Origin of the sequence: Haloimpatiens lingqiaonensis (genome assembly GCF_901447495.1) — a bacterium.
Classification (GTDB): domain Bacteria; phylum Bacillota; class Clostridia; order Clostridiales; family Clostridiaceae; genus Haloimpatiens; species Haloimpatiens lingqiaonensis.
This window is the reverse complement of sequence record NZ_CABDWS010000010.1, coordinates 1-53,093: the sequence shown is the minus strand read 5'-3', so window position 1 is coordinate 53,093 and position 53,093 is coordinate 1. Positions and strand designations below refer to the sequence as shown.

40 protein-coding genes, 1 pseudogene and 1 riboswitch are annotated in these 53,093 nt (G+C 31.6%); of the genes and pseudogenes, 38 read left to right on the top strand and 3 right to left on the bottom strand.

Features of this window, described 5'->3' with window-relative positions; translation table 11 throughout:
• From FGK85_RS03500 to FGK85_RS03325, 36 genes and pseudogenes are all read left to right on the top strand, one after another.
• A pseudogene (locus FGK85_RS03500) lies at positions 1 to 254 on the top strand (Rpn family recombination-promoting nuclease/putative transposase); the annotation flags it as partial.
• Positions 255 to 1,636: 1,382 nt separating this feature from the next.
• Positions 1,637 to 2,338 carry a spore cortex-lytic enzyme gene (gene sleB, locus FGK85_RS03495; RefSeq protein ID WP_138203796.1) on the top strand — a complete coding sequence of 234 codons (702 nt, stop codon included), beginning with the start codon at positions 1,637 to 1,639 and terminating at the stop codon, positions 2,336 to 2,338.
• 149 nt (positions 2,339 to 2,487) lie between these two features.
• The gene (locus FGK85_RS03490) at positions 2,488 to 3,195 is read left to right on the top strand and encodes a lysophospholipid acyltransferase family protein (RefSeq protein ID WP_138203794.1); all 708 of its coding nucleotides are present in this window, start codon (positions 2,488 to 2,490) and stop codon (positions 3,193 to 3,195) included.
• 33 nt (positions 3,196 to 3,228) lie between these two features.
• The gene (gene nth / locus FGK85_RS03485; RefSeq protein WP_138203792.1) at positions 3,229 to 3,861 is read left to right on the top strand and encodes an endonuclease III; all 633 of its coding nucleotides are present in this window, start codon (positions 3,229 to 3,231) and stop codon (positions 3,859 to 3,861) included.
• Between the two features lie 674 nt (positions 3,862 to 4,535).
• Positions 4,536 to 4,790, top strand: a complete 255-nt coding sequence (locus FGK85_RS03480; protein WP_138203790.1) for a hypothetical protein — start codon at positions 4,536 to 4,538, stop codon at positions 4,788 to 4,790.
• Between the two features lie 104 nt (positions 4,791 to 4,894).
• Positions 4,895 to 6,559, top strand: coding sequence for a PAS domain-containing sensor histidine kinase (locus FGK85_RS03475; protein ID WP_138203788.1), 1,665 nt, complete (start codon positions 4,895 to 4,897; stop codon positions 6,557 to 6,559).
• Positions 6,560 to 6,882: 323 nt separating this feature from the next.
• Entirely contained in the window at positions 6,883 to 7,464 is a 582-nt protein-coding gene (locus tag FGK85_RS03470; RefSeq protein WP_138203786.1) for a LemA family protein, read from the top strand.
• Between the two features lie 165 nt (positions 7,465 to 7,629).
• Entirely contained in the window at positions 7,630 to 8,478 is an 849-nt protein-coding gene (locus FGK85_RS03465; protein ID WP_138203784.1) for a TPM domain-containing protein, read from the top strand.
• A gap of 27 nt (positions 8,479 to 8,505) precedes the next feature.
• Positions 8,506 to 9,261, top strand: a complete 756-nt coding sequence (locus FGK85_RS03460; RefSeq protein ID WP_138203782.1) for a DNA alkylation repair protein — start codon at positions 8,506 to 8,508, stop codon at positions 9,259 to 9,261.
• A gap of 634 nt (positions 9,262 to 9,895) precedes the next feature.
• A complete protein-coding gene (locus tag FGK85_RS03455) occupies positions 9,896 to 11,419 on the top strand; it encodes a VanW family protein (RefSeq protein WP_138203780.1) in 1,524 nt (507 codons plus the stop codon).
• A gap of 663 nt (positions 11,420 to 12,082) precedes the next feature.
• On the top strand, positions 12,083 to 13,042 hold the full coding sequence (locus FGK85_RS03450; RefSeq protein ID WP_138203778.1) for an AAA family ATPase: 960 nt from the start codon (positions 12,083 to 12,085) through the stop codon (positions 13,040 to 13,042).
• On the top strand, positions 13,026 to 14,186 hold the full coding sequence (locus FGK85_RS03445; protein WP_171011317.1) for a DUF58 domain-containing protein: 1,161 nt from the start codon (positions 13,026 to 13,028) through the stop codon (positions 14,184 to 14,186). Before FGK85_RS03450 ends, FGK85_RS03445 begins: the two co-directional genes overlap by 17 nt.
• A gap of 125 nt (positions 14,187 to 14,311) precedes the next feature.
• Complete coding sequence (locus FGK85_RS03440) at positions 14,312 to 16,618, top strand: transglutaminase-like domain-containing protein (protein ID WP_171011316.1); 2,307 nt, start codon at positions 14,312 to 14,314, stop codon at positions 16,616 to 16,618.
• A gap of 337 nt (positions 16,619 to 16,955) precedes the next feature.
• A complete protein-coding gene (locus FGK85_RS03435; protein ID WP_138203772.1) occupies positions 16,956 to 17,432 on the top strand; it encodes a tRNA (cytidine(34)-2'-O)-methyltransferase in 477 nt (158 codons plus the stop codon).
• An 18-nt stretch (positions 17,433 to 17,450) separates the two neighbouring features.
• Entirely contained in the window at positions 17,451 to 18,311 is an 861-nt protein-coding gene (locus FGK85_RS03430) for a DegV family protein (RefSeq protein WP_138203770.1), read from the top strand.
• A gap of 178 nt (positions 18,312 to 18,489) precedes the next feature.
• Positions 18,490 to 18,597: riboswitch (glycine riboswitch) on the top strand.
• A 17-nt stretch (positions 18,598 to 18,614) separates the two neighbouring features.
• Positions 18,615 to 19,127: a GrdX family protein gene (locus FGK85_RS03425; protein ID WP_341472464.1), complete on the top strand. Its 513-nt coding sequence runs from the start codon at positions 18,615 to 18,617 to the stop codon at positions 19,125 to 19,127.
• A 13-nt stretch (positions 19,128 to 19,140) separates the two neighbouring features.
• A complete protein-coding gene (gene trxB / locus FGK85_RS03420; RefSeq protein WP_138203768.1) occupies positions 19,141 to 20,073 on the top strand; it encodes a thioredoxin-disulfide reductase in 933 nt (310 codons plus the stop codon).
• Positions 20,074 to 20,250: 177 nt separating this feature from the next.
• Positions 20,251 to 20,583 (top strand): thioredoxin family protein, encoded by a 333-nt coding sequence (locus FGK85_RS03415; RefSeq protein WP_138203766.1) that lies wholly within the window; start codon positions 20,251 to 20,253, stop codon positions 20,581 to 20,583.
• A 165-nt stretch (positions 20,584 to 20,748) separates the two neighbouring features.
• Positions 20,749 to 22,035 (top strand): glycine/sarcosine/betaine reductase component B subunit, encoded by a 1,287-nt coding sequence (locus tag FGK85_RS03410; protein WP_138203764.1) that lies wholly within the window; start codon positions 20,749 to 20,751, stop codon positions 22,033 to 22,035.
• 73 nt (positions 22,036 to 22,108) lie between these two features.
• Positions 22,109 to 22,579, top strand: a complete 471-nt coding sequence (grdA, locus tag FGK85_RS03405; protein ID WP_138203762.1) for a glycine/sarcosine/betaine reductase complex selenoprotein A — start codon at positions 22,109 to 22,111, stop codon at positions 22,577 to 22,579.
• Positions 22,580 to 22,616: 37 nt separating this feature from the next.
• Positions 22,617 to 23,924, top strand: a complete 1,308-nt coding sequence (gene grdB, locus FGK85_RS03400; protein WP_138203760.1) for a glycine reductase complex selenoprotein B — start codon at positions 22,617 to 22,619, stop codon at positions 23,922 to 23,924.
• Positions 23,925 to 24,158: 234 nt separating this feature from the next.
• Positions 24,159 to 25,703 (top strand): glycine/sarcosine/betaine reductase complex component C subunit beta, encoded by a 1,545-nt coding sequence (grdC, locus tag FGK85_RS03395; protein ID WP_138203758.1) that lies wholly within the window; start codon positions 24,159 to 24,161, stop codon positions 25,701 to 25,703.
• Positions 25,704 to 25,736: 33 nt separating this feature from the next.
• Positions 25,737 to 26,897, top strand: a complete 1,161-nt coding sequence (gene grdD, locus FGK85_RS03390) for a glycine/sarcosine/betaine reductase complex component C subunit alpha (RefSeq protein WP_396276478.1) — start codon at positions 25,737 to 25,739, stop codon at positions 26,895 to 26,897.
• Positions 26,898 to 27,472: 575 nt separating this feature from the next.
• Positions 27,473 to 28,564, top strand: coding sequence for a BMP family lipoprotein (locus FGK85_RS03385; protein WP_138203756.1), 1,092 nt, complete (start codon positions 27,473 to 27,475; stop codon positions 28,562 to 28,564).
• A gap of 97 nt (positions 28,565 to 28,661) precedes the next feature.
• Positions 28,662 to 30,203, top strand: a complete 1,542-nt coding sequence (locus tag FGK85_RS03380; RefSeq protein ID WP_138203754.1) for an ABC transporter ATP-binding protein — start codon at positions 28,662 to 28,664, stop codon at positions 30,201 to 30,203.
• Positions 30,196 to 31,290 (top strand): ABC transporter permease, encoded by a 1,095-nt coding sequence (locus FGK85_RS03375; RefSeq protein WP_138203752.1) that lies wholly within the window; start codon positions 30,196 to 30,198, stop codon positions 31,288 to 31,290. Before FGK85_RS03380 ends, FGK85_RS03375 begins: the two co-directional genes overlap by 8 nt.
• Positions 31,283 to 32,212 carry an ABC transporter permease gene (locus FGK85_RS03370; RefSeq protein ID WP_138203750.1) on the top strand — a complete coding sequence of 310 codons (930 nt, stop codon included), beginning with the start codon at positions 31,283 to 31,285 and terminating at the stop codon, positions 32,210 to 32,212. Before FGK85_RS03375 ends, FGK85_RS03370 begins: the two co-directional genes overlap by 8 nt.
• A gap of 659 nt (positions 32,213 to 32,871) precedes the next feature.
• Positions 32,872 to 34,248 carry an RNA polymerase factor sigma-54 gene (gene rpoN, locus FGK85_RS03365; RefSeq protein ID WP_138203748.1) on the top strand — a complete coding sequence of 459 codons (1,377 nt, stop codon included), beginning with the start codon at positions 32,872 to 32,874 and terminating at the stop codon, positions 34,246 to 34,248.
• Between the two features lie 151 nt (positions 34,249 to 34,399).
• On the top strand, positions 34,400 to 35,440 hold the full coding sequence (locus tag FGK85_RS03360) for a sugar-binding transcriptional regulator (protein ID WP_138203746.1): 1,041 nt from the start codon (positions 34,400 to 34,402) through the stop codon (positions 35,438 to 35,440).
• Positions 35,441 to 35,517: 77 nt separating this feature from the next.
• Positions 35,518 to 36,525, top strand: a complete 1,008-nt coding sequence (gene gap / locus FGK85_RS03355) for a type I glyceraldehyde-3-phosphate dehydrogenase (protein ID WP_138203743.1) — start codon at positions 35,518 to 35,520, stop codon at positions 36,523 to 36,525.
• Positions 36,526 to 36,932: 407 nt separating this feature from the next.
• The gene (locus FGK85_RS03350) at positions 36,933 to 38,129 is read left to right on the top strand and encodes a phosphoglycerate kinase (RefSeq protein WP_138203741.1); all 1,197 of its coding nucleotides are present in this window, start codon (positions 36,933 to 36,935) and stop codon (positions 38,127 to 38,129) included.
• A 319-nt stretch (positions 38,130 to 38,448) separates the two neighbouring features.
• Positions 38,449 to 39,195: a triose-phosphate isomerase gene (tpiA, locus tag FGK85_RS03345; RefSeq protein WP_138203739.1), complete on the top strand. Its 747-nt coding sequence runs from the start codon at positions 38,449 to 38,451 to the stop codon at positions 39,193 to 39,195.
• Between the two features lie 242 nt (positions 39,196 to 39,437).
• The gene (gene gpmI, locus FGK85_RS03340; protein WP_138203737.1) at positions 39,438 to 40,970 is read left to right on the top strand and encodes a 2,3-bisphosphoglycerate-independent phosphoglycerate mutase; all 1,533 of its coding nucleotides are present in this window, start codon (positions 39,438 to 39,440) and stop codon (positions 40,968 to 40,970) included.
• 391 nt (positions 40,971 to 41,361) lie between these two features.
• Positions 41,362 to 42,663 (top strand): phosphopyruvate hydratase, encoded by a 1,302-nt coding sequence (gene eno / locus FGK85_RS03335; RefSeq protein WP_138203734.1) that lies wholly within the window; start codon positions 41,362 to 41,364, stop codon positions 42,661 to 42,663.
• A 398-nt stretch (positions 42,664 to 43,061) separates the two neighbouring features.
• Positions 43,062 to 43,292 carry a preprotein translocase subunit SecG gene (secG, locus tag FGK85_RS03330; protein ID WP_138203732.1) on the top strand — a complete coding sequence of 77 codons (231 nt, stop codon included), beginning with the start codon at positions 43,062 to 43,064 and terminating at the stop codon, positions 43,290 to 43,292.
• 24 nt (positions 43,293 to 43,316) lie between these two features.
• Complete coding sequence (locus FGK85_RS03325) at positions 43,317 to 45,347, top strand: sodium-translocating pyrophosphatase (RefSeq protein WP_138203730.1); 2,031 nt, start codon at positions 43,317 to 43,319, stop codon at positions 45,345 to 45,347.
• A gap of 138 nt (positions 45,348 to 45,485) precedes the next feature.
• Here FGK85_RS03325 and FGK85_RS03320 read toward each other — a convergent pair whose 3' ends face one another.
• The 3 genes from FGK85_RS03320 to FGK85_RS03310 form a co-directional block, all read right to left on the bottom strand.
• Positions 45,486 to 46,340 (bottom strand): ABC transporter permease, encoded by an 855-nt coding sequence (locus FGK85_RS03320; protein ID WP_138203728.1) that lies wholly within the window; start codon positions 46,338 to 46,340, stop codon positions 45,486 to 45,488.
• On the bottom strand, positions 46,340 to 47,293 hold the full coding sequence (locus FGK85_RS03315) for an ABC transporter permease (RefSeq protein WP_138203726.1): 954 nt from the start codon (positions 47,291 to 47,293) through the stop codon (positions 46,340 to 46,342). Before FGK85_RS03315 ends, FGK85_RS03320 begins: the two co-directional genes overlap by 1 nt.
• 278 nt (positions 47,294 to 47,571) lie before the next feature.
• A complete protein-coding gene (locus tag FGK85_RS03310; protein WP_138203723.1) occupies positions 47,572 to 49,167 on the bottom strand; it encodes an ABC transporter substrate-binding protein in 1,596 nt (531 codons plus the stop codon).
• A 506-nt stretch (positions 49,168 to 49,673) separates the two neighbouring features.
• Here FGK85_RS03310 and rnr point away from each other — a divergent pair.
• Together rnr and FGK85_RS03300 are read left to right on the top strand one after the other, a co-directional pair.
• Positions 49,674 to 51,884 carry a ribonuclease R gene (gene rnr, locus FGK85_RS03305; protein WP_138203721.1) on the top strand — a complete coding sequence of 737 codons (2,211 nt, stop codon included), beginning with the start codon at positions 49,674 to 49,676 and terminating at the stop codon, positions 51,882 to 51,884.
• Between the two features lie 604 nt (positions 51,885 to 52,488).
• On the top strand, positions 52,489 to 53,093 hold a 605-nt coding region (locus FGK85_RS03300), incomplete at its 3' end, for a UPF0236 family transposase-like protein (RefSeq protein ID WP_171011315.1).

The following is a 53,093-nucleotide window of genomic DNA, read 5'->3' as shown; positions in this document are numbered from 1 at the left end:
TAATGGAAACATCTAATCAATGGGAGGTGGAATCTATGGTATATAGTATACAGAAAGTAATTGATGGCGTGGAAAAGAAAGGTATTAAAAAGGGCATAGAGCAGGGTATAGAAAGGGGCATGGAAAAAGGAATAGAAAAAGGTAAGCTGGAAGTGGCAAAAAATATGCTGAAATTAGGAATTGATATAGAAGTTATAGAAAAAGCTACAGGATTAGATAGTAAGGAAATAGAAAAAATTAAAGAAACGCTATAAATATATGTTGTGAAGTAAGTGCCGTAGGAAAAATCTGATTTTAATTCCGTGATAAATGTGAAATTTTGGACTTGAACAATACGCCAAGAACTTCTAATATTTGTCCATTTTAAGCCCCTAAAGTTTTCAAACTCACTCGTTCCTCGCTCAAGCAATGAAAACTTCTTAACGGTGCTTTAAATGGACAAATAAAGAAGTTCTAAGGCTAGTTCAATAGTCCTAAATTTCACATTTATCACTCCATTAAAATCAGATTTTTCAGTTACAGAGTACTTACTTTGTGGGGGAAGAGAACCTACTAAAGGAGGATTTTCCTCCACTGCGTTACGGAAAATCTTTAATTGAATATAAGGAATGCTATAGTGGGAAAAGGTATAATTGATTCATTAAATGAAGTGGTTATACCTTTTCTTTTAAGGGCTTAAAAAATCTTTTATTGGCGGTAGCCAGCGAAAATATAGAGATATTAAATATCAAATATCAATTAATGTTGAAATTCCTATGGAATTTCTTAAATTAGAATTTGTGGAAGAAGTAAGAATTAAGTAAGATGTAATAGTAAAACAAGCCAATAGGTAAAAAATCAGAAGTTGAGCACTTAAAAAATTTTTTTGGCGTAGCCAGCTGATTTATAATAAAATACTTATTATAGAAAATGCTTGGAATAATCTACTTTTAGTTAAAGCTTAAAATAAAAATGCAATTTTAAACTATTTATTTAGGTTTTATGGTTTAAGTGAAAGTATAACTCTTTTTGTGACCTATCGGTCTGCGGACTTATCAATCCTTTAAGCAAGAGTTCTTAAAGAAATTCAGCAAATATGAATTTTCACCACAACTAATGCTTGTTACTTACAAATTAATTATAAAAAAACTCCTTGAGTTTTATCCTTAACTCTTACTTCTTACTTTTTACCTTTTTTCTTATACAAACTAAGATTTATACAAACAATTGCCTTACGGCAAAATGAATCTAATTCTAATTACTATTTTATTTTAATAAGTATCATATAACTTTTCGAAAGGCTCCGCCTAAAAGATTATAAGCGCTTTTTTATTTATAAATTAAAGATTTTCTGAAATAAAATGAAGAAAATCCACATTATTTGATATTTGATATCTGATATTTATATATTTAGTCTAGCCCTCTGGTCCTCTAGCACACTAGCCCACTGAAACATCCTTTAGTAGGCTATTTTCTCCCCGTGACCATATATGCATGAACTGAAAAATCTGATTTTAAGGGAACAATAAATATATTTATTGTGGACTTAAAATCAGATTTTTCCTATGCATTTACTTCACAATTTTCTTAATTCATGTATTTTTTTTTGTTTTATACACAAAATAATATCATTAGAAAAGACAAAAGGGGTGTCCTAATGGTGAAGAAAGAAGTTATAAGCAGAATGATAATTTGTTTTATATGCATTACACTTACATATGCAGTAGGAGAAATATATATAAAAGATTATAAGGAGACTGTTGAAACTCAGACATATTATTATGGAGCTAAAGCAGACATAATATATAAAGTTCAGTATAACTTGAAAAAGTGGGGATACTATAAAGGAGAAATAGATGGAATTTATGGTTACCAAACTTTTCAGGCAATAAAAGCTTTTCAAGCTAAAAATGGACTTAAAGTAGATGGGGTAATAGGAAGTAGAACTTTAGGTGCTTTGGGATTAAGCACTGGAACAACAAATACCTCAACTAGATACTCTTCTAATAATTCAGATGTAAATTTATTAGCTAGATTAATAAATGGAGAAGCTAGAGGAGAGCCTTATGAGGGACAGGTAGCAGTAGGTGCAGTGGTTTTAAATAGAGTAAGGGATTCTAGATTTCCATCTAGTGTAGCAGGAGTTATATATCAGCCAGGTGCATTTACGGCTATAGTTGATGGTCAAATAAATGCAAAAATAGAAGAATCATCTATAAAAGCTGCAAGAGATGCACTTAATGGATGGGATCCTTCAGGAGGAGCCATGTATTACTTTAATCCAGCTAAGGCTACAAGCAAATGGATATGGTCAAGACCATTAATTAAAATCATTGGAAAACATAGATTTTGTAAATAATAAATTTAAAGGGGCTTTGTATAATTATAAAGCCCCTTTTTCAATAGCCATCTAAACAATAGACTTTTAAAGAATTTCCATCTATAATATATTTGTATAAGAGATAATAAAATAACATAAGATTAATTGAAGTGAAGGGTGGAAATGAAATGATATCTGGATTTATGGTAAAATTTATAAATATGTTGCCTGATAAATTATTGATATGCTTATCAAAAAAAATATTAAATAACTATATAGATAAATATGCTAATATAAAATTACAGGGTGAAGAAAATATAAGCAAGATAAAGGGGCCTGTTTTGTTTGTTAGTAATCATTTGAGTAACTCAGATGGATTAGTGCTTAATAAAATTTTAAAGGAAAAAGATCCTACATTTGTAGCAGGAATAAAGTTAAGTGAAAATAAACTTACTAGATTGGGAATACATGTAGTTAAAACCATACCTATAAAACCTAATAGCGCAGATAAAGATGCTATATCTAATGTGGTAAAGACTTTAAAAGATGGACAAAATGTACTTATATTTCCAGAGGGTACTAGAAGTAGAACTGGGGCAATGATAGAAGGTAAAAAAGGTACATTTTTAATAGCTAAAATGGCTAAAGTTCCAATAGTTCCTATAGGAATATGGGGTACGGAAAAGCTTTTGCCTATAGATAAAGAGGATATGGGCAATGAAAAATTTCAGCATGCAGATGTTTATGTAAATATTGGGGAGCAAATAGAGCTTCCTAAAATTAATAAGGATGAGGATAAAAAAGAATATAGGGAAAGAGCTATGAATTACATAATGACAAGCATAGCTAAGTTAATACCAGAGGAATATAGAGGAGAATATAAAATAGAGGGCTAGTGTGCTGAGGGCTATTTGAATGAGGTGTTTACAATGGATAGGGAAAGTATTTCTAAGGTTTTAGATATATTAAGTAAAACATATGCGGGAGCAAAATGTGCATTGAATTTTAAATCTCCGTATCAGCTTCTTATTTCTACTATATTATCTGCTCAATGTACAGATGAGAGAGTTAATAAGGTGACGGCTAAATTATTTAAGGAATATGGAACTCCGGAAAGGATCATAACATTAACTGAAGAAGAACTGGGAGAAAAGATAAAATCCTGTGGACTTTATAAGAATAAGAGTAAAAATATATTAGGAGCCACAAAGGATATAATAGAGAAATTTAGTGGACAGGTACCTAACACCATGGAGGAACTTATAAGTCTTGCAGGAGTTGGAAGGAAAACTGCCAATGTGGTTTTAAGCAATGCCTTTGGCATACCGGCTATAGCTGTGGATACTCATGTGTTTAGAGTGTCCAATAGAATTGGTATTGGAAAAGGTAAGAATGTGGATCAAGTGGAAAAAGAACTTATGAAAAATATACCTAGAGAAATGTGGAGTGATGCACATCACTATATAATATGGCATGGCAGAAAGGTATGTAAAGCCAGGAAACCGCAATGTGAAAATTGTGCCATAAGTTTTTATTGTGAGTTTTATAAAGATAATCTATAACATGATTGTACTACAAGGGCGTTAAATTACTTGAATTATGAAATTTCTCCGGAATGACTTGCATAAAAAGCAAAGGAACTATTTAAATTTAATTTTAGAAATTCTTCTTTTAGACAGATAAAATTATCGTAAGCCTGGCAAGGACGCCAGGCTAGCGAACCTGAGGCAGGACGCTGAATGTGAGCGTTAGATAATTTTATATGGCTAAAAGATTAGAATTTCTTAAATCAAATTTATTGTTCCGAGCTTTTATGTAAGTCATGGAGGAGAAATTTTATAATTCCACTACAGTGTAATTTAATGCTTATCTTCTTTAAAAAAATCTAGCATATAAATAAAATGAATTATAAAACACCATTTAGATATTAAGAAATTAAATCTAAATGGTGTTTTTTTACATAATCACTTGTAAAAAAATGGAACAAAACTTATAATATATAATACAAGCTATATGGAAAAAAATAGAACTTAAAACATATAAATAAAATACAAAATACAGAATGAAATTTTTTACATAAAGTTTATCCGATGACTACCTGCCGTAACACTCCCACTTCTAACAAAGTGGGAGATAACGGCAGCTACGTCTCTGGATAACGATCTCTAACCTTCAGTTGGAGTTAAAACTCCATCTGAAGCTAAGAGTTCTGTTTATAAGATGGGAGGAAGGTAAAATGAGAAAAAGTAGAATTAAGAGAAGAAGAAAGGAAAAAACTCATATAATATTAAAAAATATAATTATGGCAGTAATTGTAATAATAATAAGTTTAATTAGTTACTATAATACATTTTATTCTAAGGGAAAATCCTTATGGATTATTCAATTAGATAGGAATAAATCTAGTGGATACATTAGAATATATAAAGAGAATATAAAAAATTATGGCGAAAAGTTAATTAATGTTATGAACTATAATTTAAAACATTAGAAAAGTATTGATTTAAAAGAAGGAATTTACAAAAAAAATGTGGAATATAAAGGTATATATTAAATATATAATGTATAAAAACATTATATTTGGGGGTAAGCAAAATGATGGGGGATTTTTATAGAAGGGAAGAAATGCAACCATGTGGAGTTATTAACCAAAACACTGAAGACTCAATAAAATTTAAGTTACTAACTGAAATAGATTCTGTAATTACATTTATATATGCCGAAGATAAATGTATTTATATGAATGCTATTGCAGAGGAATATACAGGATACTCTAAAGAAGAGCTTAGTAATATGCAATTTAGTCATTTGTTTCACAAGGATTATAGAGAAAAATTATTTCATAAGGAATTGAATAGCCAGGGCAGTAAATCACATTGGACTAGTGATTTTAAGCTTATAACCAAATGTGGTGAGGAGAGATGGATTCAATTTAGTAGTGAAAAAGTAAGTATGGAAGGAAAAGAATTTAATTTGGGTTTTGCCTTTGACATTACTCAAAGAAAAAGAGTAGAACAGCAGCTGGAAGAAAGTAAGAATAGATACAGAAGTCTTTTGAAATTTATGCCAGATGGTGTAATAGTTCATGACAATGGAATAGTTAAATATTGCAATGATTATTTTGCTAAATTAATTGGATATGATTCACCTAAGGATATATTGGGTAAAAATATACGTAGCCTAGTTAATGTTCATGAAAAGTATATATCCATAAATCAACAGAGGCTAGATAGGGTAAAAAGGGAAGGGGTAATACCCTCAACAGAAGCGAAATTTATAAGAAAGATTGATAATAAAATTATAGATGTAGAAATTACCTGCACCTTAGTTCCTTTTGAAGAAGAAGTTTCTGTTATGGAAATAGTAAGAGATATATCAGAAAAGAATAGGATAGAGGAATTAAAAGAAAAAGTTAAGATAAAAACTGCTCAATTAAAGCAGCGTAAAGAATATGATAGAATAAGAAATGAATTTTTTGCTAATATTTCTCATGAGTTAAAAACTCCTGTAAATGTAATATTTTCTGCTATTCAAGTTATGGAGTTATATAAAAATGAACAAAATATATCAAAGTCTCATAAGCTTAATAACAAATACCTAAGTATAATGAAACAAAATTGTTATAGATTAATTAGAATAGTTAATAATCTTATAGACATTACAAAAATAAGCACGGGATTTTATGAAATACATAAATGCAATTGTAATGTGGTGAATTTAGTGGAGGATATATCCTTATCTGTAAGGGAATATATAGAGAAGAATGGCATAAAATTGACCTTTGATACTGATGTAGAAGAAAAGATTATTGCTTGCGATCCAGATAAAATAGAGAGAATAATGTTAAATTTATTATCTAATGCTATTAAATTTACTAAAACAGGTGGAAATATTTATGTCAATGTATATGACAAAGGTGAGTATGTGAATATAGTAGTGAAGGATACAGGTATAGGAATACCGAAAGAAAAACAAAAGGATGTATTTAGCAGATTTATTCAAGTGGATAAATCTTTATCTAGGAATAGAGAGGGCAGTGGTATAGGGCTTTCATTGGTAGAATCTTTAGTAAAAATGCATGATGGAGAGATTTTTTTAACTAGTGAAGAAAATGAGGGTACAGAATTTACAATAAAACTTCCAGTAAAATTAGTAGAGGAAAACTGTAAATGTTATGAAGAAAATTCTATAAAAAATTATAATAATATTGAAAGAATCAATATAGAATTTTCAGACATATACAGTAACAACAATAATTAATTTGTAAGTAAGAGTAAGAGTAAGAAGTAAGGTAGGAAGTAAGAGTTGTTAAGTTGAATTGTAGCGAGAATATTTTAAATTTTATCCAGAGACGTACCTGCCGTAACACTCCCACTTCTAACAAAGTGGGAGATAACGGCAGCTACGTCCCTGGATAACAATCTCTAACCTTCAGTTGGAGTAAAAACTCCATCTGAAGCTAACAGCTCTGTTTATGTTAAGACATATCTATATCACATAATAGCTGGATTTTTCTCATAAATATATTATAATAGATATATTAATATTTAAAATTAAGAATAGAGTATTTGGAGGTAGATATTATGAATAAAACTTTAAAAACTGTATTAATAGTTTTAGCAGTAATTTTAGTAATAACATTGCCATTGATTGGAACATATAATAAGATGGTATCTTTAGAACAAAAGGTAGAACAAAGTCAAAGTGAAATAGAAAAGCAGCTTCAAAGAAGAATGGATTTAATACCTAACCTTGTGGAAACGGTTAAGGGCTATGCTACACAAGAAAAGGAGATATTTACTGATATAGCTGAGGCTAGATCAAAATTGGCAGGAGCAGGAAACATGCAAGAAAAAGCCAATGCAGATGGGCAATTATCTTCGGCATTATCTAGATTGCTAGTAGTAGTTGAAAAATATCCAGAATTAAAGTCAAACGAAAACTTTAGAGATTTAATGACATCTTTAGAAGGAACAGAAAACAGAATAACCATAGCTAGAGGGGATTACAATGACAGTGTAAATAAATACAATGTAGCCATAAGAAAATTCCCTAGTTCTATAGTTGCAGGTATTTTTAGATTTGAGAAAAAGGAATACTACAAGGCTTCAAATGGAGCAAAAGAAGTTCCAAAAGTAGACTTTTCTAATGTAAATGGAAAGTAATGTTAGCTTAAAATTAAGAATTTAAAGTTTAAAATTAACTATTTAAAATATTTTAGGAATTGGATATTAGATATTTGCAAATGATGTTTTATAAAGGTAATTGTAACTATATAAAAGTGAGTTTTATCATATTATAATTAAAATAATTAAATGGGATGTATGATTATGAAAAAGTTGAAAAATAAATTTTTATTTAGATTATTAGGTGTTTTTTTACTAAGTTTTTTATGTTTTCAACAGGTATATGCGGTTGATTATCCAAAGCCTACAGAATATAAGTATGTGAATGACTATGCAAATATAATTAAAAAAGAGGAATTGGAAACTATAGTTTCTATAGGAAAAGAGTTGGAGGATAAAACCGGTGCACAGGCGGTAATAGTTACTATAAAATCCTTAGAAGACAATGACTTAGATGACTATGCTAACAAGCTTTTTCGAAAGTGGGGCATAGGACAGGAAGGTAAAAACAATGGATTGTTAATATTAATAGCTAAAGATGATAGAAAATGGAAAGTGGAAGTAGGTACAGGCCTAGAGGGTGCTGTTACGGATATACAATCTAGAAGAATAGTGGATGAGTATTTTACACCAGAAGCTAAAAAGGGTAATTATGGAAAAGGTTTAAAGTATAGTTATTCTGCTCTAGCAGATAAAATAGCCAAGGAGTACAATGTAAGTTTAGATAAAAATAAAAAAATTACTTTGCCCGGGAAAAAATCATCAAGCAGCAGCTCCAAAAGCGGAAATAAATTTATAAGTATAATAGTTATATTAATAATACTAGATATTTTTGCAAATAAGGGAAGAGTTCTAGGCAAGTTAATTGAATTTATGTTTTGGGATGCTATTTTCAATGGAAGAGGAAGAAGAAAATTTTATGATGACGATGATGATGACCACTTTGGCGGCTTTGGAGGTTTTGGTGGAGGAGGCTCTGGTGGCAGTTCCGGCGGCTTTGGAGGATTTGGCGGGGGAAGTTCTTCCGGTGGAGGTTCTTCAGGTAGCTGGTAATTTGAAAAAAAAATTAGGAGAGGTTATATGGATGTATATGATTTAAGTAATACTCAATGGAACAAGAAAAGTTATGAAGAATTTAAGGAGTTTTTATATTCAATAAGGGATGAAGAATATAAAAAGTTTAGCGAGAGGATTATTCCTAACTTAGGAAAAGCTATAGGTATTAGAATGCCTGAATTAAAGAAAATAAGTAAAAGTCTTTTTAAAAACAAGGATATAATGAGTTTTTATAATTTTCTAGAAGAGGGAGATACCTATGAAGAAAAAATAATTCAAGGAATACTGCTTCCTAACTTACCCTATGAGGATACTAAAGAAATATTTAATAATATAGATTTATACATTCTAAGAATTCATAATTGGGCTTTGTGTGATAGTTTTGTAGCTAGTTTGAAAAAAGTTGTCAATAAAAATAAAGAGAGCTTTTTTATAAGAACTAAAAAATATATACGAAGCACTAATCCTTGGGAGATTAGATTTGGATTAGTTTTACTTAACAATTATTTTACTGATGAAAAACATATAGAAGATATATTCCTTATGATAAAATATGTAGACAATAAGGAGTATTATGTAACTATGGGAATGGCATGGCTTATAAGCACCTGTTATTTTGTAGATAATGTTTTGACTATAGAATTTATAAATAGTGATAAAATTTCTAAGGAAGTTAGAAATAAGTCTATACAAAAGATACTAGAATCCAAGAGGCTGAGCCAAGAGGAACGAGAGCACATAAAAAGTATTAGAAAAAATAATAAGAATTTACAAATATAAAATTATTTTATTATAAAATTATTTAAAATTTAAAATTGGAATTTGTGGAGGAAGCACGAAGTGACAATGGACAATTGACAAGTGACAATGGACAATTAAGTAAGAAGTAAGAGTGAAAAGATTAGGTACTAGGTACTGGTTACTAGGTACTAGGAAAGGATGATTTCCCTCCACTATGTTACGGGAAATATTTAATTGAATAAATAAGGTAGTGAGAAAAGGTATAACTGATTCATCAAATGGAGTAGTTATACCTTTTCTTTTAAGGGCTTAAAAATTTTTTTATTGGCGATAGCCAGAGAAAATATAGAAATATTAAATATCAAATATCAAATAATGTTGAAATTCCTATGGAATTTCTTAAATTTATATTTTCTTAAAACTCCCTCAGGAGTTTTATCCTCATCCCCTAGTACTTAGCACCTAGCACCTAAATAAACTTCCCGATTACTTATATATATATAAATTAGAATTTATGTGCGAAAGTTCAGTTAATTATTATGAATAGCTAGAAATATCCTGATTAAAATGGTAATAAAGGAGTGAAATTACAATATACTTAAATAGAAAAATATATTAACATTATTGTTTTTTGTAGTATAATGATTTAGGACATGTAAAGGAGAGAAGTAAGATGCGAAAAACAGGTAAAAAATTAGTCGTTATTTTTATAGCTATAATAATGCTTTTTTTAATAGGATTTGCTAGCTATGTCTATTTTAAAGTAAAAAAATATGAGGGAGTTATATTACCTGGTGTTAAGGTGAGTGGTTTGGACTTATCAGGAAAAACCAAAGAAGAGGCTTTGAAAATACTAGATGATAAACAAAACAACCTAGGAACAAATAGTAAAATTACCATAAATTCCGACGGAAAAAGCTATTATATACAGTATTCTAACTTAAATATTAAATACCATATTAAATCAGTTTTGGATGAAGCTTATTCCTACGGTAAAACAGGCAATATTTTTACTAGATATTTTCAAATAAAACAGGCAAAAGAAAAAAACTTTTCCTTAAATTTTACTTATAATGATGAAGAAATAAATAATGTAATTGCTGAAATTTCTAAAGAGGTAAATAAAGAACCTAAAGATGCAAAAATTAAATTTACTAATGCTGGAGGAATAGAAGTAATTCCAGAGGTAGAGGGAAAAAAACTTCAAAAGGACAAGTTAAAGAAGTACATAAAAGAAGGAATAGAGAAGCATAATGGTGATGAATTTGTATTAGAAGCACCAGTAGAAATTGCAAAACCAAAAGTAACTAAAGAAAAACTTAAACAAGTAGATACCTTATTAGCGTCTTTTAGTACAAGCTATAGAACTTCTTCCTATGAAAGAGCTACTAACGTGAAGTTAGCTACTGAAAGCATAAATGGAACACTAATAATGCCCGGAGAAGTATTTAGCTTTAATAATGTAGTGGGAAAAAGAACTGCTGAGAAGGGGTATATGGCTGCAGGAGTTATAGTAGGTAATAAATTGGAATCAGGTTTAGGCGGAGGCGTATGTCAAGTATCCAGTACTTTATATAATGCTGTATTAAAAATGGGATTAAGTTCAGTGGAAAGAGTTCATCATTCTTTTCCATCCAGTTATGTGCCTTATGGCATGGATGCTACGGTGGACTATGGAAATATAGATTACAAGTTTAAAAATACATTTGAATATCCTATTTACATTGTAGGTTACACTGGTGGTAGAGTAGTAACCTTCAATATATATGGTAATAAGAAATTAAAAAACAGGACTTATTCTTTGGAGAATAACGTATACCAAACCTTAGAAGCCACTGTCCAAACACAAGATGATCCAAATTTAGAAGAGGGTAAGACAGAACAGGTACAAGCTGCACATACGGGATATAAAGTTAAAGTTTATAGAAATATATATGAAAATGGTAATCTTATTAAAAAAGAATTGGTATCAGACGATTTTTACAGACCTGTAAATGGAATTATAAAAAAAGGAACTAAAAAGCCTGAAAAGAAACCGGAAGAAACTACTAAGCCAGGTGAAACAACAAAACCTGGTGAAGTTACAAAGCCTGGTGGAAGCACAAAACCAGGTGAAACTACAAAACCAGGTGAAACTCCCAAGCCAATAACAGATCCAACAAAACCAAGTGTAGATTTAAATAATAATGCAAATTAAATTCAATAAAAATTTTAAAATTACAAGCTAATTGGAATGAAATATAATTAGATATAATGCAAAGAATAATACTCATATTTTTATGAGTATTATTTTTATGGAAAAAATAGAAAAATTCATGGTAAAGTTATATAATAGATGTAAGCACCTAATATTTAGAATTTATGTTAGGTATTTATTCAACTTTTGCAGCTATAGAATAAAAATATAAAATTTGCAGATAATTAATACTTAGTTTAGGTACTAGGTACTGGGTACTAGGTACTAAAGTAAAAAATGTAGGTAAGTAATACTTGGTTTAGGTACTAGGTACTGGGTACTAGGTACTAAAGTAAAAAATGTAGGTAAGTAATGCTTGGTTTAGGTACTAGGTACTGGGTGCTAGGTACTAAAGTAAAAAATGTAGGTAAGTAATACTTAGTTTAGGTACTAGGTACTGGGTACTAGGTACTAAAATAAAAAAATGTAGGTAAGGAATGCTCCTTACTTATTATCTAGCACCTAGCACCTAGAATGATGCCTTACTTCTTACCTTGTATAGTGTAGTGCTTGACATTAATAATATGCTTAAAATTTATATGCGAAAGTTGAGTTATTTAAAAAGAGTAATTGGAATTTTACATTTGCTAAAGTTGAATTATTAAGAAAATAGGGGGCTAAAAAATGAGCAAAGAAGTAGAGTTAATTGAAAAAATAATAGGCAATATGGAAAAAGTTATAATAGGAAAGAATTGGGAAATAAGAAATATATTAAAAGGTATAATATCTAATGGTCATATCTTAATTGAAGACATACCTGGTGTTGGTAAAACTATGCTGGTGAAAGCTCTTGCCAAATCTTTTAATTTATCCTATAGTAGAATACAATTCACACCTGATTTACTGCCTTCAGATATAACAGGAGTATCTATTTATAATCAAAAAACCATGGAATTCCAATTTATAAAGGGACCTATATTTGCTAATATAGTTTTAGGAGATGAGATAAATAGAACATCACCCAAAACACAAGCAGCACTTCTTGAGGTAATGGAAGAGAGACAGGTATCAGAAGGAAATAATGTTTATAAGCTTCAGAGACCTTTTTTTGTTTTAGCCACTCAAAATCCTATAGAGTATGAGGGTACATATCCATTACCAGAAGCTCAGCTAGATAGATTTATGATGAAGGTTAGTATAGGTTATCCAAGTGAAGAAGCAGAATTAAGCATATTAAATGTTTATAGAAGAAATGAACCAATTGAAACTATAGGAGCAGTGGCAGAAGCTGAGGATATACTATCATTGCAAGCTAAGGTTAGAGAAGTGTATGTTAATGATGATATAAATAAGTATATAATAAACATAATCAATGCCACTAGAAATAATAAATTTTTGGTATTAGGTGCTAGTACTAGAGCTACATTAGCACTGCTTAGAGTATCACAAGCTAATGCACTTATGAATGGAAGAAATTATGTAGTACCTGAGGATGTAAAAGAAAATGCTCTATCAGTATTAAGCCACAGAATAATATTAACCCCTTCAGCAAGGGTGAGCAATTATACATCAGATGATGTAGTTAGAGATATCTTAAATATTGTGCCTGTGCCAAAGGTGAATGAAAATGATAAAGATAAGTAAAAAATTCATATTAATTCTTATAATTTCTTTAATAGTAGCAATCGTATTAGGTGGTAATTTCCCCTATGCTGTTTTTTATGCCTTTGTGGTTACATTAGTTTTAGAGCTTATATATATTTATAAAGTTGCACATAAGTTGCATATAGCATTTAAAGGTAAAAACAACTCTTATACTGCAGGAGAAAGTGACAACTTAGAGATATTAGTAAAAAACTATAGTATTCCATATCTCTATTTATTTAATAGTGCTTTTAAATTGTTTGATAAAAATTATAATGGTCATTGTGTATATGTGGATTCTAATAAAAGTGAAATTATAAATTTAAATTTGACCTTTAGCTCTAGAGGTGTATTTGATTTAGGAAAATTCAATGTGATATCCTATGATTTATTTAATATATTTTCTTTAAAAAAAGAGTATTATGTGGAAGACAAAAAAATAAAAGTTTATCCTAAAATATATCCCATAGACGGTAAATGGTTTTTTGGAGACGGTACCTGTGATAGTAGGAATATTAATAGAAATTTTAATGAGGATACATCATTAATAAAGGATATAAGAAAATATGTAAGTGGTGATAGCCTAAAAAGAGTACATTGGAAGTTAAGTGCTAAACACAGACAACTTTATGTTAAAAATTTTGAAAGTACCAGTGGAAAGCTTGGAAACATATTTTTAAATATGAGTACAGGAAGCTACTCAGCGGATAATGGCAAGGAAATGGAGGATAAGTGTATAGAAATAGCTGCATCCTTGATAAATTATATGATAGACAATGGTATCAAAAGTAAAATATTAATAAGTGATAGCAAGGAGAGTAAATTAGAGATATATAACCATCAATCTTTCAATGAATTTATGGAGGATATGGTAAAAGAAAAAAGCGATGGTGATATAGAGTTTTGTGATTTTATAAATATAAACATAAAACATGTTTCCTATAGGGGAATTATCTATATAATTACTCCACAAATTCATAAAAAACTCTGTGATACTATATATTCTTTGATAAATAAAAACTATAAAGTAGTATTACTATATGGATTAAAGGAGGCTTATAATTCTGAAGATGTTCAATCACTTGATAAAATAGGGGTTAAAACTATAAATATAAATAATATAATTCAGAGCAAGTTAAGTTAAAAATAATCAATTAAGGGAAGGACTTTTGGGGAGCATTAAAATATTTATTCACCTAATGCGAGTTTAAAAATTATGCGCCAAAGTTCACTCCTTAATTATTCACTATTAAATTGGGGGGGAATATGTTGAATTGGATAAAGGAAAGAGGGGCTCTAATTCTTGGAATCCTCATTAATATACTTTTTGCTGTAAAATTGTTAAAGGATACATTGATAATAAAAGGCTTTAGTTATTCTTATGTTATATTTTTATTTCTAATAAGTTTATTTATATATTGGATATACAGTTATGTTTTAAAAAATCATAAACATAGAATAATAGCTACTATGTCCCTTTTGATAATTATATTTTTAATTATTTATCCTAATAAAATGAAATTTGATAATTTTATAATGGGAAATTTGATTGATAATTTTAATGAACTTTATAGATTAACCGAAAAGGCAGAACCTACAGCTTTTGGTCAATATAAATTTATGTTCATATTAGCTTTTGCAATATTAGTGCCTATAGTTTTAGGTATAAGCTATAAATTTCATAAACTAATAATTTTTATAAATTTAGCTTATGTAGCATCTATGTGGTTTCTAGGATATATTGAGGATGTAAAGAAAAATTTAAAACTATATTTATTTATAACATTATTTTCTAGTGCAATTTTTGCTTATAGTAAGGTTTACAGAAAATTTACTAAAGATAATATTAAAGTAAAACTTGATTTTAAAAAGATGGTTGTACTTTCTTGTGTGTTTTCTTTAATAGTATCCAGCATATCTATAATTTTGCCTCAAAACTTTAAAGGGAAATACTATACTTATCATAAAGGCAAATTTATTAATAAATTCTCAGAAGGATTTCAAAAAAATCCCTTGGACGTGGCAAAGGGAAGTTCCTACGATTTAAAATTATCAGGATACTCAAATAATGATAAAAAGCTAGGAGGCAGGATAATATTAGATGACAAAGTAGCCTTTGAAATGGAAGGACAGTATATAAAATACATTAGGGGTTCTATGAAAAACTATTATACTGGCAACATGTGGAAAAGTAATAATATATCCTATTGGAAAAAAGATAATCAAAATATAAGAGAACATAATGTATTCAACTCACAGGATAGTAAAAAGTGTGAAGTTAAAATAACTCCAAGGGAGATTAAAACCACATCAATAATGGTTCCTATATATCCTTATGAAATTAACGGTATAAATGGAAATTTGTATTATGATAATACTCCAGTGTTTATGAGTTCTGAGATTCAAAATTCCCCATATTCTGTAAAGTATGTAGGTGGTGCTATGGAAAGCATAGAGGAGTTTCAAAAGCATTTTAAGGAGCATGGGAGAAATCATACTACTTATTTCTTAGGTGAAATGATAAATTCTACTGAGGAAGAAAAGAGTTTTAAAAGTACAGAGCCTGAAATTCAACGAAATTTAGGAAGAACCTGCAGTATAATGGATGGAGATACGGTGAAAACTAAATATAATGAATATTTGCAGATGCCTAATTCAGTTTCAGAAAGAGTCTATAAATTAACTTATGATATAATAAAAGGAAGTAAAAGCAGTGAGGAAAAGGTAGAGAGAATAATAAATTATCTAAATAAAAACTATCAGTACTCACTAGAAGTTTTTGATGTACCAGAGGAAAAGGATTTTGTGGATTATTTTCTTTTTGATGAAAAAAAGGGTTACTGTACATATTTTGCTACAGCTACCACTATTATGTGCAGAATAGCAGGGGTTCCTGCTAGGTATTCAGAGGGATTTAAAGTAGAAAATAAGGGAGAGCGAAATACCCGCATAGATGTAACGAATCAGGAGGCTCATGCTTGGAGTGAAGTTTTAATTGATCCTGAAAGAGATATTTGGACTATAGCGGACCCTGCCCCTACTCCCGTGGAATATAGAAGAAAGAAAAAGAAAAAAAATACAAACATTAATATTGATGATATAAAGATCAATAAAAGTAAAAACAAACAAACCAACATGCAAAATCAAGAAGTTAGTGGAGAAAAAAGTGGAATTAAGTTAACTCCTAAGCAGATAAAGGTAATTTCTATTACATTAATTTTTATAGCCATATTAGCATTGAATTATGCACTGTATAAGTTTAGAAGAAAAAGACTTATAAAAGCAAAAGGCATTATACCTCTTTATTGTTTCACAGCTAGAAGACTTAAGAGTATAGATATAACAAGAGGGGAAAGTATAGGAGATAAGGAATTTGTAGAAAGTATAAAAGATGATGAACTTAGAAATAAGCTTTTAAATATGGTAGATGTATACTATAAAGAGCATTATGGCAATATAACGGACAGTGATTTTGATAGAAAAGAGTTCATAGATTTCATAGAAAAGTATATACTTTCAGTAGAAGGAAAATTGAAGTATTATATAAAACTATTTTTTTATAATTTTATGCCATAGGAATTAGGGGACGTATTCAGTGGGCTAGAGTGCCGTATTCAGTGTGTTAGAGTGCCAGTGTGCTAGTGGGCTAGGGGGGCGTAGTCAGTGTGCCAGTGTGCTAGTGGGCTAGGGGAGGTGGATTTTCCTTCGCGATGCTACGGAAAATCTTCATTGTATAGTTTAGTTGGCGGGAAAAGCGGAGCTTTTCCGCCAACTAGCCAACTAGCCAACAAATATACTCGCCAACGGGGATTTTTGAAGTATTTGTTAATAAAGTAATACGTGTCTTTACTATTATATATAATTAGGGTAATATAAAATAGATATATTCTCGAATTTAGCAGGAGGTAGTAAATTGGAAGAAAATGTATTAAATATAGCGCTATTTCAGCCAGAAATTCCTCAAAATACAGGAAATATAGGAAGAACTTGTGTGCTTACTAATAGTAAGCTTCATTTAATAAAACCCTTGGGATTTAACATAGATGATAAACAAGTGAAAAGATGTGGATTGGATTATTGGTCCCAGGTGAATTTAGAATTACATGAAAACTACGAAGAAATGAGAGAAAAATATAAAGACGCTAATTTTTACTTTATAACTACTCATGGAGATAATTATTATACAGATGTTCAATTCAAAGAAGGTGACTTTATAATATTTGGAAGAGAATCTTCAGGGCTTCCGGATTACATAAGAGAAAGTGCCCCAGAGCGATGTATAAGAGTTCCTATGGTAGAGACAACTACTAGATCTCTTAATCTATCCAATACTGTAGCTATAGTAGCTTATGAAGCTCTCAAACAGATGGGATTTCCACATATGAAATAAGAGAGGAGAAAGAGCCACATGGAAAAAATCAAAATAATAACAGATAGCACAGCGGATTTACCAAAGCACATAGTGGATAAATACGGAATAGAAGTGCTTCCTCTGTTTGTAAACTTTGGAGAGGAGTCCTTTAGGGATGGAGTAGACATACATTTAGAAGAATTTTTAGAAAGAATGTATACTTCAGATATGTTCCCGACTACTACTCAAGTGAATCCCCAAAGATTTTATGAATGTTATAAAAAATATATAGAAGAAGGTTATAAAATAATATCTATACATCTATCATCAAAAATGAGTGGAACCTATCAATCAGCTAAAATGGCTGTAGAAATGTTAATAAGTGACTCTTTACTTAAAAATCCAGATGATATAGTTGTCATTGATAGTTTAAATGTAACCTCAGGACTAGGGATTTTGGTTATAGAATCTTGTAAACTTAGAGATGAAGGAAAAACTATAAAAGAAATTCAACAGGGAATTATAGAAAGAATACCCCATGTAAAAAGTTGTCTTGCCTTTTCAAGTTTAGATAATTTAGTAAAGGGAGGAAGACTATCGAAAACAGCTGGAATGATAGGAAATATACTAGGTATAAAGCTTATATTAGAAGTAAAAGATGGAGAAATGGCTGTAATGGATAAATTAAGAGGGGGAAAAAAGGCTGTTAAGAAGATTATAAGTTATATGGATGAAAAAGGAATTAAACAAGGCGCAACTAGCATATTATTAAATGCTGATAATAAAGATATATTAGAAGATTTAAAGACTAAAGTGGATTCATTAGATAGAGAATTTGTAGAGGCTCATGTAGGCTGCATAGTGGGAACTCACTCAGGTGGGGGCGCTTGCGGAGTATTCTTTATAGAAGAATATTAGAAAATATAAAATTTAAATTATTTAATAGGACTTTTTATTATTATATAAATTATTCAACTATTTAATAAACTTATAGAAGGTATATGAAAAACTAATGAATAACTTAGGTTTTTTTGTAGAAAAATTATCAATATTGATGTATAATGAAATCAAATAGAAAATAAAATATTTATTATGGATGATGTTTATGGGAGATAACTTGCTGCGTTAGCAAGTAGCCGAAGGAGTAAGTATTGTGAGCCGAAGCAATATGAATCTCTCAGGCAAAAAGGACCTAAAACTGACATAACTCTGGAAAGCCTTATGGCACCGAAGGAGCAAAACTCTCAGGTTATTGGACAGAGAATAAGAGGCACAGACATAGTCTTTTATTGCTCTGTTTTTTATATGCTTTTTTATATGCTTTTCATATGCAAAGGAGAATTTGTTGTGGTAGAAAATATGATAGTAATCACAAACAATCCATTGGCTAAAGAAAAGTTGGCCAATGAAGAAAGAGTTGTAGAAATAATTTTTATTGATGAAACTGTTATGAAGGTTTTTGAAAAGGTTAGAGATTACGTCCATAAAGGTCATAAACTTTTAACACACCCTCTTATGAGTAGTGTAAAGCCTAATGAAACCCCATATAGAACTGTAAGTATTACAGTTAAGCCAGATAGTTCTTTAGATATGCAGTCCTTAACAATTATTGAAGGGGCAATAGCCACTACGAATAAGTTTTTAAAAATAGGAAAAACTCCTAACTGGACTGAAAACGTATTAAATGATTTTCAAGTAATAGACTATGATTTAATATATCATGTATTAATTTAAGGAGGATGAAATCATGGCACACATTTATGACACTATAATAATAGGTGGAGGTCCAGCTGGATTATCTGCAGGACTTTACGCAGCAAGATCAAGAATGGATACTTTATTAATTGAAAGAGCAAAATTTGGTGGTCAAGCAACAACAACTGATGAATTAGAAAACTATCCAGGATCTATTGAAGATTGTACTGGAAGCAGTTTAACAGAAAGAATGAGAAAGCAAGCAGAAGAATTTGGCGTAAGCTTTGTTAAAAACGAAGTAGCTGATGTAGACTTCTCAGGAAAGATAAAGACTGTTAAATGCAAAAATGGAGAAACTTACGAAGCTAAAACTATAATAATAGCTACTGGAGCATATCCAAGATTAGGTGGATTTAAAAATGAAATAGAATTAAGAGGAAGAGGAGTTTCTTATTGCGCAACTTGTGATGCAGATTTCTTCACTGATTTAGACATAGCTGTTATAGGTGGAGGAGACTCAGCTATAACTGAAGCTATATACCTAACTAAATTTGCTGAAACAGTAACAGTAATTCATAGAAGAGATCAATTAAGAGCTGCAAAATCTCTTCAAGAAAAAGCATTCAAAAATCCAAAAATCAAATTTATTTGGAACTCTGTAGTAGAAGAAGCTAAAGGTGATGAAATACTAGAAGGCTTAGTAATCAAAAACAGAGAAACAGGTGAAGTAAGTGAATTAGAAGTTAATGGTGTATTTGTATTCGTTGGATACCTTCCAATATCAGAAGTATTCAAAGGAAAGGTAAAAATGAATGACAGAGGAGACATCGTAACTGACGAAGAAATGAGAACAGATGTTGAAGGTGTATTTGCTGCTGGAGACATAAGAGAAAAATCCTTAAGACAAGTTATCACAGCTGCTGCAGATGGAGCAATTGCTGCTACAAATGCTGAGCATTATATAGAAAACAATTTTGCTGAGTAGTATATAATCAGTAAAAAAAATCAAGGTATCATTGTTAAAAATTTTAATAATAAAATTCAAAATAATTAAAATAAAAATTTTATTATTAAAGTTCAAAATATTAAAGTAAAATAATTATTAATAATATTCAAAAAAAAGTAAATATTATTAATATAAAATAAATAGGAGGTCTGTAAAATGGTAGAATTAGATAAAACTAATTTTGACTCAGAAGTTATTAACTACACTGACAAACCAGTATTTGTTGACTTTTGGGGAGACAAATGCGAAATATGTAAACAATTAATGCCAGGAGTTCATGGCTTAGAGGAAAAATTCTCTGACAAAATAAAATTCGCTAGCTTAAACATAGGTGGAGCTAGAAGAGTTGCTATTGGACAAAAAGTTTTAGGCTTACCAACAATGAAAATATACAACGGCGGAGAATGTGTAAAAACAATAACTCCAGACAAAGTAAGTTCACTTGAAGATATTGAAAACTTCATAAAAGAATATTACGAAACTTTATAATTTATAAAGTTCAATTATTGGGTATAAAAATATTTATATTTGCTTAAATTACAAGTATAAGTTAAAAATCCAAATGATTTTAAAGACTTTCAAAGGCTTTCGCCTTTAAAGTCTTTAATATAAAAAATCTGACAAGTGTTTAAATTTTTTAGGGAGGTGAACATCTTGCGTCTTGAATTAGGTAAAATATTTATAAAGGACATGCAATTTGGTAGCGAAACTAAGGTTGAAAATGGTGTTCTTTATGTAAACAAAGAAGAATTATTAAATGAAGTAGGCGGAGACGAAAGAGTAGCTAGTATCGATTTTGATATCGTTAGACCAGGTGAGGAAGTAAGAATAATCCCTGTTAAAGACGTAATCGAGCCAAGAGTTAAAGTTGAGGGTAAAGGTGGCATAATGCCAGGCTTTATAAGTAAAGTTGATATCGTTGGAGAAGGAAGAACTCATGTACTTAAGGGTGCAGCAGTAGTTACAACTGGTAAAATAGTTGGATTCCAAGAAGGTATCATAGATATGTGCGGAGAGGGTGCAAAATACACTCCATTCTCTAAAACTAACAACTTAGTTATTATCTGTGAACCAAAAGAAGGAATAAACCAACACCAACATGAAGAAGCTGTAAGAACAATAGGATTTAAAGCAGCTGCTTACTTAGGAAAAGCTGGAAAAGCTATTGAGCCAGATGAAGTAAAGGTATTTGAAACATTACCATTATTAAAACAAGCAGCTCAATACCCAGAATTACCAAAGGTAGTTTATGTATACATGTTACAAAGCCAAGGCTTACTACATGATACATATGTATACGGAGTAGATGCTAAGAAAATAATCCCAACATTCTTATATCCAACAGAAGTATTTGATGGAGCAATCGTTAGTGGTAACTGCGTATCTGCTTGCGACAAAAACCCATCATACGTTCATATGAACCATCCAGTAATTGAAGAATTATACGAAAGACATGGAAAAGACTTCAACTTCTTAGGATGTGTAATCACAAACGAAAACGTATATCTTGCTGACAAAGAAAGATCTTCTAACTGGACAGCTAAATTAGTTGAATACTTAGGAGCAGACGCTGTTATAATTTCTGAAGAAGGTTTTGGTAACCCAGATGCTGACCTTGTTATGAACTGTAACAAGATAACAGACAAGGGAATCAAAACAGTTCTTATAACTGACGAATATGCAGGACAAGACGGAAGTTCTCAATCATTAGCAGACTCAACTCCAAAGGGAGATGCAGTTGTAACAGGCGGAAACGCTAACGAAGTAGTTGTATTACCTCCAATGAAGAGAGTAATAGGACATCCAGAAGCAGCTAACATAATAGCTGGAGGACACGTTGGAAGTTTAAGAGAAGACGGTTCTATAGAAGCTGAAATCCAAGTTATAACTGGAGCAACTAGTGAAGTTGGATTCAACTACTTAACTGCAAGAGGATTCTAATATTAGTCCATTAACAGTTTAAAAGAAAATTTCAAATGTCCATATAAAAACCGAACAGAAAGGATGATTATAAATGTTACAAGGAAAAAAAGTTGTCGCTATAGGCGATAGAGATGGTATACCAGGACCAGCTATACAAGCTTGCGTAGAAAGTGCTGGAGCAGAAGTAGTTTTCGCATCAACAGAATGCTTTGTTTGAACAGCTGCAGGAGCTATGGATCTGGAGATCCAACAAAGAGTAAAGGACTTAGCTGAAAAGGTAGGCCCTGAAAATTTAGTAGTAGTATTAGGTGGAGCTGAAGGTGAAGCTTCAGGATTATCAGCAGAAACAGTAACAGCTGGAGACCCAACTTTTGCAGGCCCACTTGCTGGAGTAGAATTAGGATTAGGCGTTTACCACGTAGTAGAGCCAGAAATTAAAGACGAATGTGATGCTGCAGTATATGATGAGCAATGCGGCATGATGGAAATGGTTTTAGATGTTGACGATATAATAAATGAAGTTAAAACTGTAAGAGACCAATATTCTAAATTTAACAAATAGGAATCCATAACTTTAAATCCTGAAAGGGGGAGAAAAAGTGATTAAAGTAGTTCACTATATAAATCAATTCTATGCTGGAATTGGTGGAGAAGAAAAAGCTGATTATAAACCAGAAGTAAGAGAAGGATTCGTGGGACCAGGAATGGGTCTTAATGGATTACTTAAAAAAGAAGGAATTGAAATAGTTGCAACAGTAATATGTGGTGACTCTTATTTCAATGAAAATATAGATGAAGCAAAAGAAGAAGTAATAGAAATGGTGAAAAAATACAACCCAGATCTATTCATAGCAGGTCCTGCATTTAACGCTGGTAGATACGGTGTTGCTTGTGGAACTATAGCTAAAGAAGTTAAAGAAAAATTAAACATACCAGTATTAACTGCAATGTACATTGAAAACCCAGGTGCTGATATGTACAAAAAAGACGTATACATCGTTGAAACTAGAAATAGTGCAGTAGGTATGAGACAGGCTTTACCAGCAATTGCTAAATTAGCTGTTAAATTAGCTAAAGGTGAAGCAGTAGGAACTCCAGCAGAAGAAGGATATATTCCAAGAGGAATAAGAAAGAACTTCTTCCATGAAGAAAGAGGAGCAAAAAGAGCTGTAGATATGCTTGTTAAGAAGATTAAAGCTGAAGAATTCGTAACAGAATTCCCAATGCCAAACTTCGATAGAGTAGATCCAAACCCAGCTGTAAAAGATATAACAAAAGCTAAGATTGCTATTGTTACATCTGGTGGTACAGTTCCAAAGGGAAATCCAGACCATATCGAATCTTCAAGTGCATCTCACTATGGAAAATACGATATTGAAGGTGTTATGGATTTAACTTCTGAAACTTATGAAACAGCTCACGGTGGATATGACCCAACTTATGCTAACGAAGACTCAGACAGAGTTATACCAGTTGACGTATTAAGAGAAATGGAGAAAAACGGAGAAATCGGTTCTCTTCATAGATACTTCTACTCAACAGTTGGTAACGGAACTGCTGTTGCATCAACTAAGAAATTCGGTGAAGAAATCGTTGCTGAATTAAAAGCTGATGGTGTAGATGCAGTTATACTAACTTCTACATGAGGAACTTGTACTCGTTGCGGTGCAACGTTAGTTAAAGAAATAGAAAGAGGCGGAATTCCAGTAGTTCATATGTGTACAGTAGTACCAATATCATTAACAGTTGGTGCAAACAGAATAGTACCTACAATTGCTATTCCACACCCACTAGGAAACCCATCTCTATCTAAGGAAGATGAATATGAATTAAGAAAAGGATTAGTTAAAAAAGCTTTAAGAGCTCTTGAAACTGAAGTTGACGGACAAAAGGTTTTTGAAGACTAATACAGTTAATTCAATAAAAAAGTGTTTGGGAACCGTGTGTTCCCAGCACTTTTGTTTAAATAAGCAAAATAAGTCATCGTGTATACATAAATATTGAAAATAAAAAGTTAGTAATAAGTAGTGGAATTGAAAATAGAAAGTTGACAGTTGGGAATGAAGAATTATTGTTACTAATTTTTTGTTTTTAATAAAATTATTAAGAATGTATTTTTGAAAATAAGAGGAGGTATTACAATGAGTTTCCCAGTTCTAAAAAAAGCGGCTTATGTGTTAGTAAATACACCAGATATGGTAATACATAATGGTACTACACAAATGTTAGAAAGAGAACAAAATAAAGATTCAGAATACTTAAAAGCTATAAAAAGCCATTTAAGAAGTTATGAGCAAGTAGTTGGATATGCACCAAATCAAACTTATATAGGAAACATGACTCCAGAGGAATTAGCAAATACTGCAAAACCTTGGCATGCTACAAATGTAGAAGGTGCTAATAGATATGGTAAATTCGGAGAAATAATGCCACAAGATGAATTTTACGCTGTAATGAAAATTGTAGACGTTTTTGATCTTGTACTTTTAGAAACATCATTTGTTGAAGGTGTAAAAGGAAAAATAGAAGCACACGAATTACTAAAAGATAAAGTTGCAGCTTTAGGCAGTGGCGTAGATATGGCTGATATCGAAAAAGCTGTAAATCAAAATGGAGCAGAAGGATTATATCAAGATGGAAAATTAATAGGATGCGTTAAGAGAGCTCATGAATTTGACTCTAACCTTTCTGCAGAATTTATGCTTGAAAACTTAGCAGTTAAAGCTTCAGGAGTACTTGCTGCTATGTATATTATAAAAGGATTAGATATTCCAGTTGAAGAAGTTGGATATGTTATAGAGTGTTCAGAAGAAGCTGTAGGTGACATGAACCAAAGAGGTGGCGGAAACTTAGCTAAATCTGTAGGAGAAATAGCTGGATTTAAGGGAGCTACTGGTATTGATATGAGAGGATTCTGTGCTGGACCATCTCATGCTTTAATCAATGCAGCATCTCTTGTAAAATCAGGTATGTTTAAACATGTTTTAGTAGTAGCTGGTGGATGTACAGCTAAATTAGGTATGAATGGAAAATCTCATATAGGAAAAGACTTGCCAGTATTAGAAGACTGTTTAGGAGCTTTTGCAATATTAGTTTCTGAAAATGATGGAGTTAATCCAATCATAAGAACAGATGTTATAGGAAGACATACTATAGCAAGTGGAGCTTCACCACAAGCAGTACTAGATGCATTAGTACTTAAGCCATTAGTTGATAATGGAATGACAATACCACAAATAGATAAATTCTCACCAGAAATGCAAACATCTGAAATAACTGAACCAGCAGGAGCAGGAGATGTACCAACTCAAAACTACAAAATGATAGGTGCATTAGCTGTTAAAGCAGGTCAATTAGATAGAAAAGAATTACCAGCATTCGTAAAAGAGCATGGATACCCAGGATTTGCTCCAACTCAAGGACATATTCCATCAGGTGTTCCAATAGTTGGTCATGGAATTGATTTAATGAAAGAAGGAAAATTAAACAACTTCATGATCATAGGAAAAGGAAGCTTATTCCTAGGAAGAATGACTAACCTATTCGATGGTATTTCTATACTAGTTGAGAAAAACACAGGAAAAGTAGAAGAAGAAGGCGGAATCAGCAAAGAAGAAGTTAAAGAAATGGTTGCAGACGCTATGAAAGATTTTGCTAATTTCTTAGGAGCAAAAGTAGAAGAATAATGCATTAATACATTATAGAAAGGGGTGTCTCACTTGGCTAGTAACGCTACAAAAGCAATGATTGCTGAAGTGTTTAATGAAATCGCTGAAGGTATCAAAAGCGGAAGCTTTAAGAAAAAAGTAAGAATAGGCTTAACTATTTTAGGCTCAGAGCATGGCGTAGAAGAAATGGTTAAAGCTGCTAAATTAGCTAAAGGTAAATACGGTGATTTTGATATAGTTTTAATAGGATCAAAAGTTACTGATGAATTTGAAACTATAGAAGTAAGTGATGCAGAAGAAGGCCATAAGAAGATGGTTGAGCTTCTTGAAAAAGGTCAGATAGACGGATGTGTAACTCAACACTTTGATTTCCCAATAGGAGTATCTACTGTAGGAAGAGTAGTAACTCCAGGTATGGGAAGAGAAATGATAATAGCTACAACTACTGGAACTACATCAACAAACAGAGTTGAAGGTATGGTTATTAATGCTATATCTGGTATATCTACTGCTAAAGCTTTAGGAATAGAAAATCCTAAGGTTGGTATCCTAAACGTTGATGGAGCTAGACAAGTTGAAAGAATATTAACAGAAGTTAAAAACAGAGGATACGAATTTAACTTTGCTGAATCACTAAGAGCAGACGGCGGAGCTGTAATGAGAGGAAATGACCTTCTTGCAGGTACTCCAGATGTTATGGTATGTGATTCATTAACAGGAAATCTTCTTATAAAAATATTCTCTTCATTCACTACAGGTGGAAACTATGAAACTGTTGGATATGGTTATGGACCAGGAATTGGTGATAACTATGACAAATTAGTTAACATAGTATCAAGAGCATCAGGTGCTCCACTTATATGTGAAGCTTTAAGATATTGTGCAACTTGTGCACAAAATAAAGTATTATCTATAGCTTCTAATGAATTTAAAGCTGCTAAAAAAGCAGGTCTTCAAGAAGAAATAGATAAAGTAACTAAAAAAGCAGCCCCAGCTGCAGCAGAAGAAGTTAAGATGCCTCCTAAAAAGGTAGTAACATTCGCTATTCCAGGTATTGATATACTTGAACTTGAAGATGCATGTAAATCTCTTTGGAAAGAAGGAGTATATTCAGAAAGTGGAATGGGATGTACAGGTCCTGTAATCCTTGTAGGAGAAGATGAAGGCGAAAAAGCACAAGAAATACTTAAAAAAGCAGGTTATATAGGATAAAAATCAATTAAAAACAAATTGGAAATCAATTAAAAATAAATTAAAAATAAATTAAAAATAAATTAAAAAAACACACTACTAAAATTAAATAAAAAAACGCGCGTTTTATATGAATAAGGATCAAAAGTATGTTATGACTTTTGATTCTTATTTAGTTTTAAACTTAATATAATTTTAATTACAATTTACACAATATGGTTTTAAATATAATCTTCAAGATGTATAGCTAAATTACATATGAATGGAAAATATCATATAGGAAAAGACTTACCAGTATTAGAAGTATGTTTTAAGTATAATTTACAATGTGTTTTTAAATATAATTTAAATTATAAATTAAAATATTGCAAATAAATAGTTGGTTATATATATGTTTATTGTTAAATTTAAAAATATATTAATATAATATTGAAAAGGTTTAATGTATAGGTTATAATACAAATAAAGTTTGTATTATTTTATAATAAAGTGCTTTAAGGTTATCTTTTGTGTAAGGAAATGGCACTTTATATTTGCTATTTTAAATAGTAAAATAGTAGTACATTAACTACAACTAAAGGGGAGGTAAAAATAAAATGAGTAAAAAGAAAATAGTGGCAATACTTGCTTCATTAGCAATGGTTGCGTCTTTATTTGTAGGATGTGGTAAAGCCGGAAATGAAAACGCTACCAATGACGCAAAAGAGGGACAAAAGCAAGAACAAAAGGGTAAGGATATAAAAATAGGTCTTTCCACAGATGAAGGTGGATTGAACGATAAATCCTTCAACCAATCAGCAGATAAGGGAATTAAAGATGCTCAAAAAGAAACAGGAGTTCAATATTTCCCAATAGAATCAAAACAAAAGGAAGACTATGAGCAAAATTTACAAACATTATCATTAGATCAAAACTGTGATTTAACATTTGCTATAGGATATCAAATGCAAGAAGCTCTAGAAAAAATAGCTAAAGCAAATACTGATAAAAAATACGCTATAGTAGATTCAGTTGTAGAATTACCTAATGTTAGATCATTAATGTTTAAAGAAGAAGAAGGTTCTTTCTTAGTGGGAGCAATTGCTGCTAAGACTACTAAAAGTGGTACAATAGGATATATAGGCGGAAAAGACGTTCCAAGTATAAATAAATTTACAGCAGGATACATAGCAGGTGCAAGAGCTGTAAACCCTAACATTAAAGTAGTTGTTAAATATGCAGATTCTTTCTCAGATACAAACAAAGGTTATGAATTTGGTAAATCTTTATACAATGAAGGATGCGATGTAGTTTACCATGCAGCTGGTGGAGTTGGAATAGGATTATTCAAAGCTGCAGATGAACTTAAAAAAGCTGGAAAAAATGTATGGGCTATAGGTGTTGACCAAGACCAAGCTGTTACAGTTCCAGAATATAAAAATATAATATTAACAAGTATGATAAAAAGAGTTGACATAGCTACTAAAGAATCAGTTGAATCTATTGTTAATGGAACATTTAAAGGTGAAACAAAAGTATATGGTTTAAAAGAAAATGGTGTTGGTGTAGCAGAGACTTCAAAAGACAATGTACCAGCAGATGTTTTAGAATTAGTTAAAAAATATGAAAAAGCTATAGTAGATGGACAAATAAAAGTTCCAGAAACTAAAGAAGATGCAATGAAATTTACAACAGACGCAGTAAAATAGAAACTATTAAGCAGGTAACTAAATAAAGCTAGATGTAATTACATCTAGCTTTTTATAAATATCCATAGCTATTCTTAGGCAAATAGGAGGAAAGATAATGGAAAAAGTAGTAGAAATGAAAGGCATAACCAAGATATTTCCTGGTACTGTAGCCAATGATGATGTGAATTTTGAACTACTAAAGGGTGAAACTCATGTACTTCTTGGTGAAAATGGTGCAGGAAAAACTACTTTAATGAATATACTATACGGTTTATATCAACCAGAAAAAGGCGACATATACGTAAAGGGAAATAAAGTAAGCTTAACAAATCCTAATGATGCCATAAAATTAGGCATAGGTATGGTACACCAGCACTTTATGCTTGTGCATAATTTTACTGTAACTCAAAATATAGTTTTGGGAACAGAGCCTAAAAAAGGATTATCTATAGATATAGAAAAGGCTAAAAGAGATGTTAAGGAAATAGCTGACAAATACGGTTTTGCTATAGACCCAGATGCGATAATAGAGGATATTTCTGTAGGACAGCAGCAAAAGGTTGAAATTCTTAAAGCTCTTTATAGAGGAGCTGACATATTAATATTAGATGAACCTACAGCAGTATTAACACCACAAGAAATTGATGAACTTGGAGTAATTATTAATAACTTAGAAAAAGAAGGTAAATCGGTAATTCTTATAACTCATAAACTAAAAGAAGTTATGAAAATGAGTGATAGAGTAACTATCATAAGAAGAGGTAAGGTTACAGGAAGCGTTAACACTAAAGAGACTAACATAGATGAATTAGCAGAATTAATGGTAGGTAGAAAAGTTCAATTAGTAGTAGATAAAAAGGAAGCTCAATTAAAGGATGTAGTACTGCAAATAGAAGATCTATATGTAAAAGACTCCAGAGGAATAGAAGCAGTAAAAGGTATAGATTTAACTGTTCATGGGGGAGAAATATTAGGAATAGCTGGAGTAGATGGAAATGGACAGACAGAATTTATTGAAGCATTAACTGGTCTTAGAAAGCCAGAAAAGGGGAAAATAACCTTAAAGGGAAATGACATATACGCTAAAGAACCAATGGACATTATAAATTCAGGATTAGCACATATACCTGAAGATAGACATAAAAGAGGACTTATACTTGATTATTCATTATATGAAAACTCTATTCTTGGAAGCCATCGTAGTGAGCCTTTTAGTAAAAAAGGAGTTATGAACTACAAAAACATAAGAGAATATTGTCAAAAGCTTATAAAGGAATTTGACGTAAGAACCCCTAATGATGAAGTGACAGCAGCATCTTTATCAGGGGGTAATCAGCAAAAACTAATTGTAGCAAGAGAAATTTCTAAGGATCCAGAGCTTTTAATAGCATCACAGCCTACTAGAGGAGTAGACGTAGGAGCTATAGAATTTATTCATAAAAGACTTGTAGGAGAAAGAGATAATGGCAAGGCAGTTTTACTTGTTTCCTTAGAACTAGATGAAATTCTAGCTTTATCAGATAGAATAGCAGTTATGTACGATGGTCATATAGTAGATGTACTAGATAGAAAAGATGCAAATGAGCAGAAGCTAGGCATACTTATGGCAGGTGGAAGCTTAAAAGATAAAGAGGGAGAGGTGTCAAAGGTTGAGTAATAAAGAAAAAACCTCCAATGCATTAATAAGAACATTAAAAAGTTTATTATTCCCATTTTTAGCCATAATATTATCCATATTTGTTGCAGTTTTCTTCGTTATGTGGGCTAAGGGATATTCTATAACTCAATATTTTACAGCTTTAGGAACACTATTTAAGATAATATGGAAAGGAAGCTTTGCAACTAAGAGAAATGCTTTAAATACTTTGGTTTTTGTAACACCATTGATATTTACTGGTGTAGCTAATGCTATAGCTTTCAAATGTGGACTTTTCAATATAGGTGTTGAAGGACAATTTATAGTTGGAATGGGCTCAGCAGCTTTAGTAGGTTTAATACCTGGATTAAGCCCTGTAATTCATATACCTTTAATAATAATAGTAGGTATCATTGCAGGCGGTATCTGGGGAGGAATACCGGGGTACTTAAAAGCTAAATTTGGAACTAATGAAGTTATCAATACTATAATGATGAACTTTATAGGAATGTACCTTGTAAACTGGATCATTTTAAGGACAAGATTTGGAGTTAAGGCTACATCAAGCACACCAATAATACAAAAGAGTGCCCAGCTCCTTAAATTTAGTAAAATTAGTAATGCTAATATAAGTTTAATAATAGCTATATTTGTTGCTATATTTATTTACTGGCTATTATGGAAAACTACTGTAGGTTATGAAATAAGGTCAGTAGGAATAAACCCATATGGTTCAGAATATGGTGGAATAAATATATCTAAAAATATTATTTTAGCAATGGTTTTATCAGGAGCTATAGCAGGTATGGGAGGAGCTACCCATATATCAGGAGTTTTACATCAAGCTCAAGATATGATGGCTTTCCCTAACTTCGGTTTTGATGGTATAGCTGTTGCACTACTTGCTAAAAATAATCCTATAGGATGTATACCAGCAGCAGTGTTGTTTGGAGCATTAAACAGTAGCTCAAAGGTATTGCAGTTAAATGGTATACCTAAGGAAATAGTTGCTTTAATACAAGCGGTAATTATCATATTTGTAGCTACAGACTATATAGTTGAGTACTTTAAAAATAGAAAGAAGAAGGGAGCAATGATCAATGGATAATAACTTAATTATCTCTCTTATAAACTCTACACTTAGAATGGCAGCTCCTTTAATTTTTGCAGGACTTGGGGGAGTATTTTCTGAAAAGTCAGGGGTAGTTAACATTGGACTTGAAGGTATGATGGTTATAGGAGCCTTTTTTGCAGTATTAGGTTCTCATGTTACTGGAAGTCCTATAATGGGTATACTTTTCGCTATGGTAGCCGGTGGAGCTATAGCATTGATTCATGCTTTCTTAAGTATAACTTTAAGAGCAGATCAAGTTATATCAGGAACAGCTATTAACTTGTTTGCATCAGCTCTTGCTAGCTTTCTAATAATTAAAGTTTTTCACAAAGGCGGTCAAACAGATATAGTTAAAGGACTTGGATATTCAATTCCAAAATCAATTGCTAAAATACCAGTATTAGGACAATTTTTGTCAGGACTTAACTGGTTTGTTATAATAGCTATAATACTTGTTTTTGTATCTAGCTATGTATTATATAAAACACCAATAGGCCTAAGAATAAGAGCTGTGGGTGAGCATCCAGCAGCAGCAGATACTTTAGGAATAAATGTATATAAAACAAGATATTTATGTGTTATATTATCAGGGGTTTTAGCAGGACTTGGTGGAGCAGCGCTTTCCATAGGTATAACTCCAGTTTACAGAGAAGGAATGGTTGCTGGTCGTGGATTTATAGCTCTAGCAGCGGTTATATTTGGTAACTGGACACCTAAGGGAACCATGTTAGCTAGTTTACTATTTGCCTTTGGTACTGCATTCCAAATGGTGGCTCAAAGCTTTAGCTGGCATTTACCAACAGAATTTTATTCAATATTGCCATACTTGTTAACCATGCTTGCATTAGCAGGTTTTGTAGGAAAAACTACAGCGCCAGCAGCAGATGGAAAACCTTATGTAAAGGGAGAAAGATAGTGCCATAATAAAGTATTATGGTAAAATATCATCAAAGTACTATGATATTTTATCATTTTGAATAAAATATGAATTAGTATTAAAACCCTAGCGTTAAACTATAATATAAGCTAGGGCTTTTTTATTTAGTAAGCAACTTTTAATTTTAAAATTGATAGTTTTTATAGTGGAGATTAGGTAGTAGAGATTAGGTGCTAGGTGCTAGGTACTAGGTAGTAGAGATTAGATAAAAAGTAAGAAGTAAGAAGTAAAAAAAGTAAGAAGTGAAAAATAAAAGTTATTGAAAAAAATTCAGTAAGCTGAATTTTCACCATAACTCTTACTTATTACTTGTTACTTACAAATTAATTATAAAAAACTCTTTGAGTTTTATCCTTAACTCTTAACTCTTACTTCTTACTTTTTAGCTATTACCTATTACTTACCTGTGAAAGTTGAATTATTAATAGATATATAAGTGGAATTTAATTAACGTATAATGATATAATAAATTGTAGCAGTATAAATGAAAAAAGAATATATAAAATTCTAAAAGTGCATATTAAAGCTTCAGCTTCAGAGGAATGGACACTAGGGACTAGGGATTATATAATGGAGACTGAGGAGTAGTGATTAGAGAATAGGTACTACAAACTAAAAAGGGACTGTGTGGTGAAAGAATGAAATTAGATTTTAATTTAAAACTCACTCAAGAACAAAAATTAGTAATGACACAGCAGATGCAATTGTCTATAAAAATGCTTCAAATGTCGGGCTTTGAACTTCAACAGTATATAGAAAAAGAAATGCAAGAAAACCCCGTATTAGATGCTAATTATAGTGAAGAAAACCATATAGAAAATAATAAGGATAAAATAGACTACAAGAAATTTATAGAATATTTAGAATTTGACAATTATAGCAGTAAAAATTATGTAAATACTGATGATGAAGAAGTATCGCCCTTTAATTTTATAACTAATGAAAAATCTTTAAAGGATTTTTTAGAAGAGCAGATATTAGAATTGCATGAAGATGAATATACAAAAGAGATCTGTAGATATATAGTGGGAAATTTAGATGCTAGAGGGTATTTGGACAATACTATAGAAAACATGGCCAAGGAAATTCATGCAAATAAAGAGAACTTAGAATATGCACTTGGTATAGTGCAAGGTTTAGAGCCATATGGAATTGGATGCAGGGATTTAAAAGAATGTCTTAAGATACAATTAAAAAATAAAAATATAGAAAATGAGAAACTATTAGCACTTATTGATAATTATCTAGAGTTATTAGCTGAAAATAAAATAGCTGATATAGCTAAAAAACTTTCGATTTCAGTGCAGGAAGCTCAAAAATATACGGATTTAATAAAAACATTGGAGCCTAAACCTTCTAGAGGTTTTTATACTGGGGAAAGTGTAAAATATATTATACCAGATGCATATATAAGGAAGATAAATGATGAGTACCATATTATAATGAATGATAGTGTTCTTCCTAAATTAAATATAAACCCTGTATATAAAAGTATAATTTTAAATGGTGAAAAAAAGGATGGTACAGTAGAATACGTAAAGGATAAAATAAATAGTGCTATGTTTTTAATGAAGAGCATAGAACAAAGGAAAAGTACTATATATAAAGTTTTGGAGGAGATACTTAAGCGTCAAAGAGACTTTTTTGAATATGGAAAAGAGCATTTGAAACCCATGACACTAAAGGAAGTAGCCAATGAAATACAAGTACATGAATCTACTGTTAGCAGAGCCATAAAAGATAAATATATATATACCAATATAGGTACTATAAAAATAAAGGATTTATTCACAACGGCAATTTCCTCTGTAGATTCAGGAGAAGATGTGTCCGTAGTAAAAATAAAAAACAGAATAGAGGAATATGTAAATAAAGAGGATAAGAAAAAACCATTATCAGACCAGAAAATATGCGACATGTTAATAGAAGAAGGCATGAATATTTCAAGAAGAACTGTGGCAAAATATAGAGAAGAATTAGGAATAAAGTCTTCTAGTAAGAGAAAAAGGTTTTAGAATATAGGAATTTTCCTATATTCTAAAATGTTAACAGTTTGTTCACATCTTTTTTAAGAAAAATGTTTAAAAATGTCTTCTTATATTTTATAATAGTATTGGGACATAAATTTAATGTATGGGACATAAAATGACCAAAGAGGTGTTCAGTTTGCATGAATTAGTTAAATTAGAACAAAAAATCGTTCCGGAGTTGGTGGAGGTTATAGAGAAAAGATACAATATATTAAGAAATATACAATATAACCAGCCTATAGGTAGAAGAATATTAGCAAATAACCTAGGCATTGGAGAAAGAATTGTACGAGCAGAAGTTAATTTCTTAAAAAGTCAAAACTTAATAGATATAAACACACCAGGAATGACTGTAACTGAAGAGGGTAATGAAGTATTGGAAAAACTAAAGGATTTTATGTATAGCATAAAGGGGTTAGATGATGTAGAAGAGTATTTAAGAAAAAGTTTAAAGCTTCAAGATATTTTAATAGTACCAGGAGATTTAGACGAGGAAGCATTGATAATAAATGAACTAGGAAAAACCGCTGCTAAATACATAAAGGAAAACTTAAAAGAAGATTATATTATATCCTTAACTGGTGGAAGCACTGTTAAAGCTGTAATAGACAATATACCAAAGATAAATAAATTTAAAAACATAACAGTTTTACCTGCTAGAGGAGGCATTGGCAAGAATTTAGAAACTCAATCCAATACCCTGGCAGCAAAATTTGCAGAAAAAATATCAGGAAATTACAAACTTCTGCATGTGCCAGACAATTTAAGCGACCATGCTTTAGAAGCTATGTTAAATGAAAAAAATATAAAAGAAATAGTTGATAAAATTCACAAAACTAATATATTGGTTTTTGGCATTGGTAAAGCTGAAGAGATGGCCATCAAGAGAGGCGTTACAGAAAAAGAAATAAATGAACTAAAGACAAAAGGAGCCGTGGCAGAAGCTTTTGGATATTATTTTAATAGTAATGGTGATATAGTCCACTTTACTCCTACCATAGGCATAAGAAGAGAACAATTGGAAAATATAGACCTAAGTATAGCCATTGCCGGCGGCAAAAGTAAAGCACAGGCAATATTATCAGCAGAACTAAACTTAAATGCTAAAGTTCTTATAACTGATGAAGGCGCAGCTAGGGAAATTATGAATATACTACAAGAAAATAATTTAAAATAATTTAGTTTACAATGCATTTTATATAAAGAAAAACAAAAAAATAAAAGAGAGAGATAAAAAACAGGAGGTAATCTGAAATGAAAAAAGTTGCAATTAATGGTTTTGGAAGAATAGGAAGAAATGTGTTTAAGGCATTAGTTAAGAATTATTCAAATGAATTAGAAGTTATTGCTATCAATGACTTAACTGATCCAGCAACACTTGCTCACTTATTAAAATATGATGCACTATACGGAAAATTCGACGGAACAGTAGAAGCTAAAGAAGGTGCAATAGTTGTTAACGGAAAAGAAATAAAAATATATGCAGAAAGAGATCCTAAAAACCTTCCATGGGGACAAATAGGAGCAGAAATAGTTATAGAATCTACTGGATTATTTACAAGCAAAGAGAAAGCAGCTCTTCACATAGAAGCAGGTGCAAAAAAAGTTCTTATATCAGCTCCAGCTAAAGATGAAGATATAACAATAGTTATGGGTGTTAATGAAGAAGAATATGATGCAAAGAACCACAACATAATTTCAAATGCTTCATGTACAACAAACTGCTTAGCACCATTTGCTAAAGTACTTGACAAAGAGTTTGGTATAGTAGAGGGATTAATGACAACAGTTCACTCATATACAAATGACCAAAAAATATTAGATGCTCCTCACAAGGATTTAAGAAGAGCAAGAGCTGCAGCAGAAGCTATGATACCAACAACTACAGGAGCTGCTAAAGCAGTTGCTAAAGTTCTTCCACAATTAAAGGGTAAATTAAATGGAATGGCTGTAAGAGTTCCAACTCCAACAGTTTCAATGGTTGACTTAGTAGTTACATTGGATAAAGCTGCTACAGTAGAAGAAATAAATAATGCATTCAAAAAAGCTTCAGAAAATGAACTAAAAGGAATATTAGGATATAGCGAAGAGCCGTTAGTATCTATAGACTACAGAGGAGATGAAAGATCTTCAATAGTTGACGGATTATCAACAATGGTTATGGGCGACAAAATGGTTAAGATAATTTCTTGGTATGACAATGAATATGGTTATTCAAACAGATTAGCAGACTTAACTAAATATGTTGCTGATAGACTATAAGAATTAAGAATTAATAATTAAGAATTAAGAATTAAGAGTGAAAGGTTTTATGTGCAAAGCTTGTATAACTTTTCACTCTTAACTTTAAAAAAAAGTAAATGTATAATAAATTATACATTCTAAACTTTAAATTTAAAAAAGGAGCTTTCAAAGGAATAGTGTAACATAATAAGGTAAAAAGGTGTATTATTAGTAAAAAAACTAAAATAATATATACTTTTTAAAAATAAAATGCTTATTTATATTAACACATTTATATAAAAGTGGTAAAATGGTATGGGGATATTAATTGCAAATCAGTAATTTTATATTAGGTCAGTAATTTTATATTAATATGAAATTAGTGATTTACAATTAAACTAAGAATAAGTATTTTTTAATTCATCCATGTGAAAGGAGAGAAAAATATGCAATTTAATAAAAAAACAATAGAGGATATAGTAGTAAAGGGTAAAAAGGTATTAGTAAGATGTGATTTTAACGTTCCATTAAAGGAAGGCGTTATTACTGACGAAAATAGACTAGTTGGAGCTATGCCTACTATAAAATATTTAATAGAAAAGGGTGCCAAGGTAATACTTTGCTCACACCTTGGAAAACCAAAGGGAGAGCCAAAACCAGAACTTTCATTAGCTCCAGTGGCTAAAAGACTTTCAGAAATGTTAGGAAAAAAAGTAGTTTTTGCTAGAGACGAAAATGTAGTTGGAGAAAATGCTAAAAAAGCTGTAGCAGCAATGCAAGATGGCGATGTAGTATTATTAGAAAATACAAGATACAGAAAAGAAGAAACTAAAAATGTAGAAACTTTTTCAAAAGAATTAGCTTCATTAGCAGATGTATTTGTAAATGATGCTTTCGGAACTGCTCATAGAGCTCACTGTTCTACAGTAGGGGTTACTGAATTCTTAGATACAGCTGTTTGCGGATACTTAATACAAAAGGAATTAAAATTCTTAGGAAATGCAGTAGAAAATCCTGAAAGACCATTTGTAGCAATTTTAGGAGGATCAAAGGTTTCTGATAAATTAGGAGTTATAGATAACTTATTAGATAAAGTTGATACTTTAATAATAGGTGGAGGAATGGCTTACACATTCTTAAAGGCTCTAGGTCATGAAATAGGAAAGTCACTTCTAGAAGAAGATAAGATAGAATATGCAAAAAATATGATAGAAAAAGCAGAAAGCAAAGGAATAAAATTATTGCTTCCAGTGGATGGAGTTTGTGCAAAAGAATTCGCTGAAAAGGCTGAGCCAATAGTTTCAGAAGGAAGAGATGTGCCAGCAGATTGCTTAGGATTAGACATTGGACCAAAATCAGCTGAATTATTTGCTGAAGCAATAAAAGAAGCAAAAACAGTAGTTTGGAACGGACCAATGGGAGTTTTTGAATTCCCTAACTTTGCAAAAGGAACACTTGCAGTAGCAAAAGCTATGGCAGATAGCAGTGCTACTACTATAATAGGCGGCGGAGATAGTGCAGCAGCTGTTAATGGATTAGGATACGGTGAAAAGATGACTCACATTTCAACTGGTGGTGGAGCATCACTTGAATTCTTAGAAGGAAAAGAATTACCAGGAATAGCAGCACTTAATGATAAATAGTCTAAAGGAAAGAAATTAGTGTGCTAGAGGGGCGTAGTCAGTGTGCTAGAGGGCTAGAGAAGGAGGATTTTCCTCCGCGATGCTACGGAAAATCTTCATTTATAGTTTAGTTGGTGGGAAAAGCGGAGCTTTTCCGCCAACTAGCCAACTAGCCAACTAGCCAACTAGCCAACTAGCCAACTAGCCAACTAGCCAACAAAAAAACTGGGGTAGAAATGGAGAGGGAGACTAGAGCAAAAATCTGGGGTGAAAAAACTAGCCCTCTAGCCCTCTAGCCCTCCAGTCCACTAGCCCCCTAAAATAAGGGAGGTTGTTTAATATGAGAAAGGCAATTATTGCGGGAAATTGGAAGATGAATAAAACAGTTAAAGAGGCTGTTGCATTTATAGATGAATTAAAACCATTAGTAAAAGATGCAAAATGTGATGTAGTTGTTTGTCCAACATTTGTATGCTTAGATGCAGTTTTAAAAGCTGCAGAGGGAAGCAATATAAAAGTTGGAGCTCAAAACATGCATTTTGAAGAAAGTGGAGCTTTCACAGGAGAAGTGGCTCCAGCTATGCTTAAAGAAATGGGTGTTCACTATGTAATAATTGGACATAGTGAAAGAAGACAATATTTTAATGAAACAGATGAAACTGTAAATAAAAAGTTAAAGAAAGCTTTTGAACATAATATAGCACCAATATTATGTATAGGTGAAAGCCTTCAAGAAAGAGAAGGAAATATAACTGAGGAAGTTTTAGCAACACAAGTTAAATTAGACCTTGCAGGATTAACTGCTGAGCAGGTTGCCAATTTAGTAATAGCTTACGAGCCAATTTGGGCTATAGGTACAGGAAAAACTGCTACATCTGAGCAAGCTAATGAAACTATAGGATTCATTAGAAAAACTGTAGAAAAGATATATAATAGTGAAATAGCAGAAAAAGTTAGAATACAATATGGTGGATCTGTTAAACCAGCTACAATAAAGGAACAAATGAGTATGTCACACATAGATGGCGCCTTAGTTGGAGGAGCAAGTCTAAAAGCTGATGATTTCTCTAAAATAGTAAACTTTTAATTAGTGGGCCGGAGATTAGTGTGCTAGAGTGCTAGTGTGCTAGAGTGCTAGAGAAGGAGGGTTTTCCTCCGCTGCGCTATGGAAAATCTTGATTTATAGTTTAGTTGGCGGGAAAAGCGGAGCTTTTCCGCCAACTAGCCAACAAAGAATCGGGGATTAATGGGACACGGAGATTAGAGCAAAAGCTAGGATGAAAACCTAGCCCTCTAGCCCCCTAGCCCTCTAACGAAAGGGGTGTTCAAATGGAAAAGAAGCCAGTTATGCTGATGATATTAGATGGATACGGAATTTCAGATAAAGAAGATGGTAATGCAGTAAAAGCTGCGCATAAGCCAAATTATGATACGCTATACAATAACTATCCTCACACTCAGCTAAATGCCAGTGGTTTAAGCGTTGGACTTCCAGAAGGACAAATGGGTAACTCAGAAGTTGGACACTTAAATATAGGAGCAGGTAGAATAGTTTATCAAGAATTAACTAGAATAACAAAGGAAAAGCAAGAAGGAAAATTTGAGCAAAATGAAGCTTTTTTATGGGCAATAGATAATGCAAAAGAAAAGGACTCCGCATTACACCTAATGGGGTTATTATCTGATGGAGGAGTTCATTCACATATAGAACATTTAAAAGGATTATTGGATCTTGCCAAGAATAAAGGATTAAAGAAGGTATATATTCACGGATTTTTAGATGGCCGTGATGTACCACCAGCTTCAGCGAAAAAATACATAAGAGATATAGAAGAATACTGTGGTAAAATAGGTATTGGAAAGTTAGCTACTATAGCTGGAAGATATTATGCTATGGATAGAGATAATAGATGGGAAAGAGTAGAACTTGCATACAATGCTTTGGTTTTAGGTAAAGGTGAAGAAGTTAATAGTGCATTAGAAGGTATAGAAAAATCCTATAATGACAATAAAACTGATGAATTTGTTCTTCCTACAATAGTATTAGAAGATGGAAAGCCTACAGCTACTATTAAAAATGGAGATTCAATTATATTCTTTAACTTTAGACCAGATAGAGCTAGAGAATTAACTAGAGCCTTAAATGACAAGGTGTTTGAAGGTTTCAAAAGAGAAAATTTAGATTTGCATTTTGTATGCATGACACAATATGATAAAACTATAGAAAATGTAAAAATAGCTTATAAACCACAAACCTTAGAGAATACTCTTGGAGAATATATAAGTAGTTTGGGTAAAAAGCAACTAAGAATTGCTGAAACAGAAAAATATGCCCATGTAACTTTCTTCTTTAATGGAGGAGTGGAAGCACCAAATGAAGGTGAAGATAGAGCATTGATACCTTCTCCAAAGGTTGCAACTTATGATTTGAAACCAGAAATGAGTGCTTATGAAGTTACAGAAGAATTATTAAAAAGATTAGATGAAGATAAATATGATCTTATTATATTAAATTATGCAAATCCAGATATGGTTGGACATACAGGTGTATTTGAAGCTGCTAAAAAGGCTATAGAAACAGTGGATGAATGTATTGGCAAAGTTGTAAACAAGGTTTTAGAAAAAGACGGAACTGTATTTATAACTGCAGACCATGGAAATTCAGAGCAAATGATAGATTATTCCACAGGAAAGCCTATGACAGCTCATACCACAGGTCCTGTACCATTTTTATATGTGTCTAATAATTCCGCTGGCAAAACTTTAAAAGATGGTGGAAAATTAGCAGACATAGCTCCAACTATACTTAAGGAAATGGGAATTCAAAAACCTGAGGAAATGACAGGGGAAGCGATTATTTAGTGTGCTAGTGTGCTAGTGGGCCGTATTTAGTGTGCTAGTGGGCTAGTGTGCTAGGGTGCTAGATAAGGGGGATTTTTTTAGCGAGCTAAAAAATCTGCTAATTTAGTGGGTTCTGGAAAGAAATCCTATAAATTAAGTATTAATAATAAATAAAAACTAGGTAAATAATAACTAAGTAAATATTATGTAATTTAAAAAATTATATATAATAATAATAATTAATATTGCGGTAATTAATAATGTATTAGTATTTTAACTTTCATTCTAAATTTTAAATTAAAAGCATTTATTTATTCAATTTAGAAATTAAAATTTATATATGAAAGTTGATTTATTCAATATTAATTATTCAGCATTAATTATTAATTAAAAAAATCGGAGGGATAATTAGATGAAAAACTATATTGAAATCATTGATGTTTATGCAAGACAAATATTGGATTCAAGATCAAACCCAACAGTTGAAGTTGAAGTTACATTAGAAGATGGATCAGTAGGAAGAGCAGCAGTTCCATCAGGAGCATCTACTGGTATATTTGAAGCAGTAGAATTAAGAGATGGAGATAAAAATGTTTACCTTGGAAAAGGTGTTTTAAAAGCAGTAGAAAATGTAAATACATTAATTGCTGATGAATTAGTTGGAATGAACGTTTTAGATCAAGTAGCTATAGATAAAGCTATGATAGAGCTTGATGCAACACCTAACAAAGGAAAATTAGGAGCAAATGCTATGCTAGGAGTTTCATTAGCATGTGCTAGAGCAGCAGCTGAATCTTTAGGATTAAGCTTATATCAATATATCGGAGGAGTTAACGGTAAGGTATTACCAGTTCCAATGATGAACATAATCAATGGTGGATCTCACGCTGACAATAACGTGGATTTACAAGAGTTCATGATAATGCCTGTAGGAGCTGAAAGTTTCTCAGAAGCATTAAGAATGTGTTCAGAAACATTCCATGCATTAAAATCAATATTAAACAAAAAAGGATTAGCAACTGGTGTTGGTGATGAAGGTGGATTTGCTCCAAACCTAAACAGCAACGAAGAAGCTATAGAAGTTATAATAGAAGCTATAAAAGCTGCAGGATATGAGCCAGGAAAAGATTTATTCATAGCTCTAGACCCAGCATCATCTGAGTTCTTTAACACAGAATCAAACATGTATGAATTAAAAGGAGAAGGTAAAACATTAACTCCAGCTGAAATGGTTGAATTCTATGCTGACTTAGTGAAAAAATATCCAATAATCTCTATAGAAGACGGTATGGCTGAAGAAGATTGGGAAGGTTGGAAACTTATAACTGAAAAACTTGGTGACAGAGTTCAATTAGTTGGAGACGACCTATTTGTTACAAACACTGAAAGATTAAAAATGGGTATCGAAAGAAAGACAGCTAACTCAATACTTATAAAACTTAACCAAATAGGAACATTAACAGAAACATTAAATGCTATAGAAATGGCTGAAAGAGCTGGATATACTGCAGTTGTATCTCACAGATCTGGAGAAACTGAAGATACTACTATAGCTGACTTAGTTGTAGCTGTTAATGCAGGACAAATAAAAACAGGAGCTCCTTCAAGAAGTGAAAGAGTTGCTAAATACAACCAATTATTAAGAATAGAAGAAGAATTATGTGAAATGGGCGAATACAGAGGAATAAAAGCATTCTATAACATAAATAGATAATAAACATAATATTTTATCCCATGACTACCTGGCGTAACACTCCCACTTCTAACAAAGTGGGAGATAACGGCAGCTACGTCCCTGGATAACGATCTCTTAGCTTCAGTTGGAGTAAAAACTCCATCTGAAGCTAAGAGTTCTGTTTATAAACGTAATAAAACTATAAAAGATCTTGAAATATAATAAAAACTATAAAAGATCTTGAAATATAATAAATATAATAAAATATCTTAATATAGAATGTTTATAATATTGAATAAATATTGTATTTTGTGATATAATTGTAAAATACAGAATAGAATAAAGGGGTCACATGAAGTACCCCTTTATTGTTATTGTAATTTTATGTGGGGTGTGCTAAAATAGTCATGTGTTTTATCACACGGGGAGGTGAAACTATGCAAAAATTACTAGTGGCTATGCAAATAATTTTTTCAATTGCAATCATTGTATCAATACTAATGCAGCCAAGTAAAGCAGATGGTTTTAATAATTTTGCAGCACCAAGTCAGGATACTTTTTACGCAAGACATAATGTGAGAACGTCAGAAAAAGTTTTAGCAAGAATTACTGTAATATCAAGTGTATTATTTGCCGTTGTTACAATGGCAATAAATATAATAAAATAAAAGTTAATATAGGAGGAATAGAAAGTGAATAGTTATATTTATGCAACTATTGCCGGTGTTTTAGCATTAATATTTGCTTTTGTTCTTGGAAGTGCCATATCTAAAGAAGAAGTTGGTACTGACAGAATGAAAGAAATAGCAGGCTACATACATGAGGGTGCTATGGCTTTCTTAGGAAGAGAGTATAAGGCATTATCAATATTTATAGTAATAGTATTTTTACTTATTGGTTTCTTATTAGCATGGGAAACAGCAATATGTTTCGTAGTAGGAGCTATATTCTCAATATTAGCAGGTTACTTCGGAATGGTTGTTGCTACTAAAGCAAACGTAAGAACTGCAAATGCAGCTAGAAATGGACAATCAAAGGCTCTTGAAATTGCATTCTCAGGTGGAGCTGTTATGGGAATGTCAGTTGTTGGTCTTGGAATAGTAGGTTTAAGTGTATTATACCTAGTATTCGGTGGAAACACTAACTTTATAACAGGTTTTGGACTAGGTGCCAGCTCAATAGCTTTATTTGCCCGTGTTGGTGGTGGAATATACACTAAAGCAGCAGACGTTGGAGCAGACCTTGTTGGTAAGGTAGAAGCAGGAATACCAGAAGATGACCCAAGAAACCCAGCAGTTATAGCAGACAACGTTGGAGACAATGTTGGTGACGTTGCTGGTATGGGAGCTGACTTATTTGAATCTTATGTTGGATCTATAATATCAGCTTTAACTCTTGGTGCTTTATTTACAGGAACAGTTAGCATTGAAAAAGGAGCTGTAGTATTCCCAATGTTATTATCAGCAGTAGGAATTGTAGCTTCAATCATTGGTATTTTAATAGCTAGAAAGAGTAAATCTTCAAACCCACAAAAGGCTTTAAATACAGGAACAACTATAAGTGGTGTTTTAGTTATAATAGTGGCTTTTGTATTAAGTAACTATGTATTTGGTAACTTAAAAGCTTTTGCTGCTATAACAGCAGGATTAGTTGTTGGTATGTTAATAGGTAAAATAACAGAAATGTATACTTCTGATGAATATAAATCTGTTAAGAAAATTGGTATGCAATCAGAAACAGGTGCAGCTACAACAATAATATCTGGATTAGCAGTAGGAATGTACTCTACTGTATTACCAATAATACTTATTGGTATAGGAGTTTTAGTTTCATTCTTCGTAATGGGTGGAGCAACTGAAGTACCACATGGATTATATGGTATAGCACTAGCAGCTGTAGGTATGCTTTCAACTACAGGTATAACTGTTGCAGTTGATGCATATGGCCCAATAGCAGATAATGCTGGTGGTATAGCTGAAATGTCAGGACTTCCTCACGAAGTAAGAGAAATAACTGACAAACTAGACTCAGTTGGTAACACAACTGCAGCTATAGGTAAAGGATTTGCAATAGGTTCAGCAGCTCTTACAGCTCTTGGATTATTTGCATCTTATGCTCAAGCAGTTGGATTAAAAGGAATAGACTTATTAAATCCAGTAACACTTACAGGATTATTAGTAGGAGCAATGCTTCCATTCCTATTTGGCGCTTTAACAATGGAATCAGTTGGTAAAGCAGCTAATGAAATGATAGAAGAAGTTAGAAGACAATTTAAAACAATTCCAGGAATCATGGAAGGAAAAGGCAAGCCCGACTATAAGAAATGCGTTGACATTTCAACAGGTGCAGCATTAAAAGAAATGTTATTACCAGGAATACTTGCTATAGTAGTTCCTCTATTAATAGGTTTATTACTAGGAGCAGAAGCTCTAGGTGGACTAATAGGTGGAGCTGTTGCAACAGGAGTTCTTATGGCTATATTCATGGCTAACTCTGGTGGTGCATGGGATAATGCTAAGAAATATATCGAAGGTGGAGCTCACGGTGGAAAAGGCAGCGACGCTCACAAAGCAGCAGTTGTTGGTGACACTGTAGGAGACCCATTCAAAGATACATCAGGCCCAGCTATGAACATATTAATAAAACTTATGACAATAGTTTCACTAGTATTTGCACCAGTAATAGTTAAATTTGGTGGAGTATTATTAAATCTTTTCAAATAAGATATTAAAAGCGCACTTTACAGTGCGCTTTATTTTTTTACCTTAGGGGATAAAATTTTACTTTTATGCACAAAACATAAGGTGGATTATTGACCATGATATGGTATAATCCACTTTTAAATTTTCTTATCTTGACAGCTATGAACCTTGAGGTGTATCCATGTGGGGATCTAGGGCAATTCTAAGGGTTTCTCCTAATAGGTTGAAGCTAAGGACTGTAAGTAAAATAAACATTCCAGGAAATATAGCCATATGCGGCTTGTCTGTTATATAGCCTTGTGCATTTTGAAGCATACTCCCCCAAGAAGCCATAGGCTGCTGAACCCCAAGGCCTAAGAAACTTAAAGAGGACTCAGTAAGTATTGCCCCGGCTATATTTAATGTAGACATAACAATAATAGAAGAAATAACATCTGGTATAATGTGTTTCAAAATTATATGGAAATTACCAGCACCTAGGGATTTAGAACATAAAACATATTCCCTTTGTTTATAAGAAAGAGTTTCAGAACGTACTACTCTAGCAACGCCCATCCAACCAAATAGACCGATTATAATGATTATATTATTTATATTTGGTTCCAAATACGCATTAGCTATTAATATAAGAAAGAAAGTAGGTATGCACATAAGTATATCTATAAGTCTCATAAGCAGGCTATCTACTATACCTCCTAAATAACCACTTACAACGCCTATTATAGTTCCAAGGGAAATTGATACCAACATGGATAGAAAACCTACCTTAAGTGATATTCTTCCACCATAAAGAGCTCTTGTAAAATAATCTCTTCCCAGTTCATCGGTTCCAAATAGGTGTTGCAGACTTGGGCTGGCTAATTTATTTGAAACATTTATTTTGTTTGGATCATAAGGAGATAAAAAAGCCAATAAGGAACATAAAATAATTATTCCTAATATTATTAGTGAAATTAAGGCTAGTTTATTTTTTTTAAAATGTATTTTTAAATTTATAAAAAGTCTGCTACTCATTATTTATCCACCACCCTAATTCTTGGATCTACAATTCCATAAAGAATGTCTGAAATTAAGTTTCCTAAAATAAGCAATGAAGAAGATATCATAGTTATAGCCATAATTACAGGATAATCTCTGTTAAAAATAGCTTCTACACCAAATCTCCCCATACCCGGCCATCCGAATATAGTTTCTGTAATAAAGGCTCCTGAAACAAGCTCTGGAAGACTCATTCCCAATATGGTTATTAAAGGAAGAATTGAATTTTTTAAAACATGCCTATATAAAACTGCTCTAGTGGAAAGCCCTTTACTTAAAGCTGTTATTACATAATCTTCATTTAATTGATCTAAGGCACTAGAACGTATATATCTTGTAAGCACCGCTACATTTGGAAAACACAACACAGTACAAGGCATTATACTATGCTTAATTAAATCCCAAGTAGAATCTACTCCTATACTTCTCATACCTGATGCAGGTAATATTTTTAGTTTGCTAGAGAAAAGTATAACAATTAGCATGGCAAACCAAAAGCTTGGAATAGATATACCCACATAGGATATACCCGTAATAATATTGTCTGTTTTTCTATTTTTCTTTAAAGCAGAAATCATGCCCAAGGGAATAGAGATAATTACAGAAATTAGCATAGTAACTCCCATAAGTCCAAGGGTAGTAGGGAGACGAGCAGCTATTTCTTTAATAACAGGTTCATGAGTAATATAGGAAAACCCTAAATTACCTTGCATAGAATTTTTTAGCCACTTTACATATCTTATAGGTATGGGATCATTTAAACCTAGACTTTCTTTAATCCTAGTAACTTGTGCAGCGCTCATTTTAGGGGTTATAAAAGCATGAGCTGGATTCCCCGGTGCTAAGTTCATAAGTGCAAAAGAAATTATAGATATAACAAACAACATAGGTATAGCTTGCAAAATTCTTTTAAATACGTATTTTTTCATAGTTCACCAACCCTTCATGCACCCCATGGGTGCAAATATTAGCAAATTTGGATTTAATTACATTATTATTTGAATACCATATGGAAATTATAGGGGTGCAAACTAAAGTCTACACCCCATACTCCCATAATTCTATAATTCTAATATGAATTTTTATATTTCAATTGCCCTTATATTACCATTGATGCACCGCTTAAATGCTTTAGATTGTATACACCATATAACAGCATTGGCTGCATATTGGTATTGATATACGATAGCTTTGCACCCTTGGGGTGTTATTTTTCAATAAAGTATAATTTGGATAAATCTTCAAACATGTATATTGGAACTGTTTTAGCCTTCTCTACTCCACCAATATTGCCGCTTACACCTATCATTGAAATAGCGTAATCAATATTGTATTGAGCAGCATCTTCAGCTAATTTCTTTTGAATAGTTTCATACATTTCTTTTCTCTTAGCTTCATTAGTCTCTATGGCAGCTTTTTTCCATAGGTCGTCTAATTCAGCATTAGAGTATCCAGTCCAGTTCATAGCGCCGCCTTTTACAAATAATCCAGAGTAAGAATCAGGGTCTGTGCCACAAACATAAGCATTTAATGTCATATCAAAAGTTTTAGGAGTTTCTCCAAATAATTGAGAGAAGAATGCTTGTTGTTCAAGTGGTACTGGTTTAACATCTATTCCTATAGCTTTTAAGTTTTCTTTAATCACATTAAATTGATTTATATCTCTTTCGCTTCCGGCTATATATCCAAATTTTAAAGTGCCATTTGAAACATTAGCTTTTTTCATTAATTCCTTAGCTTTTTCTACATTATAATCATAATGTTCAACTTTATCTGTATAATATAAAGTGCTTGGTGGGAATACAGAATAAGCTGGTTTAGCATTTTCTACATTTTCAAATACACTTTTTAGTAAATCTTGTTTATTTATAGCATAGCTTATAGCCTGTCTAACCTCTTTTTTAGCTATAAGTTTATTTTCAAAATTAAATGCCATATATTCTGGCATAGACTCATCAAATTTATAAGTTTTGTATTTTGAGTCTTTTGAATAAGTGTTGAATTTCTTTTCGCTTAAGTATGTTGCATTTATTTCTCCATTTTCAAAAGCGATAGAGCTGCTATTTTTATCAGCAGAAACTTTATAAACGATTTGTTCTATATGAGGTTTACCACCAAAATAATCATTAAATCTTTCAAGAGTTAAGTGATCTCCCTTTTTCCATTCTTTAAATTTGTAAGGACCTGATCCAACAGGTGTATTATTTTTTTCTGATTTAGCTAAGTCTTTTTCACTTTCATAAACATGTTTTGGAATTGGACGTAAGCTACCGATAGCTCCTTTAAAAGGCATATATACTTGAGGTAATTTGATTTCTAAATTTAAATCATCTATTTTTTTCATTTCAAATTTCTTGCCGCCTATTAAAAAACCTTCCCTATCACCTATACCTTGCTTTTCATCCCAAATAGTATTTATGGAGAAAATAATGTCATCTACAGTTATTTTCTTTCCATCATGCCATTTAAGATTGTCCTTTAATTTAATTTTATAAGTTAGTTTATCAGCTGATTCCTCTACTTTATCAGCTAAATAATATCTAATTTCGTTACTGTCCATAACAAACAATGGACTAAATAAAGCATTATTAACAGTAAAAGTTACTCTGTTATCTTGATAAAATGGATTTAGTTTTGTAGGGTCTGTGCCAAAAGCAAAAACCATTGTTCCACCATCTTTAATTTTTTCTTCTTTAGCAGCAGTTGCTTTTGTGTCTTTTTTAGCTGTAGAATTTCCACAAGCCACAAGACCTAAGCTACAAGTTACCGCAAGAAGAAGACTTAATATTTTTTTCTTTTTCATCTAGCTTCCCCCTTTATAATAATGTCGGTTTAACCCGAAATTCATTATAGGTTACATGGCAATATTTATCAATACAAAAAACACATTATAGACATTTTGTATGAATATGACGGTATCTATAGGGAAAATGTATAAATTAATCATATTTTGCAAAATAAATAATGGTTATATTGTTATTATTTTACTAACACTTAAAAATATCAATAACTATAATTAAAAAACATAAAATATATATGAAATATAAATGTTATATAATTATATAAATGTATTATAAATTTCAAAAACTCCATATCTTAAGAAATCTATGGTAATGTATGTAGTATAATGGTAATATGAGAATAATAAATATTATTTTAAGGTGTTTCAAGAAAAATACATGATTATAGCAAAATTACATAAAATAATAAAATAAAACATATTGAGAGGAGGGAAAGTTACTAATTTGCTAAAAGCATAGTTGAAGTAATAAGTTAAAGAAATTTTAGCATATATAAAGTAACGATATTATGAATATAAGAGAAGTTATTCTTTCTTTTATGAAGGAAAAGGCATATAAACCGATGGATATAACTGAATTAGCTAAAATATTTGGTATAGGAAAAAAGGAAATGAAGGCCTTTAAAAACACATTAAAGAGTATGGAGAAGGATGGGCAAATAGTAAAAACTAGAACAGAGCACTATGGACTTCCAGATAAAATGGGATTATTGCCTGGGAAACTTCAATGTCATGCTAGAGGATATGGATTTGTCATAACTGATGAAGAGGGGCCAGATATTTTTGTATCTTCATCCAATATGAATGGAGCTATGAATGGCGATAGAGTAATGGTAAAGGTTACAAGAGAGAAAATAGCTAACAAAAAGTGTGAAGGAGAAATAATAAGAATACTAGAAAGGGCTAATGCCAATGTAATAGGTACTTATGAAGACAGTAGAAATTTTGGATTTGTAATTCCCCACGATAAGAGAATAGCACAGGATATATTTATTCCTAAGGGGGAAAAGAATGGTGCCCAAAAGGATGATATAGTAATTGTAGAAATTACTCAATGGCCAGAGCCTAGAAGAAACCCAGAAGGAAGAATATTAGAGATACTAGGTAAAAAAGGTGAAAAAGGCATCGACATATTGTCCATAATAAAGAAATATGGCTTGCCAGAAGAGTTCCCACCAAAAGTTGAAAATTATACAGATGCCATAGAAATGGAAATACCACAGGAAGAATATAAAAGAAGAAAAGATTTAAGAGATGTAAGAATGGTTACTATAGACGGAGAAGATGCTAAAGACCTAGATGATGCAGTTTCTATAAAAAAACTTGAAAATGGAAATTACTATTTAGGCGTACATATAGCAGATGTTTCTCATTATGTAAAGGAAAATTGTCCTTTAGATAAGGAAGCCTTAAAAAGAGCTACATCTGTTTACTTAATAGACAGAGTAATTCCAATGCTTCCTAAAAAGTTATCCAATGGCATATGTAGTTTAAATCCAAAGGAAGATAGATTAACCTTAAGCTGTTTAATGGAGATAAACAAAGAGGGTAAAGTTGTAAAGTACGAAATAGTAGAAAGTATAATCAGAACAGATGAAAGAATGACTTATACTGATGTAACTAAAATATTAAGGGATAATGATCAAGAACTTATACAAAAGTATGATTATTTAATAGAAGACTTTAAGGCAATGGAAGAGCTTTGTAATATACTTTACAATAAGAGATTAAAAAGAGGCGCTATAGATTTTGACTTTGAAGAATGCAAAATAATACTAAATCCACAGGGTAAACCTATAGACATTAAACCATATGAAAGAGCCATAGCTAATAGAATGATAGAAGAGTTTATGCTAGTTTGTAATGAAACAGTAGCTGAGCACATGTTCTGGGCTAACACTCCTTTTGTATATAGAGTTCACGAGGATCCAGATGAAGAAAAATTAGCGCACTTTAGTGAATTTGCTCATAACTTAGGGGTAGCTATAAGATGGGCTAATGAAATACATCCTAAAATACTTCAAGGGGTAATAGAGCAGGTAAAGGGTAAAGATGAAGAAGTTGTCATAAACACACTTTTACTTCGTTCCTTAAAACAAGCTAGGTATTCACCAGAGTGCATAGGTCACTTTGGCTTGGCAGCTAAATACTACTGTCACTTTACATCTCCAATAAGAAGATATCCAGACCTTATAATTCATAGAATTATAAAGGAATTTATAAATGGAAGATTAGATCAAAAGAAATTTGCTAGTTTAGAAAAGGCAGTGGATTATGCATCTATTCAATCTTCAGAAAGAGAAAGAGTTGCAGATGAAGCAGAAAGAGAAGTAGATGACTTAAAGAAAGCTGAATACATGAGCGAAAGAATTGGAGAAGAATATAGCGGAATAATTTCTTCAGTAACAAACTTTGGAATGTTTGTAGAGCTTCCAAATACCGTAGAAGGACTTGTACACATAAGCACCTTAGATGACGATTACTATATTTATGACGAAAAACACCTTTGTTTAATAGGTGAAAAAACTAAAAATACCTATAGATTAGGTAATAAAGTAAAAGTTAAAGTAGAAAGCGTAGATTTAGATGCTTACGAAGTAAACTTTACATTATTAAAGGAAGAAAAACCAGCGGAGGAGCCAATAGAATCTAAAGAAGATGATATACCATCTTATGAATATAAAATAATATCACTAGAGGACTTCGAAAGCGAAGAGTAAGCAGAAATTGCGGCACAAGTGCCGCAATTTCTGGCTTAAGTGTGCTAGTGTGCTAGAGGACTAGAGGGCTAGTGAAGGAGGATTTTCCTCCGCTTTGCTATGGAAAATCTTTGATTTATCCGATGACTACCTGCCGTAACACTCCCACTTCTAACAAAGTGGGAGATAACGGCAGCTACGTCCCTGGATAACGATCTCTAACCTTCAGATGGAGTAAAAACTCCATCTGAAGCTAAGAGCTCTGTTTATAAAAAAGAAAGGCTAATAATATTTTTTAGGCGTAGCCGTTCTTTTAGTCCCTAGTTCCCAATCACTAATCGTCAAATGATTTAAGTTAAGACCAAAAGGATGGATAACATAATTTCACAACGTGAAATTATGTTATCTTTTTTAAATTTTAAAAATTTTTCGTAATGCAATGAAGAAAAATTCACTTTAACTATTAATTCTTAATTCTTTGTGCTTAGAGTATAATTTTAGTAGGCAAAGATAGTAGTAATTACTGCTTAGAAAATTTAAAAGGAGATACAAAAAGTATCTCCCATGTACATAAAAAATCCATTATAATGTAAGTTAAGAAAACTATAAGATAATGGGTGATATTATGTACAATACAAGTTTAAACGATAAAGAGATAACTTTCAATGATTTAGAGAAAAAAATATATAAATATGTATGTGAAGAAGCATGTAGGTTCATGAAAGAGGTGCTAACGCACCTAGACCGAAGGTTGTTGGATGAAAGAGATACTAAAGTTTATAGAAATAAAGGTTTTAAACATACGTGTTTAAAAACTATAATGGGAAATATAGAACTTGATAGACGTATATATGAGTATAAAACTGATGATGGTAAACTGGCTTATAAATTTTTATTAGATGAATATTTGCAAATGGATACAATAGGACATATTTCAACTACGTTAGTAGAAAAAATCGTAGATAATGTGACTAATGTTTCTTATAGGGATACTGCAAAAAACATTAAAGAGTTAACCAACCAAGAAATCAGTCATACAGCAGTATGGAATGTAGTACAAAAATTAGGTTCTAAACTTGAAGAAAAAGAAGAAAGAAAAATACTATTAAATAAAAAAGGTAAATTAAATGGATCGAAAGAAGTTAAAGTTTTATTTCAAGAAATGGATGGAATTTGGTTGAGTATCCAAGGAAAAGATAAACCTAAAGGAAAAAAGTCTAAAAAGAAAGA

Excerpts from the sequence above, each read along its gene's own strand:
- FGK85_RS03315 (WP_138203726.1), bottom strand. The coding sequence starts at position 47,293 with ATGAAAAAATACGTATTTAAAAGAATTTTGCAAGCTATACCTATGTTG.
- gpmI (WP_138203737.1), top strand. The coding sequence starts at position 39,438 with ATGGAAAAGAAGCCAGTTATGCTGATGATATTAGATGGATACGGAATT.
- eno (WP_138203734.1), top strand. The coding sequence starts at position 41,362 with ATGAAAAACTATATTGAAATCATTGATGTTTATGCAAGACAAATATTG.
- FGK85_RS03445 (WP_171011317.1), top strand. The coding sequence starts at position 13,026 with ATGATAAAGATAAGTAAAAAATTCATATTAATTCTTATAATTTCTTTA.
- FGK85_RS03470 (WP_138203786.1), top strand. The coding sequence starts at position 6,883 with ATGAATAAAACTTTAAAAACTGTATTAATAGTTTTAGCAGTAATTTTA.
- gap (WP_138203743.1), top strand. The coding sequence starts at position 35,518 with ATGAAAAAAGTTGCAATTAATGGTTTTGGAAGAATAGGAAGAAATGTG.
- nth (WP_138203792.1), top strand. The coding sequence starts at position 3,229 with ATGGATAGGGAAAGTATTTCTAAGGTTTTAGATATATTAAGTAAAACA.
- FGK85_RS03475 (WP_138203788.1), top strand. The coding sequence starts at position 4,895 with ATGATGGGGGATTTTTATAGAAGGGAAGAAATGCAACCATGTGGAGTT.
- FGK85_RS03450 (WP_138203778.1), top strand. The coding sequence starts at position 12,083 with ATGAGCAAAGAAGTAGAGTTAATTGAAAAAATAATAGGCAATATGGAA.
- FGK85_RS03310 (WP_138203723.1), bottom strand. The coding sequence starts at position 49,167 with ATGAAAAAGAAAAAAATATTAAGTCTTCTTCTTGCGGTAACTTGTAGC.
- rpoN (WP_138203748.1), top strand. The coding sequence starts at position 32,872 with ATGAAATTAGATTTTAATTTAAAACTCACTCAAGAACAAAAATTAGTA.
- FGK85_RS03425 (WP_341472464.1), top strand. The coding sequence starts at position 18,615 with ATGGCACCGAAGGAGCAAAACTCTCAGGTTATTGGACAGAGAATAAGA.
- FGK85_RS03350 (WP_138203741.1), top strand. The coding sequence starts at position 36,933 with ATGCAATTTAATAAAAAAACAATAGAGGATATAGTAGTAAAGGGTAAA.
- grdC (WP_138203758.1), top strand. The coding sequence starts at position 24,159 with ATGAGTTTCCCAGTTCTAAAAAAAGCGGCTTATGTGTTAGTAAATACA.
- FGK85_RS03320 (WP_138203728.1), bottom strand. The coding sequence starts at position 46,340 with ATGAGTAGCAGACTTTTTATAAATTTAAAAATACATTTTAAAAAAAAT.
- FGK85_RS03455 (WP_138203780.1), top strand. The coding sequence starts at position 9,896 with ATGCGAAAAACAGGTAAAAAATTAGTCGTTATTTTTATAGCTATAATA.
- FGK85_RS03380 (WP_138203754.1), top strand. The coding sequence starts at position 28,662 with ATGGAAAAAGTAGTAGAAATGAAAGGCATAACCAAGATATTTCCTGGT.
- FGK85_RS03460 (WP_138203782.1), top strand. The coding sequence starts at position 8,506 with ATGGATGTATATGATTTAAGTAATACTCAATGGAACAAGAAAAGTTAT.
- FGK85_RS03490 (WP_138203794.1), top strand. The coding sequence starts at position 2,488 with ATGATATCTGGATTTATGGTAAAATTTATAAATATGTTGCCTGATAAA.
- FGK85_RS03415 (WP_138203766.1), top strand. The coding sequence starts at position 20,251 with ATGGTAGAATTAGATAAAACTAATTTTGACTCAGAAGTTATTAACTAC.
- tpiA (WP_138203739.1), top strand. The coding sequence starts at position 38,449 with ATGAGAAAGGCAATTATTGCGGGAAATTGGAAGATGAATAAAACAGTT.
- secG (WP_138203732.1), top strand. The coding sequence starts at position 43,062 with ATGCAAAAATTACTAGTGGCTATGCAAATAATTTTTTCAATTGCAATC.
- trxB (WP_138203768.1), top strand. The coding sequence starts at position 19,141 with ATGGCACACATTTATGACACTATAATAATAGGTGGAGGTCCAGCTGGA.
- sleB (WP_138203796.1), top strand. The coding sequence starts at position 1,637 with ATGGTGAAGAAAGAAGTTATAAGCAGAATGATAATTTGTTTTATATGC.
- FGK85_RS03430 (WP_138203770.1), top strand. The coding sequence starts at position 17,451 with ATGGAAAAAATCAAAATAATAACAGATAGCACAGCGGATTTACCAAAG.
- FGK85_RS03465 (WP_138203784.1), top strand. The coding sequence starts at position 7,630 with ATGAAAAAGTTGAAAAATAAATTTTTATTTAGATTATTAGGTGTTTTT.
- FGK85_RS03370 (WP_138203750.1), top strand. The coding sequence starts at position 31,283 with ATGGATAATAACTTAATTATCTCTCTTATAAACTCTACACTTAGAATG.
- rnr (WP_138203721.1), top strand. The coding sequence starts at position 49,674 with ATGAATATAAGAGAAGTTATTCTTTCTTTTATGAAGGAAAAGGCATAT.
- FGK85_RS03480 (WP_138203790.1), top strand. The coding sequence starts at position 4,536 with ATGAGAAAAAGTAGAATTAAGAGAAGAAGAAAGGAAAAAACTCATATA.
- FGK85_RS03385 (WP_138203756.1), top strand. The coding sequence starts at position 27,473 with ATGAGTAAAAAGAAAATAGTGGCAATACTTGCTTCATTAGCAATGGTT.